This is a genomic window from Tritonibacter litoralis (genome assembly GCF_009496005.1).
Classification (GTDB): Bacteria; Pseudomonadota; Alphaproteobacteria; order Rhodobacterales; family Rhodobacteraceae; genus Epibacterium; species Epibacterium litoralis.
In genome coordinates this window covers 115,343-157,856 of sequence record NZ_WIBF01000012.1, presented here as the reverse complement: position 1 = coordinate 157,856, position 42,514 = coordinate 115,343, and the positions used below count along the sequence as shown (strand labels likewise).

The 42,514-nt window shown below is 58.8% G+C and carries 39 protein-coding genes (1 of these 39 only partly in view); 34 read left to right on the top strand and 5 right to left on the bottom strand.

The genetic code is table 11. From position 1 onward, the window contains the following. From GFB49_RS17100 to GFB49_RS17055, 10 genes are all read left to right on the top strand, one after another. The coding region (locus GFB49_RS17100) for an alpha-galactosidase (RefSeq protein ID WP_153217151.1) at positions 1 to 1,871 on the top strand (1,871 nt) is incomplete at its 5' end. After that, positions 1,868 to 3,577, top strand: a complete 1,710-nt coding sequence (locus GFB49_RS17095) for an IlvD/Edd family dehydratase (protein WP_153217150.1) — start codon at positions 1,868 to 1,870, stop codon at positions 3,575 to 3,577. The genes GFB49_RS17100 and GFB49_RS17095, both read left to right, overlap by 4 nt. Continuing rightward, on the top strand, positions 3,577 to 4,341 hold the full coding sequence (locus GFB49_RS17090) for an SDR family NAD(P)-dependent oxidoreductase (RefSeq protein ID WP_153217149.1): 765 nt from the start codon (positions 3,577 to 3,579) through the stop codon (positions 4,339 to 4,341). The genes GFB49_RS17095 and GFB49_RS17090 overlap by 1 nt, the downstream gene beginning before the upstream one ends. After that, a complete protein-coding gene (locus GFB49_RS17085) occupies positions 4,338 to 5,273 on the top strand; it encodes a 2-dehydro-3-deoxygalactonokinase (protein WP_153217148.1) in 936 nt (311 codons plus the stop codon). The genes GFB49_RS17090 and GFB49_RS17085 overlap by 4 nt, the downstream gene beginning before the upstream one ends. Beyond that, positions 5,263 to 5,871, top strand: a complete 609-nt coding sequence (locus tag GFB49_RS17080; protein ID WP_153217147.1) for a 2-dehydro-3-deoxy-6-phosphogalactonate aldolase — start codon at positions 5,263 to 5,265, stop codon at positions 5,869 to 5,871. The genes GFB49_RS17085 and GFB49_RS17080 overlap by 11 nt, the downstream gene beginning before the upstream one ends. Beyond that, positions 5,868 to 6,710, top strand: coding sequence for an SMP-30/gluconolactonase/LRE family protein (locus GFB49_RS17075; protein WP_153217146.1), 843 nt, complete (start codon positions 5,868 to 5,870; stop codon positions 6,708 to 6,710). Before GFB49_RS17080 ends, GFB49_RS17075 begins: the two co-directional genes overlap by 4 nt. Positions 6,711 to 6,727: 17 nt before the next feature. Next, on the top strand, positions 6,728 to 8,635 hold the full coding sequence (locus tag GFB49_RS17070; RefSeq protein WP_153217145.1) for a beta-galactosidase: 1,908 nt from the start codon (positions 6,728 to 6,730) through the stop codon (positions 8,633 to 8,635). Between the two features lie 104 nt (positions 8,636 to 8,739). Beyond that, entirely contained in the window at positions 8,740 to 10,197 is a 1,458-nt protein-coding gene (gene xylB / locus GFB49_RS17065; RefSeq protein WP_153217144.1) for a xylulokinase, read from the top strand. Continuing rightward, a complete protein-coding gene (locus tag GFB49_RS17060) occupies positions 10,194 to 11,129 on the top strand; it encodes an aldose epimerase family protein (protein WP_153217143.1) in 936 nt (311 codons plus the stop codon). Before xylB ends, GFB49_RS17060 begins: the two co-directional genes overlap by 4 nt. A 38-nt stretch (positions 11,130 to 11,167) precedes the next feature. Beyond that, complete coding sequence (locus GFB49_RS17055) at positions 11,168 to 12,424, top strand: cytochrome-c peroxidase (RefSeq protein WP_153217161.1); 1,257 nt, start codon at positions 11,168 to 11,170, stop codon at positions 12,422 to 12,424. Here GFB49_RS17055 and GFB49_RS17050 read toward each other — a convergent pair whose 3' ends face one another. Continuing rightward, positions 12,425 to 13,936 carry a CRTAC1 family protein gene (locus GFB49_RS17050; protein ID WP_153217142.1) on the bottom strand — a complete coding sequence of 504 codons (1,512 nt, stop codon included), beginning with the start codon at positions 13,934 to 13,936 and terminating at the stop codon, positions 12,425 to 12,427. It abuts the gene before it with no gap. After that, positions 13,926 to 15,113 (bottom strand): ROK family protein, encoded by a 1,188-nt coding sequence (locus tag GFB49_RS17045; protein WP_343032620.1) that lies wholly within the window; start codon positions 15,111 to 15,113, stop codon positions 13,926 to 13,928. The genes GFB49_RS17050 and GFB49_RS17045 overlap by 11 nt, the downstream gene beginning before the upstream one ends. Positions 15,114 to 15,318: 205 nt before the next feature. Here GFB49_RS17045 and xylF point away from each other — a divergent pair, with 205 nt between their 5' ends. From xylF to GFB49_RS16980, 13 genes are all read left to right on the top strand, one after another. Further along, entirely contained in the window at positions 15,319 to 16,326 is a 1,008-nt protein-coding gene (gene xylF / locus GFB49_RS17040) for a D-xylose ABC transporter substrate-binding protein (protein WP_425505238.1), read from the top strand. Between the two features lie 107 nt (positions 16,327 to 16,433). Further along, complete coding sequence (locus GFB49_RS17035) at positions 16,434 to 17,732, top strand: sugar ABC transporter permease (RefSeq protein ID WP_153217139.1); 1,299 nt, start codon at positions 16,434 to 16,436, stop codon at positions 17,730 to 17,732. Beyond that, positions 17,732 to 18,529 carry an ATP-binding cassette domain-containing protein gene (locus GFB49_RS17030; protein ID WP_153217138.1) on the top strand — a complete coding sequence of 266 codons (798 nt, stop codon included), beginning with the start codon at positions 17,732 to 17,734 and terminating at the stop codon, positions 18,527 to 18,529. Before GFB49_RS17035 ends, GFB49_RS17030 begins: the two co-directional genes overlap by 1 nt. Before the next feature lie 119 nt (positions 18,530 to 18,648). Then, positions 18,649 to 19,956 (top strand): xylose isomerase, encoded by a 1,308-nt coding sequence (gene xylA, locus GFB49_RS17025; protein ID WP_153217137.1) that lies wholly within the window; start codon positions 18,649 to 18,651, stop codon positions 19,954 to 19,956. Positions 19,957 to 20,609: 653 nt separating this feature from the next. Further along, positions 20,610 to 21,536 carry a porin gene (locus tag GFB49_RS17020; RefSeq protein ID WP_194269378.1) on the top strand — a complete coding sequence of 309 codons (927 nt, stop codon included), beginning with the start codon at positions 20,610 to 20,612 and terminating at the stop codon, positions 21,534 to 21,536. Between the two features lie 160 nt (positions 21,537 to 21,696). Continuing rightward, positions 21,697 to 22,338 (top strand): hypothetical protein, encoded by a 642-nt coding sequence (locus GFB49_RS17015; protein ID WP_153217135.1) that lies wholly within the window; start codon positions 21,697 to 21,699, stop codon positions 22,336 to 22,338. Further along, entirely contained in the window at positions 22,328 to 23,383 is a 1,056-nt protein-coding gene (locus GFB49_RS17010) for a phytase (protein ID WP_153217134.1), read from the top strand. The genes GFB49_RS17015 and GFB49_RS17010 overlap by 11 nt, the downstream gene beginning before the upstream one ends. A gap of 201 nt (positions 23,384 to 23,584) precedes the next feature. Continuing rightward, positions 23,585 to 25,414: an ABC transporter permease gene (locus GFB49_RS17005; RefSeq protein ID WP_153217133.1), complete on the top strand. Its 1,830-nt coding sequence runs from the start codon at positions 23,585 to 23,587 to the stop codon at positions 25,412 to 25,414. A 3-nt stretch (positions 25,415 to 25,417) separates the two neighbouring features. Further along, positions 25,418 to 26,554: an ABC transporter ATP-binding protein gene (locus tag GFB49_RS17000; RefSeq protein WP_153217132.1), complete on the top strand. Its 1,137-nt coding sequence runs from the start codon at positions 25,418 to 25,420 to the stop codon at positions 26,552 to 26,554. Between the two features lie 49 nt (positions 26,555 to 26,603). Next, positions 26,604 to 27,716 (top strand): ABC transporter substrate-binding protein, encoded by a 1,113-nt coding sequence (locus GFB49_RS16995; RefSeq protein WP_153217131.1) that lies wholly within the window; start codon positions 26,604 to 26,606, stop codon positions 27,714 to 27,716. 77 nt (positions 27,717 to 27,793) lie between these two features. Further along, the gene (locus tag GFB49_RS16990; RefSeq protein WP_246149769.1) at positions 27,794 to 28,636 is read left to right on the top strand and encodes an inositol monophosphatase family protein; all 843 of its coding nucleotides are present in this window, start codon (positions 27,794 to 27,796) and stop codon (positions 28,634 to 28,636) included. After that, the gene (locus tag GFB49_RS16985) at positions 28,633 to 29,274 is read left to right on the top strand and encodes a dual specificity protein phosphatase family protein (protein ID WP_153217129.1); all 642 of its coding nucleotides are present in this window, start codon (positions 28,633 to 28,635) and stop codon (positions 29,272 to 29,274) included. Before GFB49_RS16990 ends, GFB49_RS16985 begins: the two co-directional genes overlap by 4 nt. Positions 29,275 to 29,296: 22 nt before the next feature. Beyond that, complete coding sequence (locus GFB49_RS16980) at positions 29,297 to 30,313, top strand: LacI family DNA-binding transcriptional regulator (protein WP_153217128.1); 1,017 nt, start codon at positions 29,297 to 29,299, stop codon at positions 30,311 to 30,313. Between the two features lie 179 nt (positions 30,314 to 30,492). Here the strand turns inward: GFB49_RS16980 and GFB49_RS16975 are convergent, their stop codons facing one another. Together GFB49_RS16975 and GFB49_RS16970 are read right to left on the bottom strand one after the other, a co-directional pair. Next, positions 30,493 to 31,599, bottom strand: coding sequence for a Gfo/Idh/MocA family protein (locus GFB49_RS16975; RefSeq protein WP_153217127.1), 1,107 nt, complete (start codon positions 31,597 to 31,599; stop codon positions 30,493 to 30,495). 8 nt (positions 31,600 to 31,607) lie between these two features. Beyond that, positions 31,608 to 32,318, bottom strand: a complete 711-nt coding sequence (locus GFB49_RS16970; RefSeq protein WP_246149768.1) for a GntR family transcriptional regulator — start codon at positions 32,316 to 32,318, stop codon at positions 31,608 to 31,610. 102 nt (positions 32,319 to 32,420) lie between these two features. On the opposite strand from GFB49_RS16970, the gene GFB49_RS16965 reads away from it, so the two are divergent. The 7 genes from GFB49_RS16965 (at position 32,421) to GFB49_RS16935 (ending at position 38,582) form a co-directional block, all read left to right on the top strand. After that, positions 32,421 to 33,575 carry an LLM class flavin-dependent oxidoreductase gene (locus GFB49_RS16965; protein ID WP_153217125.1) on the top strand — a complete coding sequence of 385 codons (1,155 nt, stop codon included), beginning with the start codon at positions 32,421 to 32,423 and terminating at the stop codon, positions 33,573 to 33,575. Next, positions 33,575 to 34,465: an aldo/keto reductase gene (locus tag GFB49_RS16960; RefSeq protein ID WP_153217124.1), complete on the top strand. Its 891-nt coding sequence runs from the start codon at positions 33,575 to 33,577 to the stop codon at positions 34,463 to 34,465. Before GFB49_RS16965 ends, GFB49_RS16960 begins: the two co-directional genes overlap by 1 nt. Next, on the top strand, positions 34,465 to 34,983 hold the full coding sequence (locus tag GFB49_RS16955) for a flavin reductase family protein (RefSeq protein WP_153217160.1): 519 nt from the start codon (positions 34,465 to 34,467) through the stop codon (positions 34,981 to 34,983). The genes GFB49_RS16960 and GFB49_RS16955 overlap by 1 nt, the downstream gene beginning before the upstream one ends. A gap of 57 nt (positions 34,984 to 35,040) precedes the next feature. After that, on the top strand, positions 35,041 to 35,631 hold the full coding sequence (locus tag GFB49_RS16950) for a TRAP transporter small permease (protein WP_153217123.1): 591 nt from the start codon (positions 35,041 to 35,043) through the stop codon (positions 35,629 to 35,631). Continuing rightward, positions 35,631 to 37,106 (top strand): TRAP transporter large permease, encoded by a 1,476-nt coding sequence (locus tag GFB49_RS16945; protein WP_153217122.1) that lies wholly within the window; start codon positions 35,631 to 35,633, stop codon positions 37,104 to 37,106. Before GFB49_RS16950 ends, GFB49_RS16945 begins: the two co-directional genes overlap by 1 nt. Positions 37,107 to 37,142: 36 nt before the next feature. Continuing rightward, a complete protein-coding gene (locus GFB49_RS16940) occupies positions 37,143 to 38,201 on the top strand; it encodes a TRAP transporter substrate-binding protein (protein ID WP_153217121.1) in 1,059 nt (352 codons plus the stop codon). Between the two features lie 69 nt (positions 38,202 to 38,270). Then, the gene (locus GFB49_RS16935; protein WP_153217120.1) at positions 38,271 to 38,582 is read left to right on the top strand and encodes a Dabb family protein; all 312 of its coding nucleotides are present in this window, start codon (positions 38,271 to 38,273) and stop codon (positions 38,580 to 38,582) included. A 15-nt stretch (positions 38,583 to 38,597) separates the two neighbouring features. On the opposite strand, the gene GFB49_RS16930 is transcribed toward GFB49_RS16935, so the two are convergent. Continuing rightward, positions 38,598 to 39,089, bottom strand: a complete 492-nt coding sequence (locus tag GFB49_RS16930; protein ID WP_153217119.1) for a tetratricopeptide repeat protein — start codon at positions 39,087 to 39,089, stop codon at positions 38,598 to 38,600. Between the two features lie 48 nt (positions 39,090 to 39,137). Between GFB49_RS16930 and GFB49_RS16925 the strand changes: the two genes are divergently transcribed. From GFB49_RS16925 to GFB49_RS16910, 4 genes are all read left to right on the top strand, one after another. After that, positions 39,138 to 40,418 (top strand): cytochrome-c peroxidase, encoded by a 1,281-nt coding sequence (locus GFB49_RS16925; protein WP_343032618.1) that lies wholly within the window; start codon positions 39,138 to 39,140, stop codon positions 40,416 to 40,418. A gap of 6 nt (positions 40,419 to 40,424) precedes the next feature. Then, positions 40,425 to 41,450 (top strand): YeiH family protein, encoded by a 1,026-nt coding sequence (locus tag GFB49_RS16920; protein WP_153217118.1) that lies wholly within the window; start codon positions 40,425 to 40,427, stop codon positions 41,448 to 41,450. A 97-nt stretch (positions 41,451 to 41,547) separates the two neighbouring features. Further along, on the top strand, positions 41,548 to 42,282 hold the full coding sequence (locus GFB49_RS16915) for a GntR family transcriptional regulator (RefSeq protein ID WP_153217117.1): 735 nt from the start codon (positions 41,548 to 41,550) through the stop codon (positions 42,280 to 42,282). Between the two features lie 132 nt (positions 42,283 to 42,414). Then, on the top strand, positions 42,415 to 42,514 hold the beginning of the coding sequence (locus tag GFB49_RS16910) for an ABC transporter substrate-binding protein (RefSeq protein WP_194269377.1). It continues 1,175 nt past the right edge of the window; 100 of the gene's 1,275 nt are visible here — the first part of the coding sequence; its start codon is at positions 42,415 to 42,417; its stop codon lies beyond the right edge, outside the window.

Sequence of the window (42,514 nt, the reverse complement as noted above, 5' to 3'; positions counted from 1 at the left end):
GTCCGCAGGCGGCCACCAGTTTTGACGGCCAGCCGGGGCTGGTGGCCTGGCAGGGGGGGCAGGCTTTGTATCCGCGGTTCCGTCTGCAGACGGCGGAAGCGGGGGAATTCACCTGTTGCGATCCCGAGCAGGGCCTGACCCTGGTGCTGTCGTTTGAAACCAGTGGCGACACATTGGTGGCCCGGACGCGGTTGGAATCTGATCATCGGATCACATTGCATCATTTGGCCGCACCGGTGTTACCCGGACCGCAGATGGGAGCGGAGATCCTTGATTTTGCCGGTCGCTGGATTGGTGAGTTTCAGCTGCAACGCAGCCCGTGGCGCACCGGTGTCCATATGCGCGAGGCCCGTATGGGCCGGTCGGGGCATGAACATCCGCCCTTGGCCTATTTCCCGGAAGCGGGGGCCAGCAATACGCAAGGCACCGTGTTTGCCATGCACTATGGCTGGTCCGGCGGTCATGTGATGTATGCCGAAGAGCTGGCCGATGGGCGACGGCAGATCCAATGGGGTCATGCCACCGGCACCCGTCAGAGCGGTCAGATCTTTCACAGCGCGCCCTTGTACCTGGCGGTGTCAGATCAGGGTCTGAACGGCTGTGCCGTCGCCTTTCAGCGGTTGGTGCGGGACCACATTGTGCAATGGCCCGAGCCTGAGCGCGCACGCCCGGTGCATTACAACTGTTGGGAAGCGGTCTATTTCGACCATGACCCAGCCGTTTTGAAAGACATTGCCACGCGGGCCGCTGATCTGGGGGCCGAGCGTTTTGTTCTGGATGACGGCTGGTTTGGCAAACGCGATGATGACACCTCATCGCTGGGGGATTGGAACATTGATCCGCGCAAATGGCCCGAGGGGCTGACGCCGCTGATAGATCATGTCGAAGCCTGTGGCATGCGGTTTGGCCTGTGGGTAGAGCCTGAGATGGTGAACCTCAACAGCGATCTGGCGCGGGCACATCCCGAGTGGATCCTGGGGCCAAGCGATCAGATCGAAGGCCGCCAGCAGCGGGTGCTGGATCTGTCAAAACCGGTGGTGCGCGATTACCTGTATCGCAAGCTTGCGACCCTGTTGGCCGGGCATCGGATTGATTATCTGAAGTGGGATCACAACCGGCTGCTGCCGATTGGCAATGCGGCCCAAACGGACGGGATCTATGCGCTGCTGCGGGATCTGCGCACCGCCTTTCCGGACGTGGAAATCGAAAGCTGCGCCTCGGGCGGGGGGCGGATTGATGCGGGCATTCTGGGCCTCACCCATCGGGTCTGGCTGTCTGACAGCAATGACGCAAGCGAACGGTTGCGTATTCAACATGACGCCGCGCTGATGTTGCCCGCGGCTGTGACCGGCAGCCATGTGGGGCCGCGCCACTGCCATACATCCGGCCGGGTGCATGACATCTGCTATCGGGCTTGGGTCGCGGCACAGCGGCATATGGGGTTTGAGATGGACCCCCGTGAGTTGACCGAAGATGAAGCGGGCGTGCTGCGTGATGTCACACAGTGGTGGAAGGACAACCGCGATTGGCGCATGGCGGCGGATATTCTGCGGCTGGACAGTCAGGACCCCAGCGTCATCGCCGAGCAGCAGCTGGCCCAGGACGGCAGCCGGTTTGTGGTCTTTGCCGGGCGCGCGGCCACCAGCCATCAGATTCTGCCGCGCCCCCTGCGGTTGACAGCGCTGGAGCCTGACGCGACCTATCGGGTTGAGCTGACCAACCGGGAGGCGGCCCACCACCTGTCACGCCGAGATCTGCCAATCAAACAGGGCGCGTTGACGTTGACGGGGCAATTTTTGATGCAACATGGGATGACCCTTCCCTGGTCTTTTCCGGACCGGATGTGGGTGGTTGAAGGAACCAAGCTATGAGCAAGGAACGGCGCAATCGCGGCTGGTATGGGATGATGGACAAGGACGGGTTTATCCGTCGCTCCTGGATGAAAAACCAAGGGTTCCCCGACCATGCCTTTGATGGACGCCCGGTGATCGGGATCTGCAACACCTGGTCCGAGCTGACGCCCTGTAACTCGGGCCTGCGGGAGCTGGCGGAAGGGGTGAAGCGCGGCGTCTGGGAGGCCGGGGGCTTTCCGGTGGAATTTCCGGTGATGTCTTTGGGTGAAACCCAGATGAAACCCACGGCGATGCTGTTCCGCAACCTGCTGGCGATGGATGTTGAGGAATCGATCCGCGCCTATGGCATGGACGGGGTGGTGCTGTTGGGGGGCTGTGACAAGACCACACCGGGCCAATTGATGGGCGCGGCCTCGGTTGATTTGCCATCCATTGTGGTGTCGGCCGGCCCGATGCTGAACGGCAAGTGGAAGGGGCGAGATCTGGGGTCCGGCACCGATGTGCGCAAGTTTGCGATGGACGTCAAAGCAGGCGACATGACGTTGAAAGACTTCATGGCAACTGAATCGGGCATGTCCCGCTCCAAAGGGGTGTGCATGACCATGGGCACCGCCTCCACCACCTCCTCCCTGTCGGAGGCGATGGGATTGTGCCTGCCGATGAACGGCTCCCTGCCGGCCGTGGACGCCCGCCGCATGGCGCTGGCGCATATGACCGGCAAGCGCATTGTCGAGATGGTTGAGGAAGACCTGAAACTGTCGGATGTTTTGACCAAGGAGAGCTTTCAAAACGCGATTGTCGCCAATGCGGCGCTGGGTGGGTCCACCAATGCGGTGGTGCACCTGCTGGCCTTGGCCGGTCGGGTTGGCATTGATCTGACATTGGATGATTTTGAGATCGGTGGAGAGATCCCGCTGCTGGTGAACTGCATGCCATCCGGCAAATACCTGATGGAGGATTTCTGCTATGCCGGCGGGGTTCCCGTGGTGCTGAAAGAAATCGCCCACAAGCTGCGTCCGGCACAGACGGTGATGGGCAAGGACATCTCGCACTACTATGAAGAGGCCGAGTGCTATAACCGCGATGTGATCTTTGCCTATGACACACCGCGCAAACCGGCCTCGGGCCTGCGGGTGCTGCGGGGCAATCTGGCACCACGAGGCGCGATTGTGAAACCCTCGGCGGCCTCGGATCATCTGTTGGAACACGAGGGCGAGGCCTATGTGTTTGAAACCATTGAAGAGCTGAAGGCCAACATCGACCGTGATGATCTGCCGGTGGATGAGAACTCCATTCTGGTGCTGAAGAACTGCGGCCCCAAAGGCTATCCGGGCATGCCCGAAGTGGGCGATATGCCGGTGCCTGCAAAACTGGTGAAACAGGGCGTGCGCGATATTGTTCGGATTTCGGATGCGCGGATGTCCGGCACCGCCTTTGGCACCGTGATCCTGCATGTGGCTCCAGAGGCCACCGCCGGCGGGCCAATTGCCTTGGTGAAAACCGGCGATCGGATCAAAGTCTCTGCGGCAACCGGTGTTTTGGAATTGCTGGTTTCTGAGTCTGAACTGGAGGCCCGCCGCGCCAATTGGGTTGCGCCCGAGCCTCACTATACCCGTGGCTATGCCAAGATGTACGTGGATCACGTGCTGCAGGCGGACCAAGGGGCCGATCTTGATTTTCTGGTGGGTAAAGACACCCGCCCCGTCACACGGGAGAGCCACTGATGACTGCGACGTTTCATGACCTAAAGGACAAATCCGTCTTTATCACCGGTGGCGGTTCAGGCATCGGGGCCTATTTGACGGATGGGTTTTTGGCGCAAGGGGCCAAAGTGGCCTTTGTCGGGCGGTCCGATGCCAGCGCGTTTTGTGATGAGATGGAGGAAAAGCACGGGGTGCGCCCGTTGTTTATCCAATGTGACATCACCGACATCCCGGCCTTGCAAGGTGCAATGGATCAGGCGGCCGCAGCCCAAGGGCCGATTGCAGTGTTGGTGAACAATGCCGCCAACGACAAGCGTCATACCACGCTGGAGGTGGATGAGGACTTTTGGGACTGGACGCAGGCCGTGAACCTCAAGGCTTATTTCTTTGCCTGCCAACGTGCGATTGCGGGCATGAAGGATGCGGGCGGCGGCGCGATTATCAACTTCAGCTCGATTTCCTATATGATGGGCAATGATGGCTATCCCGGCTACACCACTGCCAATGCGGGTATCACCGGGATGACCCGGTCGCTGGCGCGGGAGTTTGGTCCCGACAAGATCCGCGTCAACGCCATCGCGCCGGGCTGGGTGCTGACGGACAAGCAAAAGGAAATGTGGGTCACCCCCGAAGCTCTGGAAGCGCATCTGGAACGCCAGTGTCTGAAGGACTCGCTCAGCCCCGAGGATATCGTGGGGGCGACCCTGTTTCTTGCCTCGGATGTTAGCAAGATGATGACTGGCCAGGCCATGGTGGTCGATGGTGGCGTGGTGGTGACCGGATGACAACAGCCCAAGAACAGGCCACCGCCTGGGTCGCTGTGGATTGGGGCACCACCCACATGCGGCTGTGGTGTCTGGCGGCGGATGGAACGGTCCTGACCCGCCGGACAAGTGACAAAGGTATGGGGCAGATCGCTGCGGACGCCTATGAAAATGTTCTGCTGGATCTCTTGGCGGACCATCTGCCCGAAGGCGCGGCGCTGGATGTGGTGGTCTGCGGCATGGCCGGGTCGCGGCAGGGCTGGATTGAGGCGCCTTATGTGGCCACCCCGTGTGATCCACGGGCCGGTGTAGCGGCAACCTCTGCACCCGTTTCTGATCCGCGGTTCAACGTGCATATCCTGCCAGGGGTTAAACAACGGGATCCCGCCGATGTGATGCGCGGGGAAGAGACCCAGATCCGGGGTGTCATCGCTCAGGAGCCGGGCTTTGACGGTGTGATCTGCCTGCCGGGAACCCATACCAAATGGGTGCGGGTTCAGGCGGGTCGGATTGTCGAATTTGCCACCATCATGAGCGGTGAATTGTTTGAAGTGATTGGCCAGTATTCGGTGCTGTGCCATTCGGTCGGCAACACAGGCTGGGATGCGGCCGCCTTTGAAAACAGCTGCCTGAAAGCGGCCCAGGATCCCACCCATCTAATTGGATCCCTTTTTGGTTTGCGGGCGCAATCCTTGCTGGCGGATCTTGGCCCTGCGGCGGCGCGGGCCTCGCTGTCCGGCCTGCTGTTGGGCGCAGAACTGGGTGCGATGCGCAGGCTGTGGGACGCCACGCCTGTCACTATCGTCGGCGAAAACACATTGGCCCAGGCCTATGCCACAGCCCTGACGCTGCATGGGCAAGTGGCCCAGGTGGCAGATGCAGAGACAACAACATTAAACGGGCTGCGTGATGCCTATGCGCAGCTGCAGGAGACAGAGATCCATGGATCGTGAAATTATCGCCATTTTGCGGGGCATCACCCCCGAGGAAGCTGCACCGGTCTGTGCGGCGCTGATCGACAACGGGATCACCAAGATCGAGGTGCCGCTGAACTCTCCTGACCCGTTTGACAGTATTGCACACATGATCACCGCAGCCGAAGGGCAGGCGCTGATTGGGGCGGGCACTGTGCTGACAACGCAGGATGTGGCGCGGCTGGCGCGCATTGGGGCGGGTATGGTGGTCTCTCCGGATGCGAACTCCGAGGTGATTATGGCCACCAAGGCTGCGCAGATGTTGTCCTTTCCGGGTGTATTTACCCCGACCGAGGCCTTTTCTGCCCTGCGTGCAGGCGCGGATGGGCTAAAGTTCTTCCCCGCTTTTAAACTGGGGATCGATGGCTATGCGGCGCTAAAGGCGGTGTTGCCGCGGGACGCAAAAACCTATGCGGTCGGCGGCGTGGGACCTGCGGATTTTGCCGATTGGCAGGCGGCGGGGATCACCGGCTTTGGCATCGGCACCAGCCTTTACAAGCCGGGCCGCTCAGCGGCGGATGTGGCGGAGCGGGCCGTCGAAATGGTGGCGGCTTATGACGCGGTTTTTGTCGAATGATGCAAGCCATCAGCACCACGCGCTGCACCCTGGGCGAGGGGGCGTTCTGGCATCCCCGTCAGCAGCAGTTCTACTGGTTCGATATACTGGAAAAACGTCTTTACACGCTGGAGGCTGGCACCGAGCGGTTCTGGCAGTTTGACGAATGTGTCTCGGCTCTGGGCTGGGTGGATGGCACACGGTTCATCCTCGCCTCTGCCAGCGGATTGTGGCTGTTTGACAGTGAAACCGGTGACAAATCCCTGTTGGTGGCGCTTGAGGCAGACAATCCCCAAACGCGCTCCAATGACGGGCGCGCGGATCCCTGGGGCGGGTTCTGGATTGGCACCATGGGCTATAATGCCGAACGGGGCGCTGGCGCAATCTATCGGTATTTCCAAGGCGCGCTGCGCAAGCTGGTGCCGGATGTGACCATATCCAACGCGATCTGCTTCGCGCCGGATCGGTCCTGTGCCTATTACACCGACACCCATTTGGGCCTGATTATGCGCCAGCCTCTGGACCCCCAGGACGGCTGGCCAATGGGTAGGCCACAGGTGTTTTTGGATCTGTCGGATGAAGACTTTGGTCCCGATGGCGCTGTTGTGGACCAGGACGGCAACCTGTGGAACGCTCAATGGGGCGCAGCGCGGGTTGCGGCCTATGCGCCGGATGGCACGTTTGAGGCTGAAATCCCCGTCCCAACGCCACAAGTGTCCTGCCCGGCCTTTGGCGGGCCGGATCTGTCGACGCTGTTTGTGACCACCGCCGCCGATGGGGGCCTGCCGGCCCCTGCTGGCCAGACCTTTGCCACGGAAACATTGGCGCAGGGTCAGGCCGAACACCAAGTTATCCTATAAAGAAGAAAGAGGGCACCATGCAGCGGACATTGGGGACCTGTTATTACCCGGAACATTGGCCCGAAACGATCTGGGCCGAGGATGCGGCCCGTATGGTTGCGGCAGGCCTGACCTGGGTGCGGATTGGCGAATTTGCCTGGTCACGGCTGGAACCCCAGCCAGGTGTTTTACAGTTCGACTGGCTTGATCGCGCGATTGAGGTGTTGGGCAAGGCCGGGCTTAAGGTGGTTCTGGGCACGCCAACCGCAACGCCGCCCCGGTGGATGGTCACACGTCATCCAGACATGTTTGCAATCGATGCCGAAGGCCGGGTGCGCGGCTTTGGGTCGCGCAGGCACTACTGTTTCAGCCACCCCGGCTATCTGGAAGAAAGCAAGCGGATCACCGCGCTGTTTGCCGAACGTTATGGGCAGAACCCCTATGTGGCGGCCTGGCAGACGGACAATGAATATGGCTGCCATGACACGATCCTCAGCTATTCGGATGCGGCGCGCGGGGCATTTCAGACCTGGTTGCAGGACCAGTTCCACGGCGACATCGCAGCGCTGAATGCGGCCTGGGGCAATGTGTTCTGGTCGATGGAGTACAATGCCTTCGACGAGGTTGAGCTGCCAAACCTTACGGTGACCGAGGCCAACCCCGCCCATGTGCTGGCCTTTCGACGGTTTTCATCAGATCAGGTGGTGGCGTTCAACCGCGTGCAGGTGGAGATCATCCGCGCCCATTCCAAGGCACCGATTTCCCATAACTATATGGGCCGCATCACAGATTTCGACCATTACAAGGTCGGCGATGATCTGGAGATTGCGACTTGGGACAGCTACCCTTTGGGGTTTCTGGAAGATCGCGTGGGCGCAGATGCGGTGCATCAGCGGGCCTATGCACGCCAGGGGGATCCGGATTTCCAGGCTTTTCACCACGATCTGTACCGCGCGGTGGGACGCGGGCGTTGGTGGGTGATGGAACAACAGCCGGGACCGGTCAATTGGGCCCCCTATAACCCAAGCCCGCTGCCGGGCATGGTGCGCCTGTGGAGCTGGGAGGCCTTTGCCCATGGCGCGGAGGCGGTCTGTTACTTCCGCTGGCGACAGGCCCCCTTTGCCCAAGAACAGCTGCATGCAGGCCTTTTGCGCCCCGACAGCGCCGACGCGCCCGCCATCGAAGAGGCACGCCAGGTTGCGGCTGAATTGGCCGAGGCCGGAACGGTCGAACCGGCCCAAGCACCGGTTGCGCTGCTCTTTGATTATGATGCGGATTGGGCCTGGTCCACGCAGCCGCATGGGCAGGGGCTCAGCTATTTTGGGCTGGTGTTTGACGTTTATCGCAGCCTGCGGCGTCAGGGTTTGTCGGTGGATATTCTGCGGTCTGAGACCCGCGATTTCAGCGGTTACAAATTGGTTCTGGCCCCCGGTCTGATGCATATGCCTGACGAGTTAAAACAGGCTTTGGCAACGGCCGACGCAAAGGTGGTCTATGGCCCGCGCAGCGCCGCACGCGATCATGATTTCAATATCCCAACGCCGCTGCCCCCTGCGTTGCCGGGGCTGGATGTCACGGTGTCGCGATTGGAAAGCCTGCGTCCGGATATGCCCATTGCCGTGGCCGGTGGCGGGCAGGTGACCGGATATCTGGAAGAGCTGGAGGGCAGCGCCGATGTCCTGATGCAGACAGACGCCGGAGTGCCGATTGTGATGGCAACGGGCGCGCAGATCTATTGCGGCGCCTGGTTGGATGAGGCGGGGTTTGACGCGCTTTTGCAAAAAGTCGCGGGCCCCGCAGAATTGACCCTGCGTAACCTGCCCGAAGGGGTGCGCATCCGCCAGACCGCAACCGAAGAGTTCTGGTTCAACTATGGCGCATCAACGGTCGAAACCGAAGCCGGGTCCCTGCCCGCGGCAGGTGTCTGGCGACGCCTTTTGGACTGAGACGTCGTGACAGGGGGGCTAGTCCGCTCTCCTGTCACGATGGATTGACTCAGCGCCCTCTCTGAATTAATTTATGCAGTAAAATAATGGGAGGGAGAGGGCCTATGTTTTTAGGACTCGATTTGGGTACGTCCGGTCTGAGGGGGATCGTGACGACCGAAGACGGTACGGTTGTGGCGGAAGCAGAGGCGGCTGTCCCTACGTCGACCCCACATCCCGGCTGGTCCGAGCAAAACCCGGGCCATTGGACCGTGGCCTGCCAGCAGGTGGTTGCAGATCTGCGCGCCGCAGATGCCGGCGCCTTTGCGGCCATTCGCGGGATCGGGATCAGTGGCCATATGCATGGTGCCACATTGTTGGATGCCTCCGGGCGGGTGCTGCGTCACTGTATCATGTGGAATGATACCCGCTCTGCTGCTGAGGCCGCCGCCCTGGATGCAATGGCAGAGATGCGGACACAGACGGGCAATATCGTCTTTCCGGGTTTTACCGCGCCCAAGCTGGATTGGCTGCGCACCCATGAACCTGATATCTATGTCCAAGTGGCCAAGGTCCTGCTGCCCAAAGATTATCTGCGCTTCTGGCTGACGGGATCCTACATCAGCGACATGTCCGACAGCGCAGGCACCGCGTGGATGGATGTGGGCGCGCGCGGCTGGTCCGACCGGGCGCTGGAGCTGTCCCATATGACCGGCGCGCAGATGCCGGATCTGGTCGAAGGCAGCGCAGTCGGCGGCCACCTGAGCGAAGAGCTGTGTCAGACCTGGGGCCTGCAAGGCCCGGTGATCGTCGCCGGTGGTGCCGGAGATAATGCCGCCGCAGCCTGTGGGATCGGCTGTGTGAACGAGGGGCAGGGGTTCTTGTCCCTTGGCACGTCGGGTGTGTTGCTTTTGGCGCGCGAGACCTATGCCCCCGCGCCTGAAACAGCGGTCCATACGTTCTGCCATGCCATTCCCAACCGTTGGGTTCAGATGGGTGTGATGTTGTCGGCCACCAACAGTTTGAACTGGTTGTCCCGCAATCTGGGGCAATCTCCGGCGGACCTGGCCCAGGCCCTGCCGGATCAGATCACAAGCCCTGCCAAGATGACCTTCCTGCCCTATCTGTCGGGCGAGCGGACCCCGCACAATAACGCCGATATTCGGGCCGCGTTGTTGGGCGCAGATGTGGCATCGGGACCCCAGGATATGACCCAGGCCGTGATGGAAGGGGTGGCCTTTGCCCTGCGTGACAATCTGGAAGCCCTGCGCGCCACTGGGGCGGATGTGGAACAGTTGGTGGCCGTTGGCGGTGGCACGCGCTCGCGGTTCTGGCTGGAAACGCTGGCAACCGTATTGAACGTCCCGCTTGCCTTGCCTGCAGGCAGCGAGTTGGGGGCCGCAATTGGTGCTGCGCGACTGGCGATTTGTGCGGTGACAGCCCGAACCCCGGATGAGGTCATGACCCCGCCCGAAATCGCCGAAGTGATCGAACCGCGCGCCGATCTGGTTGAGGCTTATGAGCTGGCGTACAACAGGTTCCGTGCGTATTACACAGTTCTGTCCCCAATGGCTCGCACATGAGCGGGGTGGAGATTGAACAAGTCACCCTGACGGACGGGCCGATGCGGGTGTCACTGCTGAGCCTTGGAGCCACGACACAGGGCTGGTGGGTGAATGAGGTTCCGCTGATCCTCGGCTATGAGGATCCCGGCGCTTATACGCAGAACAGCGGATATTTGGGTGTGATTGCCGGACGTGTGGCCAATCGCATTGGCGGTGCCACGTTTGAACTGGACGGTGTGCGGTATGTTCTGGACGCCAATGAGGGGCAAAACACCCTGCATGGTGGCGCACAGAGCATGGTGCGGCAAAACTGGCAGATCGAACAACGCAGCCAGACCGAGGCGATCCTGCATCTGTTCTCGAACGATGGCGATTGTGGTTTTCCGGGGCAGGTGCGGTTTACGCTCCAGGTCACGCTGCAAGCGCCGCGATTGATCTATACGTTCCTGGCAGAGGTGGATCGCCCGACGCCGATCAGCCTGGCCCAGCATAATTACTACACTCTGGGGGAGACGGATGGGATTGCGGGGCTGTCGCTGCGACTGCCTGGCGATCACCTGCTTGAAAAGGACGCAGAGGGCGTGCCGACGGGTGAAATCTTGCCGGCGACCGGACCATATGATTTCCGTGACTTTCGCCCGCTGCACACGGCGCCGGATCTGGACCATTTCTACCCGTTCCGACCCAGCGTCGCCGGTGCCTTGCGTGACATTGCGGAACTGCGCGCGGCATCCGGGCTGGGTCTGCGGGTCATGTCGGATCAACCCGGCGCACAGGTCTATGCGGGCGGCGGCTTGGGCGCACCTTTTGCGCCGGGCGCTGGGGTTTGTATTGAACCTTCGGGCTTTCCCAATGCTGTGAATGTGGGGCATTTTCCGTCCATGATTGTCACGCCCGATCATCCCTATTGCCAGCGATTGGTTCTGGATCTGACCGGAGCGGGCATATGAACCACCGGGTGATCTTGGCCCAAGTTGCAGCGGTTTTGATGAGCTGCGGATCAGTCTTTGCGATGACACCGGATTTGGGACCACGGCCCGTGTATCCCGAACCGGATATGGCGCGGATCACCTTGGGCCAGCTGCTGTTTTACGACCCGATCCTGTCCGGCAATCGCACGGTCAGCTGCGCCACCTGCCACCACCCAAAACACGGCACCTCGGATGGGGTGTCCCTGGCCATTGGAGACGGGGGCATTGGTCTGGGGCCCGCGCGTCGGATCGACCCAGATAATCCGCCCGAACAACGCATTCCGCGCAATGCGCCCGGTTTGTGGAACCTCGGCGCCACCGAATTCACCGTGTTTTTTCATGATGGCCGCCTGGAACAGGATGCCAATGAACCCAATGGTTTGCGCACCCCGTTGGGGATGCAGATGCCGCAGGGGTTCCAATCAGCCTTGGCGGCGCAGGCGATGTTCCCGGTTCTGTCCCCGGACGAAATGGCCGGGCATTATTCCGAAAATGATGTCAGCAAAGCGGTGCGCCTGGGTTTGATCACACAGGACGCGGGGGCTTGGCGGATCATTGCGGCGCGGGTGGCGGCGATCCCCGCATACCGCGACCACTTTGCGGCCATCCTGCCGGGGCAAGAGATCACCTTTGCCGAAATTGCCAATATGATCGCCGATTTCATTGCCTTTGAATGGCGCGCGGACAACAGCCCGTTTGACCAGATGATGGCGGGGCAGGGGGTTTTGCCTGTGCAAGCGCAACAGGGGATGGAGCTGTTTTATGGCAAGGCCGGTTGCAGCAGCTGCCACAGCGGCTGGTTCCAGACCGATCACGCCTTTCACGCCATTGGCCTGCCGCAGATCGGACCGGGCAAGGCGGCGCGGTTTGAAAATCATTCCCGCGATGACGGGCGGTTGCGGGTCACGGGACAGGCCGGGGACGCTTATGCCTTTCGCACGCCGCCCTTGCGCAATGTGGCTTTGACCGCGCCTTATGGCCACAACGGTGCCTTTGCCACATTGGAAGGGGTGGTGCGGCACCATCTGGATCCAGCGGCGTCATTGCAGGGCTATCGGCTGGAGCAAGCGGTTCTGCCGACCTTTCCGGGAGCTGTGGATGACAGCCAGATCGGGGCAAGGGCAGAAATTGCAGCGGCCAGTGACTTGCAGCCAATGACGTTAGAGGATGCTGAGATTGCGGCGATCGTCGCGTTTTTGCACAGTCTCACCGATCCCGCCGAACGGTTGGGGGTGCCGGATCAGGTGCCCAGCGGATTGCCCGTCGATCAGTGATCAGCGGGTGATCCGCAGCATCTGATTGGCCTGCACCGATGTCCAATCGGTGGCCTCGCCGCCGGGCCAGATCACCCGGACCTCGGCCGTCTCAGCTGGGCCCAGCCCAAAATGCGCCGCTTGGGCGATGCCGCTGGCATGGCCGCCGCCAATTGTCAGCTCGCGGGTTTGCAGACCTTGGTCGCTGCGCAGCTCAATAAAAGCGCCAATCGCTCGCGCATTTGGCGCACCCTGTTCCAGATCAACCATCAGCCAATTGGCGGCAGGGCTCTGATTTTGAAAGATTTCCGCCGCGCTGACCCGGTTGACCACAACCAGATCCAGCCGCCCGTCGCCATTCAGATCCGCCAATGCGCCACCGCGTGACTTGGCGGTTGACGCAACGCCTGCTGCCGCCGCGACCTCTTCGAACCGGCCATCACGGGTTTGGCGCAGCAACGTATTGGGGTCCAGCATCGCCGCATCGGGCATCTGTTCAACATTGCCCTTGGCCACAAAGATATCGTCGCGCCCGTCGTTGTCCACATCGCCAAACTGCGCGTGCCACCCGGTGGACGGACGCCCGTCCCCGCCCACATGTGGCCGATGGGCCGTGGTGCCGCGTTCATAGGTGGCATCGCGCCAGGTGGGGGTCTTTGCGTTTGGATCAAAGATTTGCAGTTTCTGATCCCCCATCGAGGTCAGGTAAACCTCGGCAAATCCATCGCCGGTGATATCGCGGGACGCAATCCCCATGCCCCAGATTGCATAGGGCAGCCAGCCGTCCTGATCGGTATAAAGCCGCGGGACCGCCTCCATTGCCCACATCTGTTCCTGCCCGCCGCGCACGTAATAATGGCGGTCGTTGCTCACACGCAGGTCGGCGCGACCGGCGCGGGACCAATCAGAAAACAGGATCGACAAGGCGCAGAAGCCGGGTTCCAAAGGCTGGACAGGAGCGTATTGCGTGCCATCAGGGCGAAACAGCAGCGTGGGCCCGCAGGCCTCAAACGGGCCGTTGGGATCGTGACGGTCCACATAGGTGCCAAAGGCCAGCGTCGGCAGGGTTTCTCCCGCTTCCCAAGTGGCCGAAAAGGCGGTGGTCCAATGGTCGTCGCTGACAAACCCGATGTCCTGAAACGGGACAAAGCTGCAATCCGGTTGCCCCCGCAGCAAAAGGTCTTTGCCCACTCGCAGGACCACCAGATCCATCCACCCATCGCTGTCAATGTCGATCGGATAGGCCCCGGTGACGCCAATGAGCGACAATGCATCCGGCGTATCCGCGACAAAGCTGATGTCGGCACCGGATTGGTTGCGCAGCAATTGCGACGGGTTGCTGCCCCCCGCCATAAAGAGCTCGGGCTTGGCGTCGCCATTGCAATCAAACACGGCCACGCCGCCGCCTACAAAATGCTCCCATCCGCCGTCATAGACATGATCGGGCGTTTCAACAGTGTCAAACACCGGTTGCGCCAGGGCAGAGGTGGCCGACAGCGCCGACAGAAGCGATAAGGTCAGTTTAAGCGCCATGGGCGTTCATCTCCAGCACTTGCAACACGGAGACCTGTTCAATCCCATAGGCCGCAGCGCCTTTGGCCCACATCAGCCCACCCCAGTCATGCGCCAGAATCTCTGGCGTTGGCGCGTCCACTTGGACCACATTGTTGCGGATATGCTCTTTGACCTGTTCAGAACACAGATGTTCGATGCTGGACGTGCGCCCGGACAGGATGATCCGTTCAGGATCAAAGAGGTTCACAAGGTTTGAAACCCCCATGCCGAACATGCGGCTGGCGCGTTCCAGCACTGCAATGGCGCTTGGGTTGCCGTCCTCGGCGCTTTTGCGGATATCGGCGACCGAGCTCGGTTTGTCATCCTGCATGGCAATCACCGCTTCGCGCATCAAAGCATAATCACTGACATAGGCCTCAAGACAGCCGCGTTGCCCGCATTGGCACAGCGCGCCATCCAGCTGAACTTTGGTGTGGCCAAATTCCGCCCCGCAACCCCGTTCTCCGCGATAGAGCGCACCACCCAGAACAATCCCAAGCCCCACGCCATGTTCGATGGTGATCACCAGAAAGTTCTGCAGCCCCTGGCCCAGGCCGAACAATTGTTCACCTTTGGCCACCAGATTGGCGTCGTTTTCGACAAAGGCAGGGCAGGGCAGCTGTTGGGACAGGATCGGATCAAGGTCCACATTGTTTTCAGTGATCGACGAAGACCAATAGATAAAATTTTGCTCTGCCACGACCTGACCCGCCAGGCCGATTGCGATGCCCGAAACATCCGCGATGTTTTTGCCCAGGGTTTCGCAGGCCTCGTTGACCGCCCGGCCAATGGTCACCACCAGCGTTTCGGCAGACATGCGGGGTTCGGTCAGGCGGAACTGCGTCTGTGCCAGCTCGTTGCCCTGAAAATCCACCAGCATGACCATGATCACATCCCGCGCGACCTTGACGCCTGCGATAATGTTTGAGTTTGCGTTAAGCTCAAGCAGCACCCGAGGACGGCCGCGTTTGGCCGCATCAGGCGAGGCTTCGCCTGCGGTTTCATGGATCAAGCCTGCTGCCATCAGGTCCGCTGTCGCCGAGGTCACGGTGGCCGGGCTGGTCTGTAAAGATGCAGCAATATCAATACGTGAGATCTGCCCAGACGTGCGGATTTGTTCCAAAACCCGAAGCCGTGTTGCGTTTCTCTGATCTATAACCGTTGGATTATTACCGTTTCGCAGAACTTTTTCCCTCCTCCTCGCTCCCTCTGGTTCATTTAACGATTTTGATATTGTGTAAACAAGATTAAATATTTTACTGGATGAAATTAATATGATATCACCGGTGGAACGAGGGGCACGAATCGAGAATTCATCGAAGGATGGCATCTCGTCATGGGAGGAAAATATGAATCGTATTATGGGACTGACGGCGGCAGCCGTCTTGATGAGCACAGCTGCCTATGCGGAAATGACCGTTGGTGTGAGCTGGTCCAACTTTCAGGAAGAGCGCTGGAAAACCGATGAGGCGGCCATTGTTGGCGCGTTGGACGCGGCTGGTGCGACCTATATCTCTGCAGATGCACAGTCTTCTTCGGGCAAGCAGCTGTCTGATGTGGAAAGCCTGATCGCCCAGGGTGTGGATGCGCTGATCATTCTGGCGCAGGACACACAGGCCATTGGCCCGGCAATTGCCGCCGCAGCGGACGAAGGCATCCCGGTTGTGGCTTATGACCGTCTGATCGAAGACAGCCGCGCGTTCTACCTGACCTTTGACAATGTCGAGGTTGGCCGCATGCAGGCCCGTGCCGTCTTTGGTGCACAGCCCTCTGGCAATTATGTGATGATCAAAGGCTCGCCGACCGATCCAAACGCGGACTTCCTGCGTGGTGGCCAGCAAGAGATCATCGAAGCCGCCGTGGCATCCGGTGACATCAAAATTGTTGGCGAAGCCTATACCGATGGCTGGCTGCCAGCAAACGCACAGCGCAACATGGAGCAGATCCTGACCGCCAACGACAACAAGGTCGACGCGGTTGTGGCATCCAACGACGGCACCGCAGGTGGTGTTGTTGCCGCGCTGACCGCGCAGGGCATGGACGGGATCCCGGTATCCGGTCAGGACGGCGACCACGCCGCGTTGAACCGCGTTGCCAAGGGCACACAGACCGTTTCGGTTTGGAAAGACGCCCGCGCATTGGGCAAAGCAGCGGGCGAAATCGCTGTGGCGCTGGCCGGTGGCGCGACCATGGGTGATGTGGACGGCTCTGGCTCTTGGACCTCGCCGGGCGGCACCACCATGACCGCCAAATTCCTGGCGCCGGTTCCGGTGACTGCCGAAAACCTGACTGTTGTGGTTGACGCAGGCTGGATCACCAAAGACGCGCTGTGCCAGGGCGTCAGCAACGGTCCGGCCCCCTGTAACTAATCCGGTTTTCAACCGGTTTACTCACGGAACTGAACCTGCATCTGCCCTGACAGACACGCACAGGGCAGATGCGCTAAACTTCTCCTGCTGAAATACGGAGTTCGGAAATGTCCGACACAACGTCTCAGCCGTCTTTGCCAAAAGTTGAACGCAATATCTTCCAGCAGCTTGAGCTGGATGTGCGTCTATTGGGCATGATCGGCGCCTTTGTCCTTCTTTGCATCGGGTTCTCCATCTTTACCGACGGTCGCTTCCTTAGCCCGCGCAACCTGTTTAACCTGACGATCCAGACCGTTTCCGTGGCGATTATGGCCACCGGCATGGTGTTTGTGATCGTCATGCGCCACATCGACCTGTCGGTCGGCGGTGTTCTGGCGGTCTGCTCTGCAGTGATGGCGCTGGTGCAGACCCGGTTCCTGCCGGAAACGCTGGGTCTGGGTTTCGACCATCCCCTCACATGGATCATCGCCATTCTGGTCGGGCTGGCTGTAGGCACGTTGGTTGGTGGTTTCCAGGGTTGGCTGGTCGGCTATCAGGGGATTCCCGCATTTATTGTGACGCTTGGTGGGTTTCTGATCTGGCGCAACTATGGCTGGATGTTCACTTCTGGACAGACCATTGGTCCGCTGGACGCGAATTTTCTGAAACTTGGCGGTGTTAGCGGTACCATGGGCGAGGCGCTGAGCTGGACCATCGGCATCATCGCTGTTGCCGCTGCCGCCTGGGTCATCTTTAACGCACGCCGTGGCCGTATCCGCCATGGGTTTCCGGCCAAACCGATCTGGGCCGAAGCCACCGTGATGGGGCTGGTGACCGCGGCGATCCTGGGGTTTGTCTGGATCCTAAATTCCTACAATATCCCAACCCGCAAACTGCAACGCCTGTATGAAGCCCGTGGTGAAACCATGCCCGAAGGTCTGGAAGTCGGCTATGGTCTGCCGATCTCGGTGCTGATCCTGATCGTGACGGCCATTGTGATGACGCTGGTAGCCCGGCGCACCCGGCTGGGTCGCTACATCTTTGCCACCGGCGGCAACCCAGATGCGGCCGAACTGTCGGGGATCAATACACGCCTTCTGACGGTCAAGGTCTTTGCCATCATGGGCTTCCTCTGTGCGCTTTCGGCGGTGGTCGCTTCGGCCCGTTTGCAGAATCACACCAATGACATCGGCACCTTGGACGAGCTGCGCGTGATTGCGGCGGCTGTGATTGGCGGCACTGCGTTGGCTGGCGGCGCAGGCACCATCTATGGCGCGATCCTTGGCGCTTTGGTGATGCAATCGTTGCAATCGGGCATGGCCATGGTGGGCGTTGACGCACCGATCCAGAACATCGTCGTGGGCACCGTCCTGGTTCTGGCCGTTTGGCTGGACATCCAATACCGCAAGCGTTTGGGAGCGAAATAATGACCGAAGTTCTTGCAAAAAGCGCCAAACAGCGCCGGGCCGATGGGGAAACCCCGCTGGTCGAAATGAAAGACATGTCGATTGCCTTTGGGGGTATCAAAGCGGTGGATCATGTCTCGGTTGACCTCTACCCCGGTGAAGTTGTGGGCCTTTTGGGCCACAACGGGGCTGGTAAATCGACCCTGATCAAGATGCTGTCGGGTGCCTACCAGAAGAGCGGGGGTGAGATCCGCATCAACGGCACCCCGGTTGAAATCAACAGCCCCCGCGATGCGCGCGCCAATAACATCGAGACCATCTATCAGACGCTGGCGCTGGCGGATAACCTGGATGCGGCATCGAACTTGTTTCTGGGTCGCGAACTGGTCAATTCAATGGGATTGGTAGATGACGCCGCCATGGAAGCGGAATGCCGCAAGATCATGGGCCGTCTGAACCCGAACTTTCAAAAGTTCAACGAACCGGTCTCGGCTCTGTCCGGTGGTCAGCGGCAATCGGTTGCGATTGCGCGCGCCGTCTATTTCAACGCCCGCATCCTGATCATGGATGAGCCCACAGCCGCGCTTGGTCCACATGAGACGCAGATGGTTGCGGATCTGATCAAACAACTCAAAGCCCAGGGCATCGGTATCTTTTTGATCGACCATGACGTGCACGCGGTGATGGATCTGTGTGACCGCGCCAGTGTGATGAAGAACGGCCAGCTGGTTGGCACCGTCGATGTGGATGATGTGACCGATGATGATCTTCTGTCGATGATCATCCTGGGCAAGAAACCCGCCTCCGCCGCGGCCTAACCCACATTTTTGGCAGCGGTGGCACCTGAGGGGCGCGTAATTTTTCTCGGTTCTGCGCGCCCCTTTTCTCTTACTTTTCTGCGCGATGGGTGACAGGACGCCCATCTGAAGGAGCTATCATGAGCACTGGATTTTTTGAGGGTCTTCCGACGGTTGGCTATGAAGGGTCTGACAGCACGAACCCGTTTGCGTTTCGTCACTACAACCCGGATGAGGTGATCCTTGGCAAGCGGATGGAAGAACATCTGCGCTTTGCGGTGGCCTATTGGCATACGTTTGCCTGGGAGGGCGGCGATCCCTTTGGTGGGTCGACCTTTGTGCGCCCCTGGCATCCGCAGGATGATATGGGTCGGGCCAAGATGAAGGCCGATGTGGCGTTTGAGATGTTTGACCTCCTCGGCGCGCCCTATTTCTGCTGGCATGACGCCGACATCCGCCCCGATCAGGGCAGTTTCCAAGGCAATCTTGAGACCCTGAACGAGATCACCGATTACATCGGTGAGAAGATGGAAAACAGCAGAACCAAGCTGTTGTGGGGCACCGCCAATATGTTCTCGCACCGTCGCTGGATGGGCGGCGCGTCGACCAACCCGGATCCGGATGTCTTTGCCTTTGCGGCGGCAACCGTGAAATCCTGCATGGATGCGACCCACAAGCTGGGCGGCGAAAACTATGTGCTGTGGGGCGGCCGTGAAGGCTATGAGACGCTTCTGAACACCGATATGGGTGCTGAGCTCGATCACATGGGCCGCTTCCTGAACATGGTTGTGGATTACAAACACAAGATCGGGTTTGAAGGCGCGATCCTGGTGGAACCCAAACCGCAGGAGCCGTCAAAACACCAATATGATTATGACGCCGCAACCTGCATCGGGTTCTTGCGCAAATACGGTCTGGAAAATGAGGTCAAGCTGAACCTGGAACAGGGTCACGCGATCCTGGCCGGCCACAGCTTTGAACATGAGATCGCAGTGGCAGCCTCCGAAGGCATGCTGGGGTCGATCGACATGAACCGCAACGACTACCAGTCGGGCTGGGACACCGATCAGTTCCCCAACAACGTGCCCGAGGTTGCGCTGGCCTATTACCACATCCTGAAAGCGGGCGGGTACACCACCGGCGGCACCAATTTTGACGCCAAAGTGCGCCGTCAATCCATTGATCCTGCAGATCTGGTGGCCAGCCACATCGGCGGCATGGACATCTGCGCGCGCGGCTTCAAAGCGGCGGCCGCAATGCTGGAAGACGGTGGTCTCGAAGAGGCGCTGAAGGACCGTTATGCCGGTTGGGAAGCGCCAGAGGCCAAAGGCATGCTGGAAAGCGATCTCGCCACCATCACCGCCCGCGTTCTGGAGCAAAACATCAACCCAGAGCCCAAATCCGGCAAACAGGAAATCCTCGAAAACTACGTTAGCCGCTTCGTCTGACGCGTTTCGAGCCGATCAAACAGATAGGGAGGCCATAGGCCTTCCTTTGGCGTATCAGCGATCTACATCTTGGCCGAATGTTCAATAGGCCTCGATTGTTTTTATTACATAACTCTCATTACGCAATATTTTACTCAACGGGGCAGCGCGCCACTTTGAAGTGCGCCTCCCATTAGACACCATTGCGTTATCTAACAGAAACTTATCGTTTGGGCATGTATTCGAACCCTTCAACAAACCAGTGAGGTTGCGGCCTGGTGAGATGCCAAGACGCCTGTCGGTGAGAAAGCGCGCATCGTCAATCGCCAAACCTCAGGTTCTAGAGCGTGGATCGAGTCTTTTGCGGCCCAAAAGATGAATGCCGTGCTGTGTGGCTCGGGCACCTGCTGCCAAACGTTTAGTAAATCTGCTCCGATATCCACTGGTTTTGAACCAAGGCGCATACCGCGCGTGGTTTAAGGCTGACCTATTGTTACTGCTTCTGCATAGGCGCAAGGGTTTTCGATTTTCTTTATTCTACATCAAATTGTCATAAAACAACCCTATTGCACGTATGTGCAAAGATGCCGGGATTCGCGCGGTGCCTTAGCGGTAATTATAACGGCCAACGGCCATGCAGGTGCGATCCGCCGCATCTGAACGAGGGTAACAAAATGAAATATCTGCTCAACGCAACAGCGCTGCTGCTTGCGACCGGTGGACTTGCGTCCGCCGACACCTGGTACAAATTCGAAGGCGAAGTTAAAGCGGGCGTCATATACGAAGGGGTGAAGGCCTCTAGCGACGAGTCCGAGACAAACTTTGAATTCGACCCAGAAATCAACTTTGTCTTTGGCGGATCCACCCAAGACGGGCTGACCTATGGGTTTGAAATCGACCTGTTCGACATTGCCGACATTGCCACCGCAGAAGCCGAGGACGAAGAGGAGTTCCCCGGCGAATTGTTCATCGAAGGCAACTTCGGCAAATTCACCTTTGGCGGAGACGCAAACGGCGCCTTCAAATGGGCACTGTCCGAGGCCGACGATGCCGTGGGTGGCGAGGCCGTAGGCGACGATTTTGAGGAGCACGCAGGCTATTTCGACAGTGATGAATTGGACGATCTCAGCGAAAAACTCATTACTTTGCGCTATGAAAACAGCATTGGCGACCTGAATTACGCTGTTTCCATCTCGGACATCAATGAAGATGAGCCGAACGTTCAGGCGGGCCTGGCCTATCACGTGCCGCTCAACCAGGGCGCGCTGGAACTGGATGCGGGCTACGGCCAACGCGGCGATGAGAACCTCTACGGCCTGTCTGCCCTCTATGAAATCAACGGTTTTGCCATTGTTGCAGGCTACGTCGATGGCGAGCTGGATGGCGAAGATTTCCAGTCACAATACATCGGGCTTGGCTATGAAACCGGTCGCTGGACCTTCCATGGCAACTATGGCGAGACCACCGAAGGCACCGAAAGCAAGGACGGCTTTGGCCTCGCCGCCGATTACGAGCTTCGCGACAATCTGATCCTCGCCACAGGCTATGGCGTCGATGACGAAGAGGAGTTCTTTTCCCTCGGGTTGGCGTTCGAATTCTAACTGAACGCCGCCTCACTTGCGCGCAGTCCAGACATTTGCACCGCAATCGTCCGTGCTGCGCGCCACTTTGCACATATGTGCAATTCTGCTGCAAAACTTACCCGCCCTTGGGCGAAAAGTATCACGAGTTCAAAATACGCCCCTGTGCAATGAGGACATGATGAAACGCATTCTACATACCGCTCTGGCTGCTGCGCTGCTGCCAACTCTGGCCCTGGCCAACCCGTTGGTTGAGACCAAGACCGCCGACAATAAATTGACCACCGCTCCGGCCCAATGGCTGGGCAAAGCCCCGCATCTGGTTGTGATGGGCACCGCCGGTGGTTACCCGTTCGACCTCCAACTGACGGATCTCAACGACAAGAACATCCACGATCTGGAAGTGAAACGCGAATACCTGAAAACCCAAGGGAGCTATGCGCCCTATCAGGAAATTGATCTGGGCCTTCAGATCAAACTGGAAGGCGTTGCCAAAACCATCGAAGCCAAGCTGACCCATGCGGATTTCAACAATCTGCCCAGCCTGCCCGCAGATTTCAAAGTACAGTCGCGCGAGGAGTTTCCAGCCGGAAGCCGCGTATTTACTGAGTTTGAATTTGAATGGGAAGGCGGCGGCAAGTCCGTGAACGCAGAGTTGGCCAATTGGCGCGGCCTGGCCACGGTCAACCTGGATGACGGCTACAAAGCGGATGAGCCCAACGCCGACGGCATGGTCGGCGGCTATATCAATGCACAACGCGGCAAGGACACCCTTGTGATCTCTTTCACTCTGCCAGTGACGGAGTTCGAAGTTGAAGATTGATCTGTTGAAATCCGCCGCTCTGGCGCTGGTTCTGCCAGCGCTAGCACCTGCCGCTTGGGCCGAGGTTCCCGATGTCGCGGTCACGGCCGTCACCGAAAGCGCAGCCCTTCCGGGCGACGCAGATGATCCGGCGATCTGGGTCAATCCAGACAATCCCGAAGCCAGTCTGGTTCTGGGCACCGACAAGGATTTCGGCTTGCATTTCTTTGACCTTTCGGGGCAAAGCGTTGCCTACTTCGAAGATGGCCGCATCAACAATGTCGACCTGCGGGAGTTCCAGCTCGGCGGCGAAACGGTCTGGCTCGCGTCGGGGACAGAACGGGAAAACGAAGAAATCCTGTTTTATGTGATCCACCGGGATGGCCGTGTAGAACGCGCCAGCCCCCATGCCTTCCCCGGCATCCCAGACCACCCGGATGAGATCAAAAAGATCTATGGCCACGCGATGGCGCGGGATCCGGAAACCGGGCTTGTCTGGGCACTGGCAAACTTCAAAACCGGCCACATCGCCCAGTATGAGGTTCTGGATGTCGATGGGCAGATCAAGCTGGAACTGGCGCGCGTATTAAAAGTGCCAAGCCAGCCCGAAGGCATGATTGCCGACGACAAGATGGGTCATCTTTATGTAGGGGAAGAAGACGCCGCCATCTGGCGTTTCCCGCTGCTGCCGGGTGCCGGAGATACGGGCGTTGTTGTCGCGACCGTCCCCTCCCCCTGTTTCCCGACCGATGATATCGAAGGGCTGTCGCTTTATGATGGGGAAGCCGCGCGTTATCTGGTGGCCTCATCCCAAGGCATTCACCGAGCAGCGATCTTTGCCCTTGATGGTGAAGAGACACCCGTCTGTCGCGGCCTCGTCGAGATCGCCGCAGGCGTGGTCGACGGTGTGACCGAAACCGATGGTCTGGCTGTGACGTCTGCAAACCTTGGCCCCGATTTTTCCGAGGGGATGTTGGTCATGATGGATGATCAGAATGCGGACTTTACGAGCAACTTCAAATTCATCTCCTTCGCTGACATCAAATCTGCGCTGAATCTGGACTGACCTCTCGCAATAAACCTTTGGCCTCGGGGGGTTACTCCGAGGCCAAGCCGCATGATCTCATGTTCGTAATGGACGATCAAATCGATAAATATCGTTCTATTTCAGCGATATAATTACTGCACATATGTGCAAAAATGTCACGAATCCGTCACCTAGCAACGCTATGGTTTTCATCGACACAACTGAGAAAGCCCCACTCTCATGATTGCCGCAGATCCATCCCAAAGCCCCCAGGCCGCCAGCGCGTTCCAGAAACTGCGCCACCGGTTGGTTGTGGCCAGCACAGAGCCAACTCTCTTTGTCGGCCTGCTGCTGTTGATGGTATTTCTGTGGCTGATTGCCATGCCGCTGCTGACCATTTTTGCCGATATCTTCACCGTTCAAATCGGTGATGAGCCGCGCACTGGCGGAACGGTTGGGGACTGGACATTCTACTACCTCGAACGCGCCTTTGCCTCGCGCATGTCGCAGTTGATCTTTCTGCAGCCTCTTTGGAACACGCTGAAAATCGCGCTGACCTCGATGGTGCTGGCCCTCGTCATCGGGTCCATCCTCTCATGGCTTCTGGTGCGGACCGATCTGATGGGGCGCGGCTGGCTGTCTACGGCGCTGGTGATCCCCTTTATGTTGCCTGCCTGGACCTTTGCGCTGGCCTGGACAACACTGTTCAAGAACGCCACCATCGGCGGTCAACCGGGCTGGGTCGAAGGCATGGGCTATCAGCTGCCCGACTGGGTCTCTTACGGGGCCTTTCCGACCATCATCATTATGACTCTCAATTACATCCCCTTTGTCATCCTGTTGGTCGGCAATGCGTTGCGCCGTCTGGACAGCCAGTTGGAGGATGCCGGGCGGATGCTGGGCGCCTCCCAAAGCACAGTTGCCTTACGAATTGTGTTCCCGCTGATGCGCCCGGCGGTGATGTCGGCGGCGCTCTTGATGTTTGCGGATGCGATTGGCGAGTTTTCAGTGCCCTATGTTCTGGGCTTGCCGGTGCAATTTGAGACGCTGGCGACCTCGCTCTATCGCGCCATTGGCACCCAGCAAACCGGTATGGCTGCGGTCTTTGCAGGCGTCATCATGGTCATCGGCATTGTAACGCTGACCATTGACACCTGGATGATGCGCGAGGCCCGCAGGTTTGCCATTATCGGTGGCAAGGGCGCCATGGGGCGTCGTCAATCGCTGGGCCTGTTGCAGCTGCCTGCCTTTGCACTGGCTGGAATGATGTTTGCGATCGCCGTGATCATCCCCCTTGGTGCGCTGGCGCTTTCGACAGTGATGCATCTGCCGGGGCGGTTTGAGCTGTCGAACTTCACCCTAGATTACTGGATCGGCACCAATCTGGACACCATCGCCCTGCGCAACGGCATCCTGTTGTCGTCTGAGTTCTGGTCGGCGGCGTGGAATTCCGTGCGGATTGTTGGCTCTGCCTCACTCTGCGCCGGCCTGCTGGGACTGTTGACCGGCTATATCGTGGTCCGAGCCCCCATGCGGGGGGTCTCTTCCCTGCTGCGGCAGATCACATTCTTTCCCTATCTGGTGCCCGGGATTGCCTTTGCGGCGGCTTTCCTGACCCTCTTTGCGGTTCCTCACGGTCCGATCCCCGCGCTGTATGGAACGCCCTGGATCCTGTTGTTGGCGCTGATTGCGGACCAGATGCCCTTTGCCAGCCGTGCCGGTATCTCTGCGATGACCCAGCTGGGCCACGACGTCGAAGACAGCGCCCGCATTGCTGGAGCAGGCTGGTTGCGCCGGATGCGGTCGATTGTGATGCCCATCCAAAAAGGCGCGCTGGTCACCGCAATCCTGATGCCCTTCATCTCAGGGATCAAAGGGGTCAGCCTCTTTATCATACTGGCGGTGCCAGCCACCGATGTGCTGACCACCTTCTCGATCCGCCTTATCGATTATAACTACACCCAGGCCGCCAATGCGGTGGTGCTGATGATCACGATGATTGCCCTGGTGGGCACGCTGGTGATCAACCGCATCACCGGCACCGGGCTGGCCCAAGGGTTGGAGAGCTGACCCATGCCCCAGATCACCCTGTCCAATATCACCAAGACCTATGCAGGCAGCAATGCTCCGGCTGTGCGCAATGTGAACCTGACCGTCGAGGATGGCGCCTTTATGTGCGTGCTGGGTCCGTCAGGTTGCGGAAAGTCCACCATTTTGCGCATGATTTCCGGTCTGGAAACTCTGACCGAAGGAGAAATCGCAGTCGACGGCCGCGCGTTGGACAATGTGGCCACCGGCCAGTTTGTTCCGCCTGAAAAACGCGGCATTGGTCTGGTCTTTCAATCTTATGCGTTGTGGCCCCATATGACGGTAGCCGCCAATATCGAGTTTGGTCTGAAACTGCAAAACATGCCGACCAAAGCGCGCAAGGCCCGTGTGGCTGAAATGGTCAAAACCCTGCGTATTGAAGGGCTTGAGGATCGATACCCCGCGCAGCTGTCCGGCGGGCAGCAACAGCGGGTGGCACTGGCGCGCACCCTGGCGGTCACACCCGGTATCTTGTTGCTGGATGAACCCCTGTCAAATCTGGATGCCACCTTGCGCCTGTCGATGCGCGCCGAGCTCAGCCGTTTGCACCGGGAGTTTGGCACAACCATCGTCTTTGTGACCCATGACCAATGGGAGGCCATGACCCTTGCGACGCAGATCGCCGTGATGAGCAAAGGTGAGCTGCAACAGATCGGCACGCCGGATGACATCTATGCCCGCCCCGCGAACCGTTTTGTGGCTGAATTCATCGGCAACCCGCCTATCAATCTGATCCCCGCCTCTTCGAGTGCGGCGCAGGTCCTGATCTCTGCCGCCCCCACATCTTTGGCAGATGTCGCAATGATCGGCCTGCGCCCCGAAGGGATGGTGCTGAACACCACAGACGGCCCCGGTGCGCTGCCGGTGGTGATCTCGGAAATCCTGCCAACGGGCGGAGCCTGGATGGTTGAAGTCACCTATGCCAACGGTCAAACACCGGCCCATCTGACCCACACCACCCAATCGCCACCGCCCTGGCGTGTTGGCGATGCGGTGTTTCTACACCCGCAGCCCCATGCGCTGCATGCCTTTGACCACACCGGCACGCGGCAGGCGTTGCCCGGTCAAACGACCCCCACACAAACGCCCCTCCTCCGCGCCTCTGCGGGCGAGGCCCTGTGACTTTCGCCCTGTGACTTTCATCGTTATCTCGCACCCAAAGGACCGCGACATGAAACCTTCCCTGATCTCTTCACTCGCCCTTGGCAGCCTGCTCGCTACGCCGGTTTTGGCCGAGGAATTCGACCTCGACGCGCTGCTTGAAGCCGCCAAATCGGAACCGGCGCTGACGGTCTATGACTCGACCGGCAAGATCAAGAAACAGGCAGCCGCTTTTGCCGAAACCTTTGGCTTGGAAGCTGTCGGCACCAAATCCAAAGCTGCCGCCACCATCAAAATCGTGACCGGCGAAGCGCAGGCGCAGAATGTACAATCCGATGTTGTGATTGTCTCTGACGTGCCCGCCGCCACCGCGCAGCTGCTAAAACCTGGCTATGTCACCAGCTACCTGCCCTCTGACATGGCGGATAAGATCGACGCCGCCTATCACCAGCCGCTGGTGGTTTCCAACTCTCCGGTGGTCTGGTCCTATAACACCGCGCTGAATGACAGCTGCCCGGTCTCAAACATCTGGGCCCTGACCGAAGAGAGCTGGACAGGCCGTATAGCCATGCCCGACCCGCTGGCTAAATCTCTGTATACTGACTGGTTCAACCAGCTGGCCATGCACCACGATGGCGAGATCGCAGCCGCTTATGAGGCGCATTTTGGCACGCCATTGGAAACCAAATTCAACAGCGCAACCGAGGCGTTTGTGGTCGCGCTTGCTGAAAATCAGCCCCTGTTGACCAATTCCGACAGCGACGTGGCTGCCGCAGTCGGTGCACCCGACAGTGCCGAAAATTTCATGGGCATCATGTCCACTGCCAAATTCCGTGAAAACAAGAACGGTATGAAGCTTGGCATCTGCGACAGCATGCAGCCGATGGTCGGTTTTCTGTCTCCGAAATTCATGATGATCACCGAAGGCACCGACAGCCCGAATGCGGCAAAGCTCTTTGTGCATTATATGCTGACCGCCGAAGGTTGGGGCCCTCAGGCCATCGACGGCAAGATTTCCACCAACGTGGACCTGCCCATTCCGGCCGAGGAACCTTCGGGTGTGGCTGCGCATCTGGATCAACTCCTGTCCTATAATGCGTCAACTTCCAGCGATGACTGGTCTGCCCGTCAGGATTGGCAGGATATCTGGGCTTTGGCACGTGCCGGGCAATTGAGCCAGTAATCCGAAAATACTCAGCTATGGCGGTCCTCGCACGCGGGGTCCGCCCTTCAACGTTTCAAATATCCGAAGGCCTTACCTTGACCGATCTAACCGCCACCGCAGACAGCCACATTTGTCTGGACGCACGCGAAGCTTTTTTGAAAACAGTCATCCGCAAAGCCGCCGACCGGGCGCTGGAGGGGTTCAACCAACGCATCGCCGGACAGTTTGACACCAAAGGCCCACAGGATTTCCTGACCGAAACCGATCTCGCGGTTGAGGATCTGATCCGTCGCGAAATCGCCCAGAGCTTTCCTGATGACGCCATTCTCGGAGAGGAAGGCGGCGGCACGCCCGGTGAGGCGACCTGGATTATCGACCCAATTGACGGCACCGCGAATTTTGCACGTGGGGTGCCGCATTTCTGTGTGATCATTGCCTTTTGCCTCAAGGGGCGTTGCGAACTGGGTGCCATTGCACACCCTGTGCTGGATCAGACTTATCTGGTACGTCGTGGCAAGGGCGTTACCAAAAATGGCCAGAAGATCCGCGTGACACGAACCCGGGATATGTCCATGGCTTGTGTCGAGATGGGGTGGTCCCGTCGGCATCCGATTGAGGGTTATTTGAACACCCAGCGCAGCATTCTGGAGCTTGGCGCAAACGTTCGCCGCGGTGGCTCTGGCGGATTGGCGCTGGCCTATGTGGCCGAGGGCTCATCAGACGGATACCTTGAAGTGTCCATGAACAGCTGGGACTGCGTCGCTGGCCTCTTGATGGTGGAAGAAGCCGGCGGTCGGGTTGGCACCTGGCCTGCCACATTGGAGGATCTGACCCAAACTGGTCCGGTTCTGGCGTTTACTCCAGCGTTGGCCCCCGATCTGGCCGATGCGGCCTTTGATGGGCTGGCCCTGAAACCAGTGGCGGAGGGTATGCTATGAGCACAGCTGACGTCACCCGGATCAAAGAGGTCTTTGCCGCAGCTGATGCGGCCCGCGCGCCCCTACATCTGGTGCATGAAAACCTCGGCGGGCGGGGCATAAACCTCTTTATCGGCAATAAACACGCCGCCTCGACCCCGGAAACCTTGGCAGAGCACGGTATTGGGATGGTGTTCAACTGTGCCGTGAACCTTGACATCAATATGGTGACCCAACCCGACAGCAGTTCCCGCGCGCTGCCCTTTGGTTGGGGGCCAGTGCGATACTACAAGCTTGGTATTGTGGATGGACCAGGCAACCCTGCGCCGATGATTTTGGCTGGTTATTACCAGCTGAAAGGCGCAATTGATCAGGTTCTCCCTCAAAAAGCCAGCTACCCATGGGAGGATCGCGGCCATGTTCTTATCCATTGTCGTGGCGGGCGCAGCCGGTCCGTCACATTGGCCGCGCTGTTTCTACATCTTGAGTGCCCGGACCAGTATCCGACCATCGAGACCGCAGTAGATCACATACGTGTTGCACGAGAGCTGCAAAAAGAAGAGTGGCCGCAAGCCCCAAAGGAAGTTCTGGTTGATGCTGCCCGCTGGGCTGCTGATATGGTGCAGATGATCGCGCCGCACACGCCGAAAACATTGTAAAGATACGCGAATACTTGAAGACATGCCCAAACCGACACGCACCGATCCCACCCGCCCGGCCTCTGCCGCCGAAGTCGCCCGTCTGGCGGGTGTCTCCCGTTCTGCCGTGTCGCGCACTTTTACCGATGGGGCCAGTGTGTCGCCCGAGACCCGTGCCAAGGTTATGGAGGCCGCCAAGGCACTGAACTATCACGTCAACCACCTGGCACGGGGGATCTCCAAAGAGGAAAGCCGCCCGGTCTGCCTCTTGGCCGCCAATCTGAACAAACCCTATCACGGGTTATTGCTGGATGCGTTGACCCGGCGGTTACAGGCGGCGGGGAGGATCTCGATGGTCATCAACGTCAGCGCCGATCCTAAAAGCGCGGGTGAAGCGCTGGAGAGCACGCTGAATTATCGGGCCTCGGCCAGTGTTGTGATGTCCGGTACGCCGCCCGAGGCGATGGTAAAGGCCTGTGTTGGAGCGGGGCAAAAAGTTATTCTGATCAACCGCAGCGACACATTCGACGGCGTCCACCACATTCAGATCGACTACAAACAGGCGATGATGGATGCGGTCCATATGTTGGCACGCGCTGGCTGCCAGCGTCTTGCGTTAGCAAGCTCCTCCAAAGGTACGCCAAGCCTTGTCGCCCGCGAAGAGTTCTTTTTCGAAGCTGCCAAGGCACAGGGGCTTGCGCCGATCATCTGCCGCTGCCCCGGGACCAATTACGAGGACGGTGTGCAAGCCGCGCGGGAGATTTTGGCAGGCAGCGATAGGCCCGATGGGGTCTTTGGCATCACCGATCTGGTGGCCTGTGGTTTTATAGATTCCGCGACTCGTGATTTTGGTCTGTCGATCCCCGGTGATCTTTGTGTGCTGGGGTTCGACGATATTCCGCAATCCAGCTGGCAAAGCTATGGTTTGACGACCTTCTCGCAGCCCTATGATGCCATTGCTGAGCGTGTGAGCGATATTCTGTTGGAGAAAACAGATATTGACCTCGGGGCGCGTCTTCCCGCGCAACCCCGCTGGCGCAATTCTGTCCGTGCAAAGTAGGAAAAAATAGCACTGGACACTCAAACAGGGATTGAACCGCTCTTAGCGTTTTTCTCGCACCAAAACGCTAAGAGCCATGGCTGCCAGGATGACTTTGCTTGCTGTGTATTTGCAGCGTGTGGCATTTTGGGGTTGTGAAAAGCCCGGCGGCGATCGGCTAGACGCCACCGGACCATCTATCATGCCAGCTCGGACATCTCGACCATGCGGTTTTCCGCGATGGAGATCTGTGCGGCCAGCCCCATCAGGACCGCCATTTTACCGTCGTGCAAGCTGACCTCGGCGGCGTCCCGTTCCCCGCGCACCAGTTCCAGGAACTTCTGATGCTGATAGAAGGTCGAGCCATTGTGGTCCCCGGCTTCCAAAATGGTGGGATCGACCGGGATGTCGCGTTCTTCGGGACCTTTGGGATCCCGCGGTGAGATCACCAGTTTGGGCACGGGCGCCGCGCCCAGATGTTCAGGCCAGAATCGACCGGGGCCCGGTACAAAGGCTTCGGCCTTGCCGTTTGGCCCCACAGCGGACACGTCCTCTTGGTACTCGGCCCCTTCGGCAAACATGCACAATTCCAGCATCGCCCGCGCGCCAGAGGCAAATTCGACAATCACATAACCATTATCAAGGATATCCGGGGTCTCACCATCATAGCGTTCATCCAGATGATTCACGTCCTGACCACCAGAGGCCATCACGCGCACTGGTTCTGATTTCAGTGTCAGGCGCATCAGGTCGAAGAAGTGGCAGCATTTTTCCACAAATGTACCGCCGGACTGGACATTGAACCGGTTCCAGTCGTCAACTTTTTCCAGGAAGGGAAAGCGATGTTCGCGCACGGTCAGCATTTTGATGCCGCCGGTGACGGTTTCGGCCTCTTCTAGAAAGGCCGCGATTGGCGGCATGTACCGATATTCCATCGCCACCCAGACCGGTGCCGGGTAGTTGGCGGCAAAGTCTTCGACCCGCTTCAGATCATCGATGCTGGTGAACAGCGGCTTTTCGACCAGAACCGGCAACGGGTTCTGCGCGGCCAGCGCTTCCAACTGTTCCACATGGCGGAAGTTCGGGCTGGCGATCATAATGCAATCCAGGCCATCAACCGCCAACAGCGCTTGGACACTGTCAACAAACTGCGCATCGGGCGCAAATTTGGCGGAGTCCGCCTGCATCTGCGCGTTGGGTTCAAAGATTGCGGCAACTTGGGTGTTGGGAAGCAGCGCGATATTGCGCAGGTGCTCCTGCCCCATCATGCCACACCCGATGATGCCGTATTTGGTGGGTTCTGACATATTTCCTCCTATGTCAGGCGCTGGACATAAAGCGCCTTGTCTGTGTCAAACCATGTTCGGGAAAACTCGACCGCCTCGGGCGCTTGCGCCCATGAGTAACGTTCGATGTATCCAGTGATCTCTCCGGCGGCTTTGCCAAAACCGTCCGGTGCCCAGTCCGGAACCCGGCCGATCGACACGCGGTCTTCGGCGCGGGAAATCCAAAACCCCAGGGTCAGCCGGTAGTAACGATAAAGCGAATCCGACAATTGAGCCGGGTCAATGCGGCCGGCATCGCAATCCAGCCAAATTTCTTCGACCGCGATTTTGACACCATCCAGATACCGCAGACGACGGATTCGGTTGCCGTAGTCCGAAGTGCCAAAGGACGGGATGTCATCCGGTTTTTTCAAGTGATCCACGCTCAGGATATCTGCATGTGGCAGGCCACCGCCCTGATGCAATTCCAGCCGAAACATCGAATAGATGCTTTGAGCCCCTTGCGTGGACCGGACATAGTTCCCGGACCCTTGGACCCGGTCCAGCATCCCTTGTTTTTCAAGCTCTGACAAGGCTTTACGCAATGTACGAACGGTTGTTCCATATTGCGCAGCCAACTGCCGTTCCGGTGGCAAGCGTTCCCCATCCACCAGCCGACCTGCTGCAATCTCGCGGATCAGGGACTCGCTGATTTGCAGATACAGCGGAATAGATGTGGCGTTCAGGGGCGCGTCTGTCATCGGGTAAAGCTTGCCTTGCAGAAAAAATTGATACACCATTGATCTACATCAAAGCGCGGTCTATGCAAGTTGAAATTGAGATCGCATTTTTGGGAGGAATCGATGACCGTTGTCCCCGTGACATCCGCCGATTTGGACGCCGTGGAAGTGTCCTGGTTTGCCGCGCTGTGCTCTGATGATTACCAGTTTCTGGGCGTGCCCGATGGCAACCTGCGTTCATCCTGGGCGCATTGCTCCAACATCGTGAAAGAGGCGGAAAAGCAAGGCTTTCGCAACATTCTGTGCCCCTCTTCCTATCAGGTGGGTCAGGACACCCTCAGCTTTGTCGCGGGCTGTGCGCCGATCACCGAAAAGATTAACCTTTTGGCCGCTGTACGCTGCGGCGAGATGCAGCCGATCATGCTGGCACGCACCATTGCCACGCTGGATCACATGCTTGAAGGTCGCCTGACGGTGAACATCATCTCGTCCGATTTCCCCGGCGAAAAGGCCGACAGCGCCTATCGCTATCAGCGTTCGCGCGAAGTGGTGGAGATCCTGAAACAGGCCTGGACCCAGGATGAGATCAACTATCAGGGGGAAGTGTATAACTTCAGCGGCCTGACCACCGATCCTGTCCGCCCCTATCAAACCGGCGGACCGCTGCTGTATTTTGGGGGGTATTCCCCGGCGGCGCTGGAGCTGTGTGGCCAGCATTGCGATGTCTACCTGATGTGGCCCGAGAAGATGGAAGAGCTGCAGGGCCGGATGCAGGCGGTCAATGCAGTTGCGGAAAAATACAACCGCACCCTGGATTACGGTCTGCGAGTCCACATGATTGTGCGCGACACCGAAGCCGAAGCGCGGGAATATGCTGAATACATCGTGTCCAAACTGGATGCGGACCAAGGCACCGCCATTCGCGAACGGGCGCTGGATGCCAAATCGCTGGGTGTGAGCCATCAGGCAAAGAACCGTGAGATTGCGGATGATGCGGGCTTTATCGAGCCGAACCTGTGGACCGGCGTGGGCCGGGCGCGTTCGGGCTGTGGTGCGGCGCTGGTGGGCTCGACCGATCAGGTCATGAGCAAGCTGGAAGCGTATCAAAAGATGGGCATCCGCGCCTTTATCTTCTCGGGCTATCCGCATCTGGACGAAGCCAAGCACTTTGGCGCGCGGGTTATGCCGCATCTGAAAACCTGTTCGCTGCCCGAGGCATATGGCCGTGTCCCCGCCACTGCCCCAGCGACACCTTTGGCCGTAGGAGAACGCCGCTAATGGATCGCGTAAATCTGACTTCTGACCTGTCTTTCAGCCGCCTGGTCTATGGCATGTGGCGCATTGGCGATGTGGATGACACGTCGCCAGCCCATGTGGAAGCCAAGATCGCAGCCTGTCTGGAACAGGGGATCACCACCTTTGACCAGGCGGATATCTATGGTGACTACGGCGCTGAGGCCATTTTGGGGGGCGCGCTCAAGGCAAACCCTGCCTTGCGGGACCAGATGGAGATCGTGACCAAATGCGATATCGTCGCGCCCATCGGTCGCTACTCGGATAAGTCGGTCAAATACTACGACACCTCGCGCGCGCATATCATGCAATCGGTCGAGACCTCGCTGACCGAAATGGGGATTGAGCAGATCGACCTGTTGTTGATCCACCGCCCCGATCCGTTGATGGACCATAATGAGACCGGCGCGGCGCTGGATGAGCTGGTGACATCGGGCAAGGTGCGCGCCGTTGGTGTGTCGAACTTCCGCCCCTGGGATTGGTCGCTGCTGCAGTCGGCAATGAAATCGCAGCTAGTCACCAACCAGATCGAAATCTCGCTGGGGGAAATCTCGGCCTTTACCAATGGTGATCTGGCGTTCCACCAGCAGCACAATCACCCCATCATGGCCTGGTCGCCGCTGGGTGGCGGTGAGCTGATGACCGGTTCCGGGGCTGTGGCAGAGCAAATGGATGCGATCGCGCAGGCCCAGGGCGTTGATCGCGCCGCTGTTGCCGTGGCCTTCCTGCTGCGGCACCCGGCACAGATCCTGCCGGTGCTTGGCACCAACAATCTGCAGCGGATCCAGTCGATTTCGGACGCAACCAAGGTCGAATTGGACCGCGAGACCTGGTTCAAACTTTATGAAGCCGCGCTTGGCAAGGAGGTGCCATGATGTCCATTGATGGGCCAAACCTGACCCAAAGCTTTGTGCCGGATCCTTCCAACACCCGACTGTTGCGGGACGCGTTTGGGCGGTTTGCCACGGGCGTGACCATTGTGACCGCCGCCACGCACGAGGGCCCGGTTGCGATCACCGCGAACAGCTTTTCTTCGGTGTCGCTGACACCGCCGCTGGTTCTGTGGTCGCCGGACCGAAATTCACGCCGCTTCCCCTATTTTGAACAGGCAGAGCATTACGCCATCCATGTGCTCTCGGCCGAGCAGGACGATCTGTGCTGGCTTGTGGCAAAAGATGCATTTGGTCTGAAGGAAAAAGATCTGGCGGTCAACGCCGAAGGGGTGCCGGTGCTGGACGGATGCTTGGCGCGGTTCGAATGCACCCGCACCGCTATTTATGAAGGTGGGGATCATGCCATCATGCTGGGTCAGGTGAACCGGGCGACGATGCGCGATGATGGGGAGGCGCTGACGTTCTTCAAAGGTCAAATGGGCCAGTTCGCAGCAAGTTAAGACGACAGTCCGTCCCGGTTGCAAATGCTGGGGCGGATCAAGGGAGGAAAATAACATATGAAGCCAATCTTGGCTATCCTGAACGTATTGCGCCCGCTCAACAGCGGGCTATTGGCGGTTGGGCGATGGATCGGAATGGTCGCCATTGCCGCCATGGTGGTTGCAATTCTGGTGCAGGTTTTCTTTCGTTACGTTTTGGGAAATGCGTTACCTTGGCCCGATGAGGCGGCGCGCTTTTGCATGCTGTGGATGACCGGTTTGATGGCCCCCACCGCGCTCCGACGTGGTGGGTTTGTTGCCATTGATGTGCTGGAAGCGATGCTGCGCGGTGTGGCGGCGCATCTGTTGCAGTTTGTGCTGCTGGCCATAGCGCTGATGGTTCTGATTGTCTCGGTTCAGATCGGCTACAAGGAAGTCACAGGTATTGGCGGCCGCTTTGCGACGGCCTCGCTTTATGTGCCCACATCCTTTGGTTTTGACAACTGGTACCGTGTGCCGCGCAGCTGGATGATGCTGTCGCTGCTGGTTGGCATCATCCTTTTGATCTCGGTCTGTGTCGAGTTGATGCTGGAACGCATTGTACATCTGTTTGGGCAAGGCAGCCGCCTGCCCGCACGGGAACGGTTTACACTTGGAGGCGCAGAATAATGTTGATTTGGTTCCTCCCGGTCTTTTTGGTGCTTTTGATGATCGGCCTGCCGGTGTTTTTCAGCCTGCTGGCGGCACCGGGTGCGTTATTGCTGCTGAATGGTCAGGAACGCGATCTGACGCTGCTTTATCGCAATCTGTACAACGGCATGGACAGTTTCCCATTGATGGCGATCCCGTTTTTCATGCTGGCAGGTGAGCTGATGAACCGCGGCGGTATCACCCTGCGCCTGGTTGAATTCTCGCAGGCTCTGATGGGCCATCTGCGTGGTGGTCTGGCGCAGGTGAACATCCTGTCGTCGATCCTGTTCGCGGGCCTGTCTGGCTCGGCTGTTGCCGATACTTCGGCGCTTGGCTCCATGCTGATCCCCGCGATGGAGAAAGAGGGCTATTCCCGCCGCTTTGCCGCTGCCATCACCGCTGCCAGTTCGGTGATTGGGCCGATCATTCCGCCATCGGGTATTATGATCATCTATGCCTATGTGATGGGAGAAAGCGTCGCGGCGCTGTTTCTAGCTGGCATCGTGCCTGGCGTTCTGGTGGGTGTTGGTCTGATGGTTGCCGTGCGCGCCATGGCCAACCGATATCAACTGCCCGAAGCCAAACGTGTGGTGTTTGAAAATGTCGAAATCGGCGTCACGGAATCGGTGGTCTCCTTTATCCTGGTACGGTTGAACCTTGGTCTGGTGTTGTCGCTCTTGGTGCCCACCGGCACGGAAGCCAGCGCCACCACCAAATGGCTGGTCTTTGTCGGCAGTGTTCTGGCGGCCCATGGGCTGATGCTGGGTCTGCGGCGCCTGGTGAGCCGTGAATTCCGCCTGGTGTGCAAACGTGCGGTTGTGCCACTGCAGACACCGGTGCTGATCCTGGGTGGCATTCTGGCGGGGGTGTTCACCCCGACCGAGGCCGCCGCTGTTGCCGTGGCCTATGCAATTTTGATCGGCTTTGGCGTCCTGCGCACGATGAAACTGTCGGATCTGCCGGATGTTCTGACTCGGGCGGGCATCACATCTGCGGTGGTTCTGCTGCTGGTGGGGGCTGCGATGTCATTCAAAACCGTCGTCAGCCTGAGCCACGCGCCAGAGCAATTGGCGTCCTTTATCCTGACCCTGTCCGAGAACCCGCTGATCCTGTTGTTTCTGATCAACCTGCTGCTGTTCATTGTCGGCATGTTTCTGGATGCAGGCCCGGCGATCATCATCCTGGGTCCGATCCTGGGTCCGGTCTTTGCGGATCTCGGGGTCGAGTCGGTGCATTTCGCAATCATCATGTGTGTAAACCTGACCGTTGGTCTGGCGACCCCGCCGATGGGGCTGGTGCTGTTTGTGGCCGCCTCGGTTTCTCAGGAACGGGTCACAACCATTGCGCGGGCGATCTTGCCGTTTTTGGCGATTGAGATTGCGGTGATCTTCCTGATCACATTTGTTCCCGCCATTTCCCTTACAGTTCCGAGGCTTACCGGGTTTTTGAACTAGTAAACAAGAAGAAGAGCATAATAGGAGGAGACACAAATGCTCAAGTCTTTGGTTAAAACAGTCGCGGTGTCCGCGCTTTTGGCAGGCACCGCCCTGACCGCAAGCGCGGCGGATTACACGATCCGGGCGACAGCAAACTCCAATGAAAACGACGAGGACTATGATGGTCTTGTCGTTTTCAAAAACTACGTCGAAGCCGCGTCCAACGGCGCGATTGAAGTGGAACTGTTCATCGGCACCCAGCTGTGCTCAAATGGTGCGGAATGTCTGCAGGGCGTTGCGGACGGGTCAATTGACGTCTATATTTCAACCTCCGGCGGCGCGTCTGGCCTGTTCCCTTATGTGCAGGTTCTGGATCTGCCCTATCTGATGGCGGACGATCGGATTGCCGAACATGTTCTGTCCGGCGATTTTACCCGCAAAATGCGTGAGATGGCTTTGGAAGACAGCGGCGACACCATCCGTCTGATGACCATCGGCAATACCGGCGGCTGGCGCAATTTTGCCAATACAAAACGCCGCGTTGCGGAGCCTGCGGATCTGGACGGTCTGAAGATCCGCACCGTGGTTGCCGATCTGCCGCAAGAGCTGGTCAAAGCGTTGGGCGCCTCGCCCACTCCGATCCCATGGCCAGAGCTGTTTACCTCCTTTCAGACCGGCGTTGTCGAAGGCTCTAAAAACGGCATCACCGACATTATGGGCATGAAGTTCCCGGATGCAGGCTTGCAATATGTCACTCTGGACGGTCACGCGTATATGGGTGCGATGTGGTGGATGTCGAACCAGAATTTCCTGAACCTGCCAGAAGATATGCGCCGCGTTGTGGTGGATGGTTTCTATGCGCTGCAACAGGCGACATTTGCATCCCCCAAACGCAAATCCATCGCAGCCTATGAAGAATTCGTTGCCGGTGGCGGTGACCTTTATGTGCCAACACCAGCCCAAAAAGCGGCCTTCAAAGCGGCAGCGGCCCCGGTTTACGATTGGTTCAAAGGCAACGTTGGTCGCGGCGAAGAGATTTTCACCGCGCTGACCGATGCGGTTGCAGCGGCAGAAGCAGAAGTGAACGCGGCTCGTGCTGCGGATCTGAACTGATCGCGCGGCCATAAGGGTCATCCGAGGGGGCGCGGTGGTGCCCTCTCACCAAAAGAATGGAGGGCCGAAATGATCTTGCATTGCGTCTTTTGCAACTTCAAAGACGACGTGCCCGCGCGGGACCGCACCGCAATCCTTCATCAACTGGAACAGTTCTGCGGCACATTGGATGGGGTTTTTGGGTTTGAACATGGCCCCAATCTGGATTTTGAACAGAAATCCCCAGCCTATGATGCGGGTTTTGTTATTCGCTTTGAAAACGTGGCGGCTTTGCACGCCTATGCCAAACATCCCGATCATGTGGTTCTGGGCACCCGCCTGTGCAGCCTGTGCAATGGCGGCGCGGATGGTTTAATGGTGTTTGATCTGCAACTGCCCTAAGACACAGCCCCGTCGTTACCGGAACGGGTACATCCAAACTTTGTAATCTTCGACAAGAACATGCGCCTTATCGATCTCTTCTGCCGTCATCTTCTGCGACACCTGTTCAAGGCTGATCGCGGCATCGGGGTCACCGCCGATGGCAGACAGCGTATACCACATGTAGGCCCGCACCAGATCCGGCGCGGGCATGCCGCGGCCGATTTCGTAATACCAGCCGATGCCGGATTGCGCACCGGGGTGGCCTTTCATCGCGCTGCGCAGATACCATTCAAAGGCGCGGATGTCGTCGCGCTCAACCCCCAGCCCCATGGCATACATCACGCCGATCAGCTCCTCGGCGTCCGCATTGCCAGAGCGCGCGGCAGGCCAAAGTTCATCCTTGGCAGCTTGAAACTCCCCAGCCTCCATCAAATCACGCGCCGCTTCAATTTCGGCCAGACCATCGGTGGCAACCAGTGCCAACAACGCGGCGCCAAACCCCGTGCGGGCCGTAATTTTCCTCATCCTGTCTCACTCCTGTTGACGGCCTATTTTGCCATCAGTGCTCCCTTTGTGCGCGCCGCTCCTGCAGATCTCCCGCCAGCGCTGACACCTCAGGATTTTCTCACGCCCGACCCGGCCAAAGCCGAGCTTGGTCGGCTGCTATTTTATGACAAAATACTGTCAGGGAACAGAAATATCAGCTGTGGAACTTGCCATCATCCGCGGCACGGCACGTCAGATGGGTTGTCCTTGGGCCTTGGCGAAGGCGGTCACGGGCTGGGGCTTGATCGCAAAAGCCTTCTGGGCAAAAACCGGGTGCAAAAACGTATTCCACGTAATGCGCCGGCCTTGTGGAATGTGGGGGCGCATGATCTGAAACATGTCATGCATGACGGTCGGATCAGCCGCGATCCGATCTATGGCAACGGGTTTAACACGCCTGCCGAAGAATGGCTGCCGCAGGGCTTGGGCTCTCTCCTTGCGGCGCAGGCCCTGTTTCCGATGACCTCCAGCATTGAGATGGCCGGCAATGTGGGTGAAAACGAGATCATCGGGGCAACCCGCGACCGAATTGATGCCGCCTGGCCCATTCTGGCGAAACGGGTGCGTGTGATCCCTGCCTATGGCAATCTGTTTGTTGCGGCTTTTGATGAGGTTGAAATCGCATCCGACGTCAATATCACCCATATTGCCAACGCGCTGGCGCATTTTATGGCGCAGGATTTCACCTCTTTTGACAGCCCGTTTGATGCCTATCTTGCAGGGGACAGGTCCGCATTGACGGCGGCACAGATCCGGGGGGCGACCTTGTTCTTTGGGGAGGCCGGGTGCAGCGGTTGTCACACAGGCGCGCTGTTTACGGATCAAAGGTTCCATGCGCTTGGCCTGCCGGCCTTTGGTCCCGGACGAACCCGCAAGTTCGATCCCTATGCGCGGGATGTCGGGCGTGTTGGCGAAAGTGACGCTTTGGTCGATTCCTATCGCTTCCGCACGCCTATGCTGCGCAACGTCGCCCTCACCGCCCCTTTTGGACATAATGGAGCATTTCCGACGTTGGATTTGATGATCCGCCATCACCTTGACCCGGTTGCGTCTCGCGCTGCGTGGTCGCCGCGGATGCTGCGTCTGCCAGATGTGCCGTGGCTGCGCGAGATCGACTTTGTGATCCAACAGGACAGGCGTGAAATGGCGCGCCAAGCGGCAGCCCGTGACATATACCTTGCGCCGCGCACAGATGCAGAAGTGACCGATCTGGTTGCGTTCCTGCACAGTCTGACCGGTGCCAAGGCCAAGGCCCAAGCCTCCGAAATCCCCAAGACCGTGCCAAGCGGCCTTGCTGTAGACAGGTAATACCCAATGGAACACCCCGGCACAGCGCGGAACCCGCGCTCTTTTTTGAACGGTCTGCAAGCCAAAGCTTATGAGATTGGCCCTGGCCTGGCGCTGGCGGCGATGATCGCCATGGCGGCACAGTTCATTTCGGACCATTATGGCGCGCCCGTGATGCTGATGGCGATCCTGTTGGGGATCCCGTTCCAGTTCCTGTCCGAAGAAGAGCGCACAGGTCCAGGTATTCAATTTGCCGCCCGTGTGGTGCTGCGCGTCGGTGTTGCCCTTTTGGGGCTGCGGGTGAGCGTCGAGATGATCGGCGTCCTTGGACTTGAGTTCATTTTGGTCGTCTTTGCCGCCGTCCTTCTGACCATCGCACTCTCGATCATTTTGGCCCCGATGCTGGGCAAAGACCGGATGTTCGGCTTCCTGACCGGTGGCGCGGTTGCCATCTGCGGGGCATCAGCGGCTTTGGCGATCTCTTCGATCCTGCCCAAGGACAAAGACAGCGAACGCAACCTGAGCTTTACTGTGATTTCGGTGACCATCATGTCCACCGTGGCGATGATTTTCTATCCGATCCTCTCCGAAAGCCTTGGTCTGGATGCGCGCCACGCCGGCGTGTTTCTGGGCGGGACAATCCACGACGTCGCCCAGGTGGTTGGCGCAGGTTACTCCATCGATACAGAGACCGGGGATTTCTCCACTGTTGTGAAACTGTTTCGCGTCACGCTGTTGGCTCCAATCGTATTTCTGGGCGCTTTGGCTCTGCGCAGCAAAGTGCCGGCAGGCGCAAAACGCCCGCCATTGATCCCGGGATTTGTGATCGCCTTTCTGATCTTTGCCGCGCTGAATTCCATGCATCTGGTGCCCGAAGTGGTGATGAAGCCTGCTGACACCCTGTCCCGTGCAGCGCTGGTCACCGCAGTGGCGGCCGTTGGGATGAAGACATCGATCCGGGAACTGCGCTCGGTTGGGAAGGTATCCGTTGGCATGATCGTGGCACAAACCATCGGTCTGGCGCTGTTTGTGCTTGCCTTTGTCGCGAGGTAATTCGCCTTGTCGCGAGGTAATTCGCCTTTCACAGGGGCCGAAGCCATGCGAAAGCTGTTACATAAGCTCGCTAAACCGTCTTGCAGGAGAAAAGGCGATGGATGCAGCACAGGACTGGCGTGACATATACAATGCGCTGCGAGAAGAAATTCGCCTTTCCCATTTCCAAGCAGGATCCAGACTTCCCACGCAATGTGAATTGTGCCGCAGCTACAAAAGCTCAAGGCATGCGGTGCGCCGCGCGCTGAAAGCACTGGCCGATGATGGGATGATCTCAACCGTGCAAGGGCGTGGCGCCACCGTGATGTCGCGCCCGGTTTTGTATCAGATCGGTCATAAAACACGGCTGGCCACATGTCTGCGGGAACAGGGGCATGCTGTTGAGATCCGCGCGCTCAAAACACAAACGCATCGGGTCTTGCCGCCGGTTGTGGCGGGGATGTTGGGCTTGTCGTTTCAGGACCGTGTGCCCTTTGCCGAGTTCATGCATGAGGTGGATGGCGTTCCAACCGCCTTGGGGCGACATTTCTTTAATGCGCAACGCGTGCCGGATATTCTGCAAGAGGCAACGCGCCCGGACCCTTCTGTGCCAGAGGCCTTTTCCCGTAGTGGAATTGAAGATTACTATCGGGCCTCGACGTTGATTGAGGTGCGCAAATCCACCGCTTATGAAGCGCTGGCGTTGGACATTCCGCCGTCACAACCGGTGCTGAGCCTGTTGGGCAAGAATGTGGATGACAGCGGCAACCCAATCGAAGTGACCGAGGCGGTGGTGCGCACAGATACCGTACGCCTTGAGATTCAGCCGCACCAAATCCGCGACTTGGCGTGAAGAAATTGTGACCCCGTTGGACCACCGCGGATCTGTCAAAGTTGTTTCACACAAGATTGATCAAGTGCCCACGTACAGCCCAGCGGCCGCAGGCAGAACACTTGCTTGATCTATGATTTGATGGAGAAACTGATGTTTCGCTTTACTCTCGCTTCCGCGATGGCGTTGGCGCTCGCGACCACTGCGGCCCATGCCAAGGTAACAATCACCTGCCTCACCAACGCCGGTCACC

Bases quoted from the DNA above. Each gene is read 5' to 3' on its own strand.
- GFB49_RS17095 (WP_153217150.1), top strand. From the start codon at position 1,868: ATGAGCAAGGAACGGCGCAATCGCGGCTGGTATGGGATGATGGACAAG.
- GFB49_RS17090 (WP_153217149.1), top strand. From the start codon at position 3,577: ATGACTGCGACGTTTCATGACCTAAAGGACAAATCCGTCTTTATCACC.
- GFB49_RS17085 (WP_153217148.1), top strand. From the start codon at position 4,338: ATGACAACAGCCCAAGAACAGGCCACCGCCTGGGTCGCTGTGGATTGG.
- GFB49_RS17080 (WP_153217147.1), top strand. From the start codon at position 5,263: ATGGATCGTGAAATTATCGCCATTTTGCGGGGCATCACCCCCGAGGAA.
- GFB49_RS17075 (WP_153217146.1), top strand. From the start codon at position 5,868: ATGATGCAAGCCATCAGCACCACGCGCTGCACCCTGGGCGAGGGGGCG.
- GFB49_RS17070 (WP_153217145.1), top strand. From the start codon at position 6,728: ATGCAGCGGACATTGGGGACCTGTTATTACCCGGAACATTGGCCCGAA.
- xylB (WP_153217144.1), top strand. From the start codon at position 8,740: ATGTTTTTAGGACTCGATTTGGGTACGTCCGGTCTGAGGGGGATCGTG.
- GFB49_RS17060 (WP_153217143.1), top strand. From the start codon at position 10,194: ATGAGCGGGGTGGAGATTGAACAAGTCACCCTGACGGACGGGCCGATG.
- GFB49_RS17055 (WP_153217161.1), top strand. From the start codon at position 11,168: ATGAGCTGCGGATCAGTCTTTGCGATGACACCGGATTTGGGACCACGG.
- GFB49_RS17050 (WP_153217142.1), bottom strand. From the start codon at position 13,936: ATGGCGCTTAAACTGACCTTATCGCTTCTGTCGGCGCTGTCGGCCACC.
- xylF (WP_425505238.1), top strand. From the start codon at position 15,319: ATGGGACTGACGGCGGCAGCCGTCTTGATGAGCACAGCTGCCTATGCG.
- GFB49_RS17035 (WP_153217139.1), top strand. From the start codon at position 16,434: ATGTCCGACACAACGTCTCAGCCGTCTTTGCCAAAAGTTGAACGCAAT.
- GFB49_RS17030 (WP_153217138.1), top strand. From the start codon at position 17,732: ATGACCGAAGTTCTTGCAAAAAGCGCCAAACAGCGCCGGGCCGATGGG.
- xylA (WP_153217137.1), top strand. From the start codon at position 18,649: ATGAGCACTGGATTTTTTGAGGGTCTTCCGACGGTTGGCTATGAAGGG.
- GFB49_RS17020 (WP_194269378.1), top strand. From the start codon at position 20,610: ATGAAATATCTGCTCAACGCAACAGCGCTGCTGCTTGCGACCGGTGGA.
- GFB49_RS17015 (WP_153217135.1), top strand. From the start codon at position 21,697: ATGAAACGCATTCTACATACCGCTCTGGCTGCTGCGCTGCTGCCAACT.
- GFB49_RS17005 (WP_153217133.1), top strand. From the start codon at position 23,585: ATGATTGCCGCAGATCCATCCCAAAGCCCCCAGGCCGCCAGCGCGTTC.
- GFB49_RS17000 (WP_153217132.1), top strand. From the start codon at position 25,418: ATGCCCCAGATCACCCTGTCCAATATCACCAAGACCTATGCAGGCAGC.
- GFB49_RS16995 (WP_153217131.1), top strand. From the start codon at position 26,604: ATGAAACCTTCCCTGATCTCTTCACTCGCCCTTGGCAGCCTGCTCGCT.
- GFB49_RS16985 (WP_153217129.1), top strand. From the start codon at position 28,633: ATGAGCACAGCTGACGTCACCCGGATCAAAGAGGTCTTTGCCGCAGCT.
- GFB49_RS16980 (WP_153217128.1), top strand. From the start codon at position 29,297: ATGCCCAAACCGACACGCACCGATCCCACCCGCCCGGCCTCTGCCGCC.
- GFB49_RS16975 (WP_153217127.1), bottom strand. From the start codon at position 31,599: ATGTCAGAACCCACCAAATACGGCATCATCGGGTGTGGCATGATGGGG.
- GFB49_RS16970 (WP_246149768.1), bottom strand. From the start codon at position 32,318: ATGACAGACGCGCCCCTGAACGCCACATCTATTCCGCTGTATCTGCAA.
- GFB49_RS16965 (WP_153217125.1), top strand. From the start codon at position 32,421: ATGACCGTTGTCCCCGTGACATCCGCCGATTTGGACGCCGTGGAAGTG.
- GFB49_RS16960 (WP_153217124.1), top strand. From the start codon at position 33,575: ATGGATCGCGTAAATCTGACTTCTGACCTGTCTTTCAGCCGCCTGGTC.
- GFB49_RS16955 (WP_153217160.1), top strand. From the start codon at position 34,465: ATGTCCATTGATGGGCCAAACCTGACCCAAAGCTTTGTGCCGGATCCT.
- GFB49_RS16950 (WP_153217123.1), top strand. From the start codon at position 35,041: ATGAAGCCAATCTTGGCTATCCTGAACGTATTGCGCCCGCTCAACAGC.
- GFB49_RS16945 (WP_153217122.1), top strand. From the start codon at position 35,631: ATGTTGATTTGGTTCCTCCCGGTCTTTTTGGTGCTTTTGATGATCGGC.
- GFB49_RS16940 (WP_153217121.1), top strand. From the start codon at position 37,143: ATGCTCAAGTCTTTGGTTAAAACAGTCGCGGTGTCCGCGCTTTTGGCA.
- GFB49_RS16935 (WP_153217120.1), top strand. From the start codon at position 38,271: ATGATCTTGCATTGCGTCTTTTGCAACTTCAAAGACGACGTGCCCGCG.
- GFB49_RS16930 (WP_153217119.1), bottom strand. From the start codon at position 39,089: ATGAGGAAAATTACGGCCCGCACGGGGTTTGGCGCCGCGTTGTTGGCA.
- GFB49_RS16920 (WP_153217118.1), top strand. From the start codon at position 40,425: ATGGAACACCCCGGCACAGCGCGGAACCCGCGCTCTTTTTTGAACGGT.
- GFB49_RS16915 (WP_153217117.1), top strand. From the start codon at position 41,548: ATGGATGCAGCACAGGACTGGCGTGACATATACAATGCGCTGCGAGAA.